The 57140-nt window shown below is 70.9% G+C and carries 53 protein-coding genes, 1 tRNA gene and 1 riboswitch (1 of these 55 running past the window's edge); of the genes, 32 read left to right on the plus strand and 22 right to left on the minus strand.

Translation table 11 applies throughout. From position 1 onward, the window contains the following. Window positions 1-124: 124 nt before the first annotated feature. The 6 genes from ribH to NYO98_RS19775 all read right to left on the minus strand — a co-directional run bounded on the left by ribH (window position 125) and on the right by NYO98_RS19775 (window position 6009). Window positions 125-604, minus strand: coding sequence for a 6,7-dimethyl-8-ribityllumazine synthase (ribH, locus tag NYO98_RS19750; protein ID WP_268113555.1), 480 nt, complete (start codon window positions 602-604; stop codon window positions 125-127). Between the two features lie 76 nt (window positions 605-680). Further along, a complete protein-coding gene (locus tag NYO98_RS19755; protein ID WP_268113718.1) occupies window positions 681-1949 on the minus strand; it encodes a bifunctional 3,4-dihydroxy-2-butanone-4-phosphate synthase/GTP cyclohydrolase II in 1269 nt (422 codons plus the stop codon). Between the two features lie 2 nt (window positions 1950-1951). Then, window positions 1952-2656 carry a nicotinamide riboside transporter PnuC gene (pnuC, locus tag NYO98_RS19760; protein ID WP_268113556.1) on the minus strand — a complete coding sequence of 235 codons (705 nt, stop codon included), beginning with the start codon at window positions 2654-2656 and terminating at the stop codon, window positions 1952-1954. After that, entirely contained in the window at window positions 2653-3291 is a 639-nt protein-coding gene (locus NYO98_RS19765; protein ID WP_268113558.1) for a riboflavin synthase, read from the minus strand. Before NYO98_RS19765 ends, pnuC begins: the two co-directional genes overlap by 4 nt. Then, a complete protein-coding gene (gene ribD, locus NYO98_RS19770; protein WP_268113559.1) occupies window positions 3292-4335 on the minus strand; it encodes a bifunctional diaminohydroxyphosphoribosylaminopyrimidine deaminase/5-amino-6-(5-phosphoribosylamino)uracil reductase RibD in 1044 nt (347 codons plus the stop codon). Between the two features lie 84 nt (window positions 4336-4419). Next, window positions 4420-4549, minus strand: a riboswitch (FMN riboswitch). A 116-nt stretch (window positions 4550-4665) separates the two neighbouring features. After that, a complete protein-coding gene (locus NYO98_RS19775; RefSeq protein WP_268113560.1) occupies window positions 4666-6009 on the minus strand; it encodes a M20/M25/M40 family metallo-hydrolase in 1344 nt (447 codons plus the stop codon). 80 nt (window positions 6010-6089) lie between these two features. Here NYO98_RS19775 and NYO98_RS19780 point away from each other — a divergent pair. Both NYO98_RS19780 and NYO98_RS19785 read left to right on the plus strand, forming a co-directional pair. Beyond that, window positions 6090-6178 (plus strand) — tRNA-Leu (locus NYO98_RS19780). Between the two features lie 284 nt (window positions 6179-6462). After that, window positions 6463-7272 (plus strand): hypothetical protein, encoded by an 810-nt coding sequence (locus NYO98_RS19785; protein ID WP_268113562.1) that lies wholly within the window; start codon window positions 6463-6465, stop codon window positions 7270-7272. Here the strand turns inward: NYO98_RS19785 and NYO98_RS19790 are convergent. Further along, window positions 7235-8131, minus strand: a complete 897-nt coding sequence (locus NYO98_RS19790) for an ATP-binding cassette domain-containing protein (protein ID WP_268113563.1) — start codon at window positions 8129-8131, stop codon at window positions 7235-7237. The genes NYO98_RS19785 and NYO98_RS19790 overlap by 38 nt on opposite strands. After that, entirely contained in the window at window positions 8128-10338 is a 2211-nt protein-coding gene (locus tag NYO98_RS19795) for an MMPL family transporter (protein WP_268113565.1), read from the minus strand. Before NYO98_RS19795 ends, NYO98_RS19790 begins: the two co-directional genes overlap by 4 nt. 136 nt (window positions 10339-10474) lie before the next feature. Between NYO98_RS19795 and NYO98_RS19800 the strand changes: the two genes are divergently transcribed. The 3 genes from NYO98_RS19800 (at window position 10475) to NYO98_RS19810 (ending at window position 14646) form a co-directional block, all read left to right on the plus strand. Then, window positions 10475-11137 (plus strand): response regulator transcription factor, encoded by a 663-nt coding sequence (locus NYO98_RS19800; RefSeq protein ID WP_326494466.1) that lies wholly within the window; start codon window positions 10475-10477, stop codon window positions 11135-11137. A 91-nt stretch (window positions 11138-11228) separates the two neighbouring features. Continuing rightward, window positions 11229-12551 (plus strand): sensor histidine kinase, encoded by a 1323-nt coding sequence (locus NYO98_RS19805; protein ID WP_268113567.1) that lies wholly within the window; start codon window positions 11229-11231, stop codon window positions 12549-12551. Between the two features lies 1 nt (window position 12552). Further along, window positions 12553-14646, plus strand: coding sequence for a sensor histidine kinase (locus tag NYO98_RS19810; RefSeq protein ID WP_268113568.1), 2094 nt, complete (start codon window positions 12553-12555; stop codon window positions 14644-14646). Here the strand turns inward: NYO98_RS19810 and NYO98_RS19815 are convergent. Both NYO98_RS19815 and NYO98_RS19820 read right to left on the minus strand, forming a co-directional pair. Next, window positions 14580-14951: a response regulator gene (locus NYO98_RS19815; protein ID WP_268113570.1), complete on the minus strand. Its 372-nt coding sequence runs from the start codon at window positions 14949-14951 to the stop codon at window positions 14580-14582. The two genes, NYO98_RS19810 and NYO98_RS19815, sit on opposite strands and share 67 nt — an antisense overlap. Window positions 14952-15084: 133 nt before the next feature. Continuing rightward, window positions 15085-18102 carry a BTAD domain-containing putative transcriptional regulator gene (locus NYO98_RS19820; RefSeq protein ID WP_268113571.1) on the minus strand — a complete coding sequence of 1006 codons (3018 nt, stop codon included), beginning with the start codon at window positions 18100-18102 and terminating at the stop codon, window positions 15085-15087. A 132-nt stretch (window positions 18103-18234) separates the two neighbouring features. Between NYO98_RS19820 and NYO98_RS19825 the strand changes: the two genes are divergently transcribed. The 5 genes from NYO98_RS19825 to NYO98_RS19845 all read left to right on the plus strand — a co-directional run bounded on the left by NYO98_RS19825 (window position 18235) and on the right by NYO98_RS19845 (window position 21916). Next, window positions 18235-18603 (plus strand): hypothetical protein, encoded by a 369-nt coding sequence (locus tag NYO98_RS19825; RefSeq protein WP_268113572.1) that lies wholly within the window; start codon window positions 18235-18237, stop codon window positions 18601-18603. 101 nt (window positions 18604-18704) lie between these two features. Further along, complete coding sequence (locus NYO98_RS19830; protein WP_268113573.1) at window positions 18705-19250, plus strand: hypothetical protein; 546 nt, start codon at window positions 18705-18707, stop codon at window positions 19248-19250. After that, window positions 19247-20191 carry an NAD-dependent epimerase/dehydratase family protein gene (locus NYO98_RS19835; protein WP_268113574.1) on the plus strand — a complete coding sequence of 315 codons (945 nt, stop codon included), beginning with the start codon at window positions 19247-19249 and terminating at the stop codon, window positions 20189-20191. The genes NYO98_RS19830 and NYO98_RS19835 overlap by 4 nt, the downstream gene beginning before the upstream one ends. Before the next feature lie 43 nt (window positions 20192-20234). Further along, on the plus strand, window positions 20235-20945 hold the full coding sequence (locus tag NYO98_RS19840; protein WP_268113575.1) for a DUF4386 family protein: 711 nt from the start codon (window positions 20235-20237) through the stop codon (window positions 20943-20945). After that, window positions 20942-21916, plus strand: a complete 975-nt coding sequence (locus NYO98_RS19845) for an SDR family oxidoreductase (RefSeq protein ID WP_268113576.1) — start codon at window positions 20942-20944, stop codon at window positions 21914-21916. The genes NYO98_RS19840 and NYO98_RS19845 overlap by 4 nt, the downstream gene beginning before the upstream one ends. On the opposite strand, the gene NYO98_RS19850 is transcribed toward NYO98_RS19845, so the two are convergent. Continuing rightward, window positions 21818-22495 (minus strand): response regulator, encoded by a 678-nt coding sequence (locus tag NYO98_RS19850; RefSeq protein WP_268113577.1) that lies wholly within the window; start codon window positions 22493-22495, stop codon window positions 21818-21820. The two genes, NYO98_RS19845 and NYO98_RS19850, sit on opposite strands and share 99 nt — an antisense overlap. Next, window positions 22483-23718, minus strand: a complete 1236-nt coding sequence (locus NYO98_RS19855; RefSeq protein ID WP_268113578.1) for a sensor histidine kinase — start codon at window positions 23716-23718, stop codon at window positions 22483-22485. Before NYO98_RS19855 ends, NYO98_RS19850 begins: the two co-directional genes overlap by 13 nt. Window positions 23719-23913: 195 nt before the next feature. Between NYO98_RS19855 and NYO98_RS19860 the strand changes: the two genes are divergently transcribed. After that, a complete protein-coding gene (locus tag NYO98_RS19860) occupies window positions 23914-24378 on the plus strand; it encodes a hypothetical protein (RefSeq protein WP_268113579.1) in 465 nt (154 codons plus the stop codon). A 1-nt stretch (window position 24379) separates the two neighbouring features. Continuing rightward, entirely contained in the window at window positions 24380-24838 is a 459-nt protein-coding gene (locus NYO98_RS19865) for an SRPBCC domain-containing protein (RefSeq protein ID WP_268113580.1), read from the plus strand. Window positions 24839-24886: 48 nt separating this feature from the next. On the opposite strand, the gene NYO98_RS19870 is transcribed toward NYO98_RS19865, so the two are convergent. Next, complete coding sequence (locus NYO98_RS19870) at window positions 24887-25531, minus strand: helix-turn-helix domain-containing protein (RefSeq protein ID WP_268113581.1); 645 nt, start codon at window positions 25529-25531, stop codon at window positions 24887-24889. Window positions 25532-25600: 69 nt separating this feature from the next. Here NYO98_RS19870 and NYO98_RS19875 point away from each other — a divergent pair, with 69 nt between their 5' ends. Together NYO98_RS19875 and NYO98_RS19880 are read left to right on the plus strand one after the other, a co-directional pair. Then, on the plus strand, window positions 25601-26536 hold the full coding sequence (locus NYO98_RS19875; RefSeq protein WP_268113582.1) for an NAD(P)/FAD-dependent oxidoreductase: 936 nt from the start codon (window positions 25601-25603) through the stop codon (window positions 26534-26536). Between the two features lie 39 nt (window positions 26537-26575). Continuing rightward, a complete protein-coding gene (locus tag NYO98_RS19880; RefSeq protein ID WP_268113583.1) occupies window positions 26576-26833 on the plus strand; it encodes a hypothetical protein in 258 nt (85 codons plus the stop codon). Between the two features lie 797 nt (window positions 26834-27630). Here NYO98_RS19880 and NYO98_RS19885 read toward each other — a convergent pair. The 8 genes from NYO98_RS19885 to NYO98_RS19920 form a co-directional block, all read right to left on the minus strand. Next, complete coding sequence (locus NYO98_RS19885; protein ID WP_268113584.1) at window positions 27631-28293, minus strand: DUF305 domain-containing protein; 663 nt, start codon at window positions 28291-28293, stop codon at window positions 27631-27633. Window positions 28294-28423: 130 nt separating this feature from the next. Next, window positions 28424-28951, minus strand: a complete 528-nt coding sequence (locus NYO98_RS19890) for a hypothetical protein (protein WP_268113585.1) — start codon at window positions 28949-28951, stop codon at window positions 28424-28426. 28 nt (window positions 28952-28979) lie between these two features. After that, complete coding sequence (locus NYO98_RS19895; protein ID WP_268113586.1) at window positions 28980-31403, minus strand: heavy metal translocating P-type ATPase; 2424 nt, start codon at window positions 31401-31403, stop codon at window positions 28980-28982. Beyond that, window positions 31400-32002, minus strand: coding sequence for a cysteine hydrolase family protein (locus tag NYO98_RS19900; protein ID WP_268113587.1), 603 nt, complete (start codon window positions 32000-32002; stop codon window positions 31400-31402). Before NYO98_RS19900 ends, NYO98_RS19895 begins: the two co-directional genes overlap by 4 nt. A 142-nt stretch (window positions 32003-32144) precedes the next feature. Further along, on the minus strand, window positions 32145-35336 hold the full coding sequence (locus tag NYO98_RS19905) for an AfsR/SARP family transcriptional regulator (RefSeq protein ID WP_268113589.1): 3192 nt from the start codon (window positions 35334-35336) through the stop codon (window positions 32145-32147). 172 nt (window positions 35337-35508) lie between these two features. Continuing rightward, window positions 35509-35727 carry a heavy-metal-associated domain-containing protein gene (locus NYO98_RS19910; protein WP_268113590.1) on the minus strand — a complete coding sequence of 73 codons (219 nt, stop codon included), beginning with the start codon at window positions 35725-35727 and terminating at the stop codon, window positions 35509-35511. A gap of 57 nt (window positions 35728-35784) precedes the next feature. Further along, window positions 35785-37230 (minus strand): MFS transporter, encoded by a 1446-nt coding sequence (locus NYO98_RS19915; RefSeq protein WP_268113592.1) that lies wholly within the window; start codon window positions 37228-37230, stop codon window positions 35785-35787. Between the two features lie 160 nt (window positions 37231-37390). Beyond that, window positions 37391-37600: a heavy-metal-associated domain-containing protein gene (locus NYO98_RS19920; RefSeq protein ID WP_268113594.1), complete on the minus strand. Its 210-nt coding sequence runs from the start codon at window positions 37598-37600 to the stop codon at window positions 37391-37393. Between the two features lie 250 nt (window positions 37601-37850). On the opposite strand from NYO98_RS19920, the gene NYO98_RS19925 reads away from it, so the two are divergent. The 15 genes from NYO98_RS19925 to NYO98_RS19995 all read left to right on the plus strand — a co-directional run bounded on the left by NYO98_RS19925 (window position 37851) and on the right by NYO98_RS19995 (window position 51855). Next, window positions 37851-38015, plus strand: a complete 165-nt coding sequence (locus tag NYO98_RS19925) for a hypothetical protein (protein ID WP_268113595.1) — start codon at window positions 37851-37853, stop codon at window positions 38013-38015. Between the two features lie 226 nt (window positions 38016-38241). Then, window positions 38242-38514 carry a heavy-metal-associated domain-containing protein gene (locus NYO98_RS19930; RefSeq protein ID WP_268113596.1) on the plus strand — a complete coding sequence of 91 codons (273 nt, stop codon included), beginning with the start codon at window positions 38242-38244 and terminating at the stop codon, window positions 38512-38514. Window positions 38515-38792: 278 nt separating this feature from the next. Continuing rightward, window positions 38793-39755, plus strand: a complete 963-nt coding sequence (locus tag NYO98_RS19935) for a zinc-binding dehydrogenase (protein WP_268113720.1) — start codon at window positions 38793-38795, stop codon at window positions 39753-39755. 97 nt (window positions 39756-39852) lie between these two features. Beyond that, complete coding sequence (locus tag NYO98_RS19940) at window positions 39853-40506, plus strand: hypothetical protein (RefSeq protein WP_268113597.1); 654 nt, start codon at window positions 39853-39855, stop codon at window positions 40504-40506. A 20-nt stretch (window positions 40507-40526) separates the two neighbouring features. Beyond that, window positions 40527-41501: an EamA family transporter gene (locus NYO98_RS19945; RefSeq protein ID WP_268113598.1), complete on the plus strand. Its 975-nt coding sequence runs from the start codon at window positions 40527-40529 to the stop codon at window positions 41499-41501. Window positions 41502-41526: 25 nt separating this feature from the next. Beyond that, window positions 41527-42453, plus strand: coding sequence for an ATP-binding cassette domain-containing protein (locus tag NYO98_RS19950; protein WP_268113599.1), 927 nt, complete (start codon window positions 41527-41529; stop codon window positions 42451-42453). Further along, complete coding sequence (locus tag NYO98_RS19955; protein WP_268113601.1) at window positions 42450-43274, plus strand: hypothetical protein; 825 nt, start codon at window positions 42450-42452, stop codon at window positions 43272-43274. Before NYO98_RS19950 ends, NYO98_RS19955 begins: the two co-directional genes overlap by 4 nt. An 88-nt stretch (window positions 43275-43362) precedes the next feature. After that, complete coding sequence (locus NYO98_RS19960; RefSeq protein ID WP_268113602.1) at window positions 43363-46440, plus strand: BTAD domain-containing putative transcriptional regulator; 3078 nt, start codon at window positions 43363-43365, stop codon at window positions 46438-46440. Window positions 46441-46508: 68 nt separating this feature from the next. Continuing rightward, entirely contained in the window at window positions 46509-47309 is an 801-nt protein-coding gene (locus tag NYO98_RS19965; protein ID WP_268113603.1) for a CPBP family intramembrane glutamic endopeptidase, read from the plus strand. Further along, complete coding sequence (locus NYO98_RS19970) at window positions 47306-48181, plus strand: PhzF family phenazine biosynthesis protein (RefSeq protein WP_268113605.1); 876 nt, start codon at window positions 47306-47308, stop codon at window positions 48179-48181. Before NYO98_RS19965 ends, NYO98_RS19970 begins: the two co-directional genes overlap by 4 nt. Next, window positions 48178-48621 (plus strand): ester cyclase, encoded by a 444-nt coding sequence (locus NYO98_RS19975; protein ID WP_268113606.1) that lies wholly within the window; start codon window positions 48178-48180, stop codon window positions 48619-48621. The genes NYO98_RS19970 and NYO98_RS19975 overlap by 4 nt, the downstream gene beginning before the upstream one ends. 41 nt (window positions 48622-48662) lie before the next feature. Next, window positions 48663-49250, plus strand: a complete 588-nt coding sequence (locus NYO98_RS19980) for a YceI family protein (RefSeq protein WP_268113608.1) — start codon at window positions 48663-48665, stop codon at window positions 49248-49250. A 77-nt stretch (window positions 49251-49327) separates the two neighbouring features. Continuing rightward, window positions 49328-50254 carry an alpha/beta hydrolase family protein gene (locus NYO98_RS19985; protein ID WP_268113609.1) on the plus strand — a complete coding sequence of 309 codons (927 nt, stop codon included), beginning with the start codon at window positions 49328-49330 and terminating at the stop codon, window positions 50252-50254. Window positions 50255-50308: 54 nt separating this feature from the next. Continuing rightward, window positions 50309-50905, plus strand: a complete 597-nt coding sequence (locus NYO98_RS19990) for a GNAT family N-acetyltransferase (RefSeq protein ID WP_268113610.1) — start codon at window positions 50309-50311, stop codon at window positions 50903-50905. Continuing rightward, on the plus strand, window positions 50905-51855 hold the full coding sequence (locus tag NYO98_RS19995; RefSeq protein WP_268113611.1) for a CPBP family intramembrane glutamic endopeptidase: 951 nt from the start codon (window positions 50905-50907) through the stop codon (window positions 51853-51855). The genes NYO98_RS19990 and NYO98_RS19995 overlap by 1 nt, the downstream gene beginning before the upstream one ends. 39 nt (window positions 51856-51894) lie before the next feature. On the opposite strand, the gene NYO98_RS20000 is transcribed toward NYO98_RS19995, so the two are convergent. Then, on the minus strand, window positions 51895-53172 hold the full coding sequence (locus tag NYO98_RS20000; protein WP_268113613.1) for an MFS transporter: 1278 nt from the start codon (window positions 53170-53172) through the stop codon (window positions 51895-51897). Window positions 53173-53596: 424 nt separating this feature from the next. Between NYO98_RS20000 and NYO98_RS20005 the strand changes: the two genes are divergently transcribed. The 3 genes from NYO98_RS20005 to NYO98_RS20015 all read left to right on the plus strand — a co-directional run. Further along, window positions 53597-56047: a LuxR C-terminal-related transcriptional regulator gene (locus NYO98_RS20005; protein WP_268113614.1), complete on the plus strand. Its 2451-nt coding sequence runs from the start codon at window positions 53597-53599 to the stop codon at window positions 56045-56047. Window positions 56048-56147: 100 nt separating this feature from the next. Then, window positions 56148-56420 carry a hypothetical protein gene (locus NYO98_RS20010; RefSeq protein ID WP_268113615.1) on the plus strand — a complete coding sequence of 91 codons (273 nt, stop codon included), beginning with the start codon at window positions 56148-56150 and terminating at the stop codon, window positions 56418-56420. A 40-nt stretch (window positions 56421-56460) separates the two neighbouring features. Then, on the plus strand, window positions 56461-57140 hold the 5' portion of the coding sequence (locus NYO98_RS20015; RefSeq protein WP_268113616.1) for a DUF4386 domain-containing protein. It continues 94 nt past the right edge of the window; only the first 680 of its 774 coding nucleotides appear in the window; its start codon is at window positions 56461-56463; its stop codon lies beyond the right edge, outside the window.

A 57140-nucleotide genomic window follows, 5' to 3' on the forward strand; every position in this document is an offset into this window, starting at 1 on the left:
GCGGGGCATTAGCGTGAGTCACGAGGACCTCCAGTAGGTGGGTTGGTGTGGTAACCCCCTCCGTACTGGAGGTCCTCGCTACTCGTCTACGACTTCTCGTTCACAACCTCTGTGGGAACTACAGCTAGCCCGCCCGCACCGCCCGCACCACGCGGGCGGTGTCGAGCGCGGCGGCCGTGGCCTCCCAGCCCTTGTCCTCCGCGGAACCGTCGAGCCCGGCACGGTCGAGCGCCTGCTCCTCGGTGTCGCACGTGAGCACGCCGAAGCCCACCGGCACGGCGTGGTCGACGCTGACCTGGGTGAGGCCGTCGGTGGCGGCCGAGCAGACGTAGTCGAAGTGCGGCGTGCCGCCGCGGATGACGACGCCGAGCGCGACGACGGCGTTGTACCCCGCCTGCGCGAGCGCGGCCGCCACCACCGGCAGCTCGAAGGTGCCCGGCACGCGGATCACCTCGGGCTCGCTGATGCCGTACGCCGCCAGGGCGCGCTCGGCGCCGCCCACGAGGCCGTCCATGACCTCGGTGTGCCAGCTCGCCGCGACCACCGCGACCCTGAGGTCGCTCGCGTCGTAGGGCTGGCTCGTCGGTGCTCCGGCGCCGCTCATGCACGTACTCGCTTCGCTCCGTGCGCGCACGAGGCACGTGGCGCACTGTGTTGGATGATTCGCTCGCTGCGCTCGCTCATGCTTCGTCTCCTTCGTGCTCGAGCTGGTGGTCCAGCGCGAGGTCGGGCAGCTCGTGGCCCATCCGGTCGCGCTTGGTGCGGAGGTAGGCCTCGTTGTGCTCGGTCGGGTGGATCGTGAGCGGGACGCGCTCGGCCACGTGGATGCCGAAGTCCTCCAGGCTCGCCGTCTTGTCCGGGTTGTTGGTCATCAGGCGGACCGAGGCGATGCCGAGGTCGCGCAGCACCTGGGTGGCGGTGCCGTAGTGACGGGCGTCGGCGGGCAGGCCGAGGTCGAGGTTGGCGTCCACGGTGTCCCGGCCGCCGTCCTGCAGCTGGTAGGCCTGCAGCTTCGCGACGAGGCCGATGCCCCGACCCTCGTGGCCGCGGAGGTAGACCACCACTCCCCTGCCCTCGGCGACGATGGTGCGCAGTGCCTCGTCGAGCTGGGGTCCGCAGTCGCAGCGCTCGCTACCGAAGACGTCACCGGTCAGGCACTCGCTGTGGACCCGGGTCAGCACCGGCTCGCCCGCTGCGGCGGCCCCCGCGACGTCGCCGTACGCCAGCGCGACGTGCTCGCTGTCGTCGATGGTGATGCGGTAGCCGTAGGCCGTGAAGTCGCCGTGCCGGGTGGGCAGGCGGGTCTCCGCGACCCGCTCGACGTGGCGCTCGTGGCGGCGGCGGTAGCGCACGAGGTCCTCGATGGAGATCATCGCGAGGCCGTGCTCGTCGGCGAACGCCCGCAGCTCGGGCGCGCGCTTCATCGTCCCGTCGTCGTTGACGACCTCGACGAGCACGCCGGCGGGCGTGAGCCCCGCGAGTCGCGCGAGGTCGACGGCTGCCTCGGTGTGGCCGCGGCGCACCAGCACGCCGCCCTCGCGGTAGCGCAGGGGGAACACGTGGCCGGGGCGCGTGAGCTCCCACGGCTCGGTCGCGGAGTCGGCCAGCGTCCGTGCGGTGCGGGCGCGGTCGGCGGCGCTGATGCCGGTGCTGACGCCGTCGCGGGCGTCGACCGAGATCGTGTAGGCCGTGCGGAGCTTGTCCTTGTTGTGCGGGGTCATCAGCGGGATCTCGAGCCGCTCCAGCATGTCGCCCGGCATCGGCACGCAGATGACGCCGCTGGAGTGGCGGATGGTGAAGGCCATCAGCTCGGGGGTCGCCTTCGCCGCCGCGAAGATGATGTCGCCCTCGTTCTCCCGGTCCTCGTCGTCCACGACGACGACCGCCTTGCCGGCGGCGATGTCGGCGACGGCCCGCTCGACGGAGTCCAGCCGCACGCGTTCCTGCACGCTCACGCGGACACCTCCTCCGCACGGCGGTCGGGGTCCGTCGCGTCGACGACGGTGCGGCTGGCGCGCAGCCACACGAAGAAGCCGATGACCACGAACACCGCGTAGAAGAGGTACATGCCAGCGGTCGGGTAGTAGCCGGCCTGCACCAGGGTGGTCACGCCGACGACGTCGACGAGGATCCAGATGAGCCAGAACTCCACCCAGCCGCGCGCCATGCCGTAGGTCGCGAGCATCGAGCCGGCGAGGATCCACGCCTCGGTCGTCGGGCCCCACGAGCCCAACACCTGGGTGAGGAGGACGTACGCCGCCGCGTAGCCGACGACGCCGAGGACGAGCAGCTGGACCCGCTCGGCGCCGGTCGCCCATCGGGGTGCGATGGCGCCACCGTCGGACGCGCCGCCGGAGCGGCGTACCTGGCTCCAGCGCCACCAGCCGTAGACGGACACCGCGGCGAAGAAGACCTGGCGGCCGGCCTGTCCCCAGAGCGGCTCGTCGATCTGTCCGGAGAGCTCACCTGTGGCGAAGACCGTGAACAGCAGTACGTTGCCCACGAGTCCGATCGGCCAGGCCCACACCAGGCGCTTCATGCCGAGGATGGCGCTGGCGAGGCCGAAGAGGTTGCCGATGACCTCGCGGGCACCGAGCGCTCCACCGCCGGGCACCGGGATGGTGCCGTGGATGAGCCATTCGAGCAGGTCCATCATTCTTCCTCGTCGTCGTTGGGGGTGTGGGTGCGGCCCGGGGCCGGGGCGTAGGCGCCGAGGAGCTTCTCGACGTGCTTGGCGATGACGTCGGCCTCGAGGTTGACCAGGTCGCCGACGCGGCGGCTGCCGAGCGTCGTGCGGGCGAGGGTCTCGGGGATGAGGCTGACGGTGAAGCTGTCCTCACGGGCTTCGACCACGGTGAGGCTGACGCCGTCGACGGTGATCGAGCCCTTGTCGACCAGGTAGCGGTCGAGGTCGCCGGGCAGCGAGATCTCGACGACGTCCCAGTGCTCGCTCGGCGTGCGCGAGAGGACCTCGCCGACGCCGTCGACGTGGCCCTGGACGATGTGGCCGCCGAGGCGCTTGTCGACGGTGACCGCACGCTCGAGGTTGACCCGGTCGCCGGGCGCCACGCCGCGCAGGGAGGTCTTGTCGAGCGTCTCCTGCATGAGGTCGGCGGTCCACCGCCCGTCGCCGAGCTCGGACACCGTGAGGCAGCACCCGTTGACGGAGATGGAGTCGCCGAGCCCCGTGCCCTCGAGCACGGTCGCGGCCTGGACGGTGAGCCGGACGGCGTCACCCTGGTCGACGACCTCGGCGACGGTGCCGAGCTCCTCGACGATCCCGGTGAACATTCAGAGCCTCCTGTGGGGGGTCATGGTCAGGCGGACGTTGGTGTCCTCGCCGTCGTGGCCCTGCAGCACGTGCACGTCCGTGACGTGGAGGTGGACGGCGTCGGCGATGGTGGTGATGCCGAGGTCGGCGACGGCTCCGGAGCCCGCGCCGAGCAGCATCGGGGCGACGTAGGCCACGACCTCGTCGACGAGCCCGGCCGCGAGGAAGGCCCGGGCGAGCGTGGGGCCGCCCTCGAGGAACACGTGCTGCCGGTCCCGCGCGAACAGCTCGGCGAGCGCCTCGGCGGGCTCGCGGGTGCGCAGGTGCACCGTCTCGGCGCGGTCGTCGAGGATCCGTCGGTCGGGCGCGAGGTCGCGCAGGCCCATCACCGCGCGCAGCGGCTGATGTGCCAAGGGCACGTCGACCTCGTCGCGGACGGTCAGCTCGGGGTCGTCGACCTCGACGGTGTTGGTCCCCACGAGCATCGTGTCGCAGAGGCCGCGCAGGCGGTGGGTGTCGAGGCGGGCGGCGCGGCTGGAGACCCAGCGGCTGGTGCCGTCGGCTGCTGCGCTGCGCCCGTCGAGGGTGGTGGCGAACTTCCAGGTGACGAACGGCCGACCGTGGTCGAGGGCGAAGGTCCACGTGCGGTTGACGGCCTGCGCGTCCTCGGCGAGCAGCCCGCCCTCCACCTCGATGCCGGCCGCGCGCAGTCGGGCGGCACCACCCGCGGCCACCGGGTTGGTGTCCGCCTGGGCGAACACGACGCGGCGTACGCCGGCGGCGACCAGCGCCTCCGAGCAGGGACCGGTGCGCCCGGTGTGGTTGCACGGCTCGAGGGTGACGACAGCGGTCGTGCCCCGAGCGGCGTCACCCGCCTCGCGCAGCGCCTCGACCTCGGCGTGCGGTCCGCCGGCGCCGCGGTGGAAGCCCTCGGCGACCGTGGTGCCGTCCGGCGCGAGCAGCACGCACCCGACGCGCGGGTTGGGACCCAGCGGCACGCCCGGCGTGACGGCGAGCGCCAGCGCGCGCCGCATGGCGCTGCGCTCTGCCTCGCTGGTCGTCATCTCCGCCTCCGGTCCGGGTGGGACTCAGGGGGGCGGGCGACGGGGCACTCCCCCACCGGAAGCCGGTGGTGGCGTGCGAGCCGTCAGCGTGCACTTCTCATCCGGACTATGACCGTCGGTCCAGGAGTTCCACCTGGTCAACCGGCCACTGGCTGTGGTCGGGTCGCGGACTGTGACCGCCGGTGCGGAGTTCCACCGCCCCCAGAGCACGCAAGCTCTTCGTGGTGGCAACCATGCCACAGCGCGGACCATTCCCTCACCAAGGTCCGCCGGTGACGTGCGCAACACCTGCCGAGGGGCCCCTCGGCGGTCGTTGCCGCCCGTCCGGGGTCAGGCCTGGTCGAGGAACCGGTCGAAGACCCGCGCGCCGAACTCGAGCGCGTCGACCGGGACCCGCTCGTCGACGCCGTGGAACAGCGCCGTGAAGTCGAGGTCGGCGGGCAGGCGCAGCGGCGCGAATCCGTAGGAGCGCATGCCGAGCTTGCGGAAGTGCTTGGCGTCGGTGCCGCCGCTCATCGTGTAGGGCGCGACGAGCGCGTCGGGGTCCTCGGCGAGCAGGCTGCGGGTCATCGCGTCGACGAGGTCGCCGTCGTACGGCGTCTCCCACGGCTGCTGGTGGGACTCGAAGTCGAAGTCGACGCCGTCGCCGGCGAGCTCGCGCAGCGTCGCGAAGAACTCGTCCTCGTAACCGGGCAGGAAGCGGCCGTCGACCGTCGCCTGGGCGTCGGTGGGGATGACGTTGGTCTTGTAGCCGGCCCGCAGCATGGTCGGGTTGGCGGTGTTGCGGATGACCGCGCCCAGCATCCGGGCGGCGTCGCCGAACTCCTCGACCAGCGCCTCGGCGTTGTCGGGGGTGGCCTCCGTGCCGGCGAGCTCGCCGACGGTGGCGAGCAGGACCTCCATGGTGGGCGTGAGCCGCACGGGCCACTGGTGGGCCCCGATGCGGGCGACCGCGCCGGCGAGCCGGGTGACGGCGTTGTCGTCGTTGATCATCGAGCCGTGGCCGGCCCGGCCGCGGGCGGTGAGTCGCATCCAGGCCATGCCCTTCTCGGCGGCCTCGATGAGGTAGACGCGACGGCCACGCACCGTGGCCGAGAAGCCGCCGACCTCGCCGACGGCCTCGGTGCAGTCGGCGAGCCAGTCCGCGTGCTGCTCGACGAGGAGCTTCGCGCCGTGACCGCCGCCCGCCTCCTCGTCGGCGGTGAAGCAGAGCACCACCTCGCGGTCCGGGGCGGCGTCGGCCGCTGCGCGGGCGCGCACGACGCTGAGCAGCATCGCGTCGAAGTCCTTCATGTCGACGGCGCCGCGGCCCCACACGTGGCCGTCCTCGATCTCTCCGGCGAACGGGTCGACCCGCCAGTCCGACGCCTCGGCGGGTACTACGTCGAGGTGGCCGTGGAGCAGCAGCGGGGCCCGGCCGTCACCACCGCCCCAGCGCGCCACGACGTTGGCCCGCCCCGGCTGGCCCTCGATGACCTCGGAGTCGATGCCCACCTCGTCGAGGAGCGCGGCGACGTGCTCGGCCGCCTTGCGCTCGCCCGGGCCGTCGTCGGTCCCGTAGTTGGAGGTGTCGATCCGGATGAGGTCCTGGCAGAGCTGGACGACCTCCGCGGCGGGGTCGTAGGAGCGGTCGGTCGAGCGGTCCTGGGACCTGTCCTGGGGCGCCTGTTCCATGCCGTCCATCCTGCCCCACGAGCAAGCACCTGCCCCGATTCGTTGGCGCGGAACTGCTTTGCTACTGTTCTCCAGCACTCGTCCGGGTGGCGGAATTGGCAGACGCGCTAGCTTGAGGTGCTAGTGCCCGTATTAGGGCGTGGGGGTTCAAGTCCCCCCTCGGACACCAGTCAGTGGGATCCCTCCCACCACTCAGGTGGGGTAAGGGACGGGCAGAGGGCCTCGCGGAAGCGGGGCCCTGAGTCCATTTCGGACACGAAACGCATGCCGGGCACCGTCCGGCCTGCTCCTCCGACGGCAACCAGCGCCACGTCATCGGACACCGGACACCCGGACCTCGCCCAGGGCGCGGGCGCACGCAGTGCTCTGCCCGCATCGCCGGCTCTCGTGGCGGGTTCGGCGGGGACGGTTGCGGCGACTGCGCAAGCTCCGGTGTCTCGGACCGATTGGGTCATGCCTAACGCCGCTCGCCCTCTCCGAACCCACCCCGCACGCGCGGTTGGTGAGGCCAGCGCCTCGCCCGCCCGCACACGCGCCACCTCCCCCGCCCCGTCGGCTGGCACCTCAGCCGGCACGTCAGTTGGCACTGCCAGCGCCACCTCGACCGCCGGGTCGCTGCCGAGCGCCTGGGGCGCCTCAGGGCAGCAGCTCCTCCTCGAGCAGAGTGCTGCACTCGGCACCCGCTCCCCCATCAACGTCGCGCTGCTGGAGAGCACCACCGGCGCCGACACCACCGCTACCGCCGACCTGTCGGCCATCTGGACGTTGGCCGAGGAGCCCGGCCGGCCCGCCGCCCGGATCACCATCCGGCGCCTCGACCCCAAGGGGCGCCTGATGCTGCCCCTCACACTCTCCAAAGAGATCAAGGTGGACGTGCTCGCCGAGTGCGACGGCCCGGTCCTCACCCTCTTCCTGCCCGGCGCGGAGGGCCGTCCCGCCCTCCAGCGCGTCGTCGCGCCGCTCGCCCTCGACTCCCGCGGTCGCCTCGCCGTCAAGCAGGCAACCAGGACCCGGCTCGGCTGGACGCCGGGAACCGACGTCCTGATCGCCTTCGACGCCGAGAAGCAGACCATCACCCTCACTGCGGCCAGCGTCCTGCTGGCGATCAGCCAGAAGCCGGAGCGGGTGTTGAACATCTTGCGGAGCTCGACCTGCGTCACCCCGATCAACGACTGCCGGTGGGACGCCGGGGCCGCCCGGCGGATGGCCTCGGTCAGGGTGGCACTCATGGCGTTGCTCCTTCTCGCTGGGAGGTGGCCGTGAGCTCGAGGAACATGTCCTCGAGCCCGGCGTCCTGGGCACGCAGCTCCGTCAGGGCGACGCCTGCCTCCAGCGCCACCTTCCCGACCAGGGCGGGGTCTGCGTCGGTGTGCAGGGCGCCGTCGGCGGAACGGCTCGTAGCGATCCCAAGTTCGCCGAGTGCGCTCTGGAGCAGGACGGGGTCGGCCCCACGGACGACCGTTCCGGCGGCGTGCAGCAGCTCGCTCTTGGGGCCCTGGGAGACGATCCGCCCGTTCCCGATCATCACGATGTCGTCGGCGATGACCTCGATCTCGTGGAGCAGGTGGGAGGACAGCAGGACGGTGCCTCCTCGGTCGGCGTAACCGCGAAGCAGGTCACGCATCCAGCGGATGCCGGCCGGATCCAGGCCGTTGGCCGGCTCGTCGAGGATCAGTACCTCCGGGTCGCCGAGGAGGGCGGCGGCGATGCCCAGTCGTTGGCGCATCCCGAGGGAGTAGTTGCCGACCCGCCGGGACGCCTCGCTGGCAGTGAGGCTGACGACCTCGAGCATCTGCTCGACGCGACTGCGCGGCAGGCCCATGTACAGCTGGGCGATGGTCAGGATCTCGCGGCCGGTGCGACCGGCGTGCTGGGCCGAGGCGTCGAGCAGCACACCGACCTCGAGTCCCGGGTTGGGCAGGTCGACGTAGTGGCGGCCACCGATGGTGACGGTGCCGGCGGTGGCCCGGGTGAGCCCGACCATGATCCGCATGGTGGTGGACTTGCCGGCCCCGTTGGGACCGAGGAACCCCGTGACCCGGCCTGCTTGGGCGGTGAAGCTGACGTTGTCGACCGCGGTGACGTCCTTGTAGTTCTTGGTGACGCCCTCCACGGCGATCATGAGTGGGCACCGCTGCCAACAGTCACCGAAACGGGCGCCGACCCTTGGTCGGGCACCGAGCCCTGGTCGTCAGTGACGTCTCGGCCCTCTGCGTCGATGTGGGGCAACAGGCGATCGAGCCAGGTCGGCAGCCACCAGTTGCGGTCCCCGAGCAGCTCCATCGTCGCGGGCACCAGCACCATCCGGACGAGGGTCGCGTCGATCAGGACCGCGACCCCCAGGCCCAGACCGAACATCTTGGTGAGCACGGACTCGCCCAGCACGAAGGAGAAGAAGACGGTCACCATGACAGCGGCGCTGGCCGTGATGACGCGGGCCGACTTGGCGAGGCCGTCCGCGACGGCGAGGGCGTTGTCGCCGGTGCGGTCGTACTCCTCCTTGATGCGCGAGAGCAGGAACACCTCGTAGTCCATGGAGAGGCCGAACAGGATCGCGAAGATGCCGATGGGCAGCTGGATGGGGACCGGAGTCGCTTCGGGGATGCCGACCAGGTCTCCCAGCGGCCCGCCGCCGGTGGCCAGGGCGAGGACCCCGAACGCCGCGCCGGTTGCCAGCAGGTTCATGAGCACGGCCTTCAGAGGGACCAGGACGGAGCGGAACACCATCATCAGCAGCAGGAAGGACATCAGCAGCACGCCGCCGAAGAAGTACGGCAGCCGGTCTGCGGTCCCTCGTGTGGAGTCGACGTTGGCGGCGATCAGGCCGCCGACGTGGACCGTCAGACCCGTGTCGGCCGTGGCCGTGGGGATAGCGTCGTCGCGCAGCAGGTCGACGAGCTCCTCGGTGGCGGCGTCCTGCGGTGACGTGCTCGGGGTGACGGTGAGCACGGCGGTGTCCCCGGTCTCGTTCACGATCGCGGGAGCGATGTGGGCCACCCCCTCGATCTGGCCCAGCGAGGCTCCGAGCCGGTCAGCAGCGACTTGGAGGTCACCGGGTGCACCTTGCACCGTGAGGACCATGGGTGCCGAGAAGCCGGGGCCGAACCCTTCTGCCAAGAGGTCGTACGCCTGGCGGGTGGTGGAGGTGGGCGCGTCGTTCTCGGCGTCGGGGAAGCCGAACCGGATGCCGAGGAACGGTGCGGTCAGCGCGAGCAGCACGGCCAGTCCGCCGATCGCGGGAAGCCAGGGGCGGCGCTGGATGAAGCGGCTCCACCGGAACCACCGGGAGGCGTCGTAGGGACGGACGTGCTTGCTCACGAACGGGACGTGCAGGCGTTCGATGCGGTGACCGGTGAAGCCGAGCATGGCTGGCAGCAAGGTCAGGGACGCCACGACGGTGACCAGGACAGCGAGGACCACGGTGAAGGCAAACCCGTTCATCGCGGGCTGCTCCATCAGCAGGATGCCCAGCATCGAGACGATGATTGTGGTCCCGGCGAACAGGACCGCGCGGCCGGCGGTCGCGATGGCGGTGGACGTGGCGCGCCGCGGGTCCTGGCCCGCCGCGAGACTGGTGCGGTAGCGGGTGACGATGAGCAGGGCGTAGTCGATGCCGACGCCGACGCCGACCATCGCCGCTGTTGCGGGAGCCCAGTCCGGTACGTCGACGACCCTGCGCAGGACTTCGCCGAGTGCCATCGCGACACCGAGCCCGAACAGTGCGGTCACCAGCGGTAGTCCCATGGCCACGGCGGAGCCGAAGGTGAAGAGCAAGATGATGGCGGCCGCGACCAGCCCGACCACCTCTGAGCCGACGGGTGCCGTCTGCGAGAGGGCAGCCACCGGGCCGCCGACCTCCACCTGCAGGGCGTCGTCGGCTGCCTCGAGGATGGGATCGACCAAGGCAGCAGCCCGCGCCGGCGTGTACTCGTTGACGGTCGTGACGAGGGCGACGTCGGCGTACGCCGTCGTGCCGTCGTCGGAGATCTGGGCGGCGCCGCCCTGTGCGAACGGGCTGGCGACGCCGACCACGTCGTCGTGGCGCGCCACCTCGGCGAACAGCGCCTCGGCCCGGTCGCGCACCCGGGAAGACGTCACCCCCTGCTCGGCGTGCAGCACGACCTGGACGGTGTCGCCCGAGCGCTGCGGGAAGCTCTTCTCCAATGCTTGGGCAGCCGCCCGCGACTCCGAGCCGGGTTGGAGGTAGTCCTGCCGAAACTCGCCGCCCAGGGCACCGGCGAGGAGGAAGGACGCGACCAGCGCGCCCAGCCACGTGATGACGACGACGCGCCGGTGCCTGAAGCACCAGTCAGCGAGAATGACCAACATGTCGGGCTCCTCAGGTCGAAAGATCGAGATACCTCGACGCTAGGGACGCAGCTCGCCGGTGAGGATGGGGCTGGCAGCAGGACTGCAGGGGCCAGCACCCCGATCGAGGGGCGCCACCACGACTAGAGTCGGACGCATGGCCTTGCGGGTCGTCTTCGCCGACGACAACTACCTCGTCCGCGAGGGCGTCGCGGCACTCCTGGTCGAGGCCAACGGCGTAGACCTTGTTGACGTCGTGGCCGACCCTGAGCTGTTGCACGCCTCGGTGGCCGCCCACTCCCCCCACGCGGTGCTCACCGACATCCGGATGCCGCCGACCCACACCGACGAGGGCATCGTGGCGGCCAAGCGGATCCGCTCCGAGCACCCGGGCACGGGGGTCGTGGTCCTGTCCCAGTACGTGGAGGAGGACTACGCCTTCGCCCTGCTGTCCGAAGGCGTCGCCGGCATGGGCTACCTGCTCAAGGAGCGGGTCAGCGACCTGGACGAGCTCGTCCGCGCCCTCACCGCCGTCGCCCGCGGCGGGTCGGCCCTCGACCCGCTGGTCGTCGAGGCGCTGCTGGCCCGCCGAGCAGGTGAAGGTCCGCTGCTCGGGCTGACAGATCGCGAGCGGGAGGTGCTGGCTGTAATGGCAACCGGGCGCAACAACGCGACGATCGCCAAGACGCTGTTCATGAGCGATCGGGCCGTGGAGAAGCACATCGGCTCCGTCTTCCAGAAGCTCGGGCTTGTCGACGAGCGGGAGACCAACCGCCGTGTCATGGCCGTCCTCGCCTACGTCGAGGCCCGGGGCGGTTGAGCCCGGCTAGGCGCGAGGTGCGGCCAGCCCCACCCCGAGGGGTTCGGCCGGTGTCCTGTCGCCTCACGCGCATGAGGCGCACACTCACAGGATGAGGATCCGACGCGCGACGGGGCGGCTGCACAGCCGCGTCCTGCGCCGGGGGCTGGTGTGGATCGGCATGGCCGTCTTCGTGACCGGTGTCTACGTGGTGGTCGTCCGGGGAGGCGGGGCCATCATCGGCCGCACCGACTCGCCGAGCGTCGCCCTGTCCGTCCTGGCCACGGCGACGGTGGCGTTGTCCTTCGCCCGCGTGCAGGTCGATGTCGAACAGTGGGCATCGCGACTGCTCGGCGATCGGACCGCGGCACCGTACGAGGTCCTCAGTCGGTTCTCCGAGGGCATGCCCGAGGAGGACTCGACCGACGACCTGCCGGCACGGATGGCTCGGTTGCTCGCTGAGGGGACCGGGGCCCAGTGGGCCCAGGTGTGGGTGTCGGTGTCCGACCGGCTGACGCTGGCCGCCACCTGGCCGGTGGACGCCGGGGCCACCGAGACACCACCCGCCCTCCTGCCGGGGGCCCGGGATGCTGCCGCGCCAAGGCTCCGCGCCCTGGCAGTCACGCACGGCGGGGAGCCCCTGGGCGTCCTTCGCCTCCAGGAGCGCCCTGGCCTCCTGCTCGCTCCGATCGAGGAGCGGCTGTTCACCGCTCTTGCGGACCGAGCCGGGCTGGTGCTGCGACACGTGGGGGTCCAGGCCGATCTCGCGGCCAGGCGCAGCGAGCTGGTGGAGCGGGCCGAGGAGCTGAAGGCATCGCGACGCCGGCTCATCGAGACCCAGGACGCCGAACGGCAGCGGTTGGAGCGAGACCTCCACGACGGAGCGCAGCAGCACCTGGTGGCACTCACGGTCAACCTGCGGCTGGCGCAGACGGTCTCGAGCAGGTCGCGGGTTCGTGCTGGCGCGCTCCTCGGGCTGCAGGTCGACGCTGCCACGGCCGCGATCGAGACGCTCTCCTCCCTCTCTCGCGGGATCTACCCGAGCCTGCTGTCCGAGCAGGGCCTGGTGGCGGCGCTGCGGTCCGCGGTGACCACCAGCGCGATACCGGTCACGATCGCCGCCGATGGTGTGGGGCGGCTCCCGGCCACGGTCGAGGCAGCACTGTACTTCTGCTGCATGGAGGCGTTGCAGAACGCGGCGAAGCACTCCGGCGCCAGCACGCTCGAGGTGCGCCTCAGCGAAGACGCCGGCTCGTCACGGCTCGTGGTGATCGACGACGGCGCAGGCTTCTCCCCCTCCAGCGGGCAGTCGACCGGGGCGGGGCTGGCCAACATGCGTGACCGGTTGGACGCCATCGGCGGAGTGCTGACAGTGACGTCGCTGCCCGGCACGGGCACCACCATCACTGCCTCGGTCGACGGTCGGGCGGCCTGACGTGCGCGCGGCGATCGCCTGGGCGGTGCTTGGCATCGTCATGGTCGCCACCGTCCTGGACACCGTCTTCACCGCCGCGCACCGGTCTCTGTGGAACGAAGCCACGTGGGCCGAACACGGCTGGCCACTGGCGCCCCTGGCCGGCCTGGGGTGTGCCCTGATGGGCGCGCTCATCGTCCGGCGCCATCCCGCGCACCCCATCGGCTGGCTCCTATGTGTCGCCAGCCTGCTGTCCCTCACCCTGGCCGCGGACGCCTACGGCATCTGGGCGCTCGGCAGCGGCGCCCCCGGTCGCGACGCCTCGGGCCACCTGGCTTTGTGGGCGGCGCCGCTCCTCGGCTGGCCCGCTTTCGCCGCGCTGGTACTGGTGTTCCTCCTGGCACCGGATGGGCGCCTGCCCTCGCCACGGTGGCGCTGGGCCGTCTGGGTCACCGGCGCCGGGGTCACGCTGCACACGCTGGGAACCTTGACCACTCCACCCGGGGACTTCGTCTACGGGCAGCGGGACAGCACCCGCGCCGTCACCGCACCACTTCTCACACTCGGATGGATGCTGGTCGCGGTCGGGCTCATCGCCTCGACAGTCTCCCTGGTGCTGCGGCTCCGACGCTCGCGCGACGACGTACGCCGCCAACTACTGTGGATCGCCTCGGCTGCCATGCTCCTCGCGCTGGGGGTGGGCACGATCCTGGCGGTGCCGCGGCTGACCGGTGTCGAGGGAACCTGGGCAGCGGCGCTCCCACTGCGGGTCGCGCAGGTCGCCGTACCCCTGTGCGTCGCGGTCGCGGTACTGCGCCACCGGCTGCTGGAGATCGACCTGATCGTCAACCGCGCTCTCGTCCTGGCCCTCGCCACCATCCTCGTCGCCGGCGGCTACGTGCTCGTCGTCGTAACCGTCGGCCTCGCGGTGGACGGGAGCGACGGCTTCTGGCCCTCGCTGCTCGCCACGGCCGTCGTGGCGCTGGCCTTCCAGCCGCTACGGAGCTGGGTAGTCCGTGTCGCGGACCGGCTGGCGTTCGGCACGGCGGCCGCGCCGTACGAAGCGCTCACCGACTTCAGTCGGCGCCTCGGCAGCAGCCCCGACCCCTCGAGTCTGCTGCCGTCGGTGGCCGAGGCCGCGGCGCGTGCGGTCAACGCCACCGAGACAGCGGTGGTACTCCACGTCGCCGCCGGCGCCGACCGGACGGCGAGCTGGCCGCCCGGCCCACCGGCTGACCGGGAACCCCCCGGGCTGGAGCTGCCGGTCACGTATCTCGGGGAACGCCTCGGCAGCATCACGGTGAGGATGCCGACCGGGCACCCGTTGCGCCGCCGTGACCACCAACTGCTGGCCGAGCTGGCCGACCAAGCAGGACTGGCGTTCCGCAACGCGCGACTCACGGTCGAGCTGTCGGACCAGGTGGAGCAGCTAGGCGCGCGCACCCACGAGCTGAGCGACTCGCGCCGTCGACTGATCAACGCCGGCGATGCCGAGCGGAGCCGTCTCGAGCGAGCCATCGCCGGTCAGGTCCTTCCCCACCTGCGGCCGCTACCCGAGCGCCTGCGACAGCTCTCAGTGGTCGACAGCCGGGGCACGGATCCGGATGTGTCGGCCCTCGGTCTCTCGCTCGACCCGATGGTCGGTGCGCTCAACGCAGCGCTGGAGTCGCTGCGCGAGATCACCCGCGGCGTCTTTCCCGCCCAGCTCGCTCGTTCCGGGCTCCCCACCGCCCTTCAGTCCCTCCTCGCGAGGTCCGGCGGCTCACGCCGTCTCGTGGTCGACGAGCACGTTGACGGCCGACGCTTCGACTCCAGGGTGGAGGCAGCCGCGTACTTCTGCGTCGCGGAGGCGACGCGCGACCTGGGCGACCCGGTACGCGTCGCCCTGTCAGTCGTCGACGACGCGCTGGTCGTGGTTGTGAGCGGCGGCGATGGCGGCCAGCTGCCGCTCAGCCAGATCCGTGATCGGGTCGAGGCCGCCGGAGGCACAGTTTCCTTGGTGAGCGAGGCGGGACTCACCTCTCTCGAGGTGTGGTTCCCGAGCTCACCTCAGGCAGTTGCTGCCGTCCAGGCCTCCCGCAGTCGGTCAGGGCCGAAGGCTGACTTGGTGATGTAGGCCGCCGCCCCGCACTCAGCGATGAAGCGCGCGCCCGCGTCCTCGTCGTACGTCGAGAGCAGCAGGACCACTGGAGCCGGGGTGCAGAGCCGTAGACGCCTCGTGGCCTCGAGCCCGTCCATGCCCGGAAGGTTCACGTCCATCAGCACCAGGTCGGGGAGCAACGCGCCCGCCGCCCCGATCGCCTCCTCGCCCGAGGCGACCCGCCCCACCACCCGGAACCCGTCGGTCTCCTCAATCACCGCGCTCATGGCGCGAAGGAACGGCACCTGGTCGTCGACGATCAGCACGCTCACGACAGTCACCCCACCACCTCCTCGCCTCGAGTCTGATGGCGTACGACTGCCGGGCAGGAGGGGGTGAGCCGCACGAGTGCGGTGCTCAGCCCCCACCGCTCATTCGGCGACTCCCGGCCCTAGCGCTTCGACCATCCCCACCTCAGCCAGCACCCACCGCGGCGAGGAGCAACAACGCTTGGCGCTTGTCGTGACGTTCGCGCTCGGGAACCCCTGTCGGAGCCCGGGCGGCGGCGGCATCCGCCTGCTCGAGAAGGCTGAGGGCATGGATCGATCGGGCGTCCAAGGCCGCGTGGCGGGCCCGTGCGTCCAGAGCATGGACCTGCACCGCTACGTCCTGCATTCGCCGGGCCTGGTCGAGGACGGAGGCGAGCGTCGGCTCATCGCGGGTCTCAGCAGCGAGAAGGCACCTGCTCAGCAACGCTCCATCACCGCCGCCCGCGTGGGCGTACCACTCCACGTTTCGCTCGAGCAGGTCGATCGCCGCGACCGCGTCCCCCTCCGCTCGCAACAGCTGGGCCAGGCGAAGTCGGGCGGTTGCCGCCAGCCGGCCATCCCCACCCGTCAGGGCCAGACCGATCGCACGACGCAGGGTACGGGCAGCGCGTCGGTCATTCCCCAGGTGGCGCTCGACGTCGCCCAGGTTCGCCAGGTGCAGGGCCGCCTGGCCCGGGAACCCCAGCAGGCGCGACTTCTCAGCGGCCTCGCGAAGCGAGTGCACCGCGTCCTCGATCCGGCCCTCCGCCTGGGCGATGCCGGCCAGCAGGCCTTGGGCGTGCACCAATCCCCAGGCGTCGTCGATCGGAGTCAGGATCTCTGCAGCGCCCGCGGCCTCTCGCGCAGCCGTCGGGGTGTCGCCCTGCATCAGGGCCGCATAGGCGGCGAGCACCCGGCTCGCCGCTTCCTCCCAGCGCTGCCCTGCCTGCTGATGTGTCTCGATGCTGCGATCCGCCAGGGTTGCCGCGAGGTCAGGTCGACCCTGTTGAAGCGCGAGGAACGCTCCGTGCCGATCGACGTCCGCTTCGGCCTTCGCGTCGGCGAGCTCGACGGCGAGTCGACGAGCCTCGGCGAGGTCCTGCTCGGCGAGCGTCACGTCACCGGCCGACGCCTCGAGCCACCCGGCCAGCAGGTGCGCCTCGAGACGTTGCTGGGGCTCGGCCTGGACGCTGTTCGCCTTGCGGAGCCGCGCCGCGCCGGAGGCGCCCTCGCCCATCACCACCCACGTCCATCCCATGCGGGTGGCGATCTCGGTTCCCAGGGCCGGGTCGTGCCTGTTGCACCACGCGAGGGCTGCGTCGAGGTTGTTTCGTTCGGCTCGAGCTAGGCGCAGGCACATGGGTTGCTCCGCGGTCCGGATGTGCTGCTGGCACCACCGTGACATGTCGGCGTACCAGGCCGCGTGGGCTGCCCGCACGAGCAAGGTTCCACCACTGTCCTCGAGGCGAGCGCCGGCGAAGGTGGCGATGCTGTCGAGCAGTCGGTAGCGCACGTCACCGTCGACGGCGGTGTCCACCTCGACCAGGGAACGGTCGACGAGACGCGTGATGACGTCCACCGTCGCGGCGGGGGGCACGCCGAGTGCGAGGAGGACGTGTTCGACCGCGTCCAAGGTCGCACCACCAGCGAAGCAGGACAGCGCCCACAGTCCCCGCTGGTCGTCGGGGAAGAGCAGGTCGTAGCTCCATCCGATCGCGCCGGCGAGGGCCCGCCTACGTTCGGCGTCCGTGCTGCTGGGGTCGCGCAGCAGGGTGAAACGGTCGTCCAGACGCCGCGCGATGTCAGGGACCGACATGGACCGCGCGCGCCCCGCTGCTAGCTCGATCGCCAGGGGCAGTCCGTCGAGGGATCGGCAGATGTCTCCCACCAGATCGGTAGTGCGGTCGTCGAGGGCGAAGCGGGGCCGGAGCGCCTTGGCACGCGTGGCGAACAGGGTTACGGCGTCGGCCTGCTCGAGCGGAGCCAGGTGGTGCACCGACTCGCCGTCCACCCGGAGCGGCACCTGGCTCGTCAGCAGGAACCGTACGGACGGAACCGTGGCCTGCAGCCACGACACCAGGCCTGCCACGGCCTCGACCACGTGCTCGCAGTTGTCGAGCAGCAGCAGGGTCTGGGCGCCGCTGAGCCGTTCCAGCAGGGCTGCCTCACCTCCGGACACGTGCAGGTGGCCGGCGACGACATTCCTCAGATCAGCACTGCCATCCAGGCCTTCGAGACGGATGAGCCACACGCCACCGGGAAGATGACGACGCTGAGCAGCTGCGAGTGCACACGCGGTCTTGCCGATGCCCGCGGTCCCCACGAGGGTCACCAGACGGTGGTCGTCCATGGACTGCATCACCTGCGCGACGTCGCCGTCGCGGCCGATCAGTTCGGCAGCCCGCTCCGGAAGGTTGCTGGGACGGACCAGCGCGTCGTGAGGACGAGGATTCGACACGAGCGCTCCTTGGCGGAGCACCTGTGCCTCGAGATCTCGCAGCTCCGGCCCGGGCTCCACGCCGAGCTCCTCGACCAGGAGCGTGCGTACCCGCGCGTAGGCGGTGAGCGCTTCCGCCTGCCGCCCTGAGCGGTAGAGCGCGGTGATCAGTGACGCCCAGAGCCGTTCTCGCAACGGATGCTGGGTGACGAGCGCCTCAAGCTCACCGATGAGCTCTCCCCCAGCCCCGAGATCGGTGCGCGCCGTCATCGCGACCTCGAGGAGAGTCAGTCGCACCTCCTCCAGCTGGACCCGGTACGGAGCTGCCCAATCACCACACTCCATGAGGACGTCGCCGCGAAACAGCGACAGGCCCTCGAGTGCCCTCGCCGATGCCTCGGCGGATGCGCCGCCCTCGAGGGCGGCGCTCGCCTCGGCAGCGAGCGCGATGGCGCGCCCGACGTCCACCTGGTGCGGCTCGACCGCCAGGAGGTAGCCGTCGGCGATCCCGCGGACGAGGTCCGCGGATCCCAGCGCACGTCGCAGCTGCGAGACCTTGGACTGCAGGGTGTTTCGGCTCGCCGCCGCACCGCCCCACAAGTCCTCCAGCAACGCATCGGTGCGCACGCGGACCCCTGGAGCCAGGGCCAGCCTGACGAGCAGCTCGGTGGTCCGTCCTGTTGGCACGGCAAGGAGCGACCCGTCGTCGCGAACCTCGACCGCGCCCAGCAGGGCGACTGTCAGCATGCTTCGACAGTAGGCCCCTCAACCCCCTCCTGCGGCGCGAGGACTAGACGTTCTAGGGCGCTGAACTCTGTGCTGACGGTCCGCACCTGCGCCCGTCAGCCGGTCGTCAGCGGGGCGGCGCAAGGTTCCCCCATGCCCGATCCGACACTCGACCTGCTGCACCGCCTCATCGGTGGTGACCCAGCCGCCGCCTCACAGGTCATCCGGACCTCCGAGACGTCGACCTCGCCGAGTCTGCTGGTGGCCGCGGCACTGCTGAGCCGGCGACCTGAGCTCCTCGACAAGGCCGAGACGACCGCGACCACCAGCCGGGACCGCCAGCTCGTTGCCCTCGCCCGCGCCCACCTGCGTGGCGAGACCGACCGCCTTGACGCACTCGTGCGCGACCACCTCAGCGAGTACCCCGACAACCTGCTGGCGTCCTGGATCGCAGGGCGCCCTCCCGCGCAGGCCCTAGACCGAGACCCAGCCATCACCACCCCGGAGGACACGACGCCATGACCACCACACCTGCCACCCCCTATTCCGCGAGCGGCACCCTCGGACCTGACTCTCGCCGCACGGCCCCGCACCCGTCACGGCGCACGACCAGGCGCTGGCTCGTGACCTTCCTCGGCTACCCCGTCGGCGGTTACCTCGCCTTCCTGATCGTCGGTCCGCTGGACTCGACCCCCACGGCGCTCGCTGGAGGAGCCCTCACCGGAGCCGTCCTGGGCCTGGCCCAGGCATGGGCCTTCGGCTTCTCTCGACGTGGCGCGCTTCCCTGGGTGCTGAGCACTGCTGTCGGACTGGCGGCCGGGACCGCGATCGGAGCGGCCGTCACCACCTACGCGACCGACACCACCTCCCTGGTCGTGCTGGGCGCGGTGACGGGCCTGTGCGTCGGGGCCGCCCAGAGCGCGCTGCTGATCCGCCGCGTCGGATCGGTGGCACTGACCTGGCCGATCGTCCTCGCAGGAGCCTGGGCACTCGGCTGGCTCGTGTCCGAGGCGGTCATCGGTAGCTCCGTGGACAAGCACTTCTACATCTTCGGCTCCAGCGGCGCCATCGTGGTCGCACTCGTGACGTTGCCCCTCCCGCTGGTGCTCACCCGTCGCGACTCCGCGGCCCGTCGGAGCGCAGCACGTCTTGTCGGGAGCGCGTCATGAGCCGCCATGTCGTCTTCGGGACCGGCCAGGTGGGCCGCCACGTCGTGGAGCATCTCGTCCGTGACGGGCACGACGTACTCGCCGTGAACCGCACCGGCACAGGTGACCTTCCGGGTGCTCGCGTCGTCGCCGGTGACGCCAGCGACTCCAACTTCACCGAACGCGTCTGCAGCGGGGCAGACGTCGTCTACTTCTGCTTGAACGCGCCGAGCTACGACCGGTGGAGCGAACAGTTCCCCCCGCTCCAGCACGGCGTGCTGGCTGGGGCAGCGTCTGCCGGGGCCCGGCTGGTCGTCCTGGACAACCTCTACACCTACGGGCCGTCCCACGGGCGAGACCTCGTCGAGACCATGGCACCGGCGCCCACCTCGGACAAGTCCGCCACCCGCGCCACCATGACCGAGGAGCTCCTAATGGCTCACGCGAGGGGGCACGCGGAGATCGTCATCGGTCGCGCCTCGGACTACTTCGGACCCGGCACGACGCACTCCGCGCTCGGCGAATCGGTGTTCGGGCCTGCCCTCGCCGGCAGCACGGCGCAGGTGATGGGCGACCCACGACAGCTGCACAGCTACTCCTACACCCCTGATGTCGCCGCTGCACTCGTCAACCTGGCCACCGCCGCGGACGTCACGGGCCAGATCTGGCACCTGCCCGTCGCACCCGCGCAGACCACGACCGCGCTCATCGACCACATCTTCTCGTTGGCGGGGCACCGTCCGCGCACCTTCGCCGCAGGTCGGCTCACCCTGGCTGCCTTAGGTCTGGTCAAGCCGATCATGCGCGAGTACCAGCACACGCTGTACCAGTTCACCGACAGGTGGATGGTCGACGACGCGAAGTACCGCGCGCGGTTCGGCGGCGAAGCGACGCCCCTCCACGACGGCCTGGCCGCGACCCTCGCCTGGTACCGCGAGGACGCCCTCGCCCACGCCGGCTGATCCCCGATCGACCCCGTCCCACCTTCACCGCAAGGAGCACCTGATGACCACCACCACCCAAGCCCGTGTCGCCGCCGCGTCCCTCGCCCTGGCGTCGCTTCTGGCTATCGCCGGGTTCACCGTCCTCGGCATCGTCTTCGAGTACCCCCAGATCCTGGAGGAGCCCACCAGCGACGTCTTGGCGCTCTTCCGCAAGAACCAGACCTCCGTCACCACGTGGTTCCTCGTCCTTGTCGTCAGCGCCGCGCTGATGGCCCCCGCCGGTGTCGCACTCGGTCGCCTCGCCGGCGGAAGGTTGGGCAGATGGATCGCCATCGTCGGAATAGGCGCCGCGACGGTCCAGGTCATCGGACTGCAACGCTGGGTCACGCTCATGCCTGGCATCGCCGGCGATGCGCTCGACCCGGCTGCCCGAGACGACGCAGAGGCTCGTTTCGAGCTGTGGCACACCCTTCTCGGCAAGGTCCTCGGAGAGACGATCGGCTACGCGCTGACGGCGATCTTCACGGTCCTCGTCGTCCAAGCGTTGCGCGGCACGGTCCTGCCCGGATGGGCCGCGGCCGCTGGCTACACCGCCGCGGCGCTCATCGCGACCGGCGTCGCTGTTCCCGTCGTGTCGGCCGCGAGCCTCACCAACTTCGCCGGGTACGTCGTCTGGTGTGCCTGGTTGCTCCTCGTCAGCTGGCTGCTGGTGCGCACGTACGGCGTTCAGCGCCCATCCGTGCGCCACCACGACCAGCGAGTGTCGGCATGACCAGCACGGCGGGCGGGCCGATGACGGGCAAGTCCGTCCTCATCACCGGAGCCAGCGGCGGCATCGGCAAGGCCACAGCGCTCCGCCTCGCCGAGATGGGGGCCGCCGTGTCCATCATCGGGCGCGACACCGGACGTACGACGACCGCGGCCCGCGAGATCCGCGGCGCTGGTGGAACGGACGTCCATTCCTTCGTCGCGGACCTCTCATCCCAGTCGGAGGTGCGCCGAGTCGCAGCCGACGTGCTGGCAGCGCTGCCACGCCTGGACGTCCTCGTCAACAACGTCGGCGGCTACTGGAACACCCGTCACACCACCATCGACGGCCTGGAACGTACCTTCGCCGTGAACCAACTGGCCCCGTTCCTGCTGACCCACCTGCTCATCGAGCGCCTCACCGCCACCGCCCCAGCCCGGGTGGTCACGGTGGCCTCGAACGCCCAGGCCCTCGGTCGCATCGACTTCGACGACCTCCAGGGCGAGCACCGGTACTCCGGTGCCCGGGCCTACAACCAATCGAAGCTCGCCAACGTCCTCTTCACCTACGAGCTGGCGAGACGCACCGCGGGGACCGGGGTGACCGCCAACGCCCTGCACCCAGGGGTCGTCAGCACCGGGTTCGGCGCCTCGGACCCGGGTCGGAGCCAACGGCTGCTGGTCCCGTTCGCCCGCCCGCTCATGCAACGGCCCGACCAAGGTGCGCGCACCTCTGTCACGCTCGCGGCCGACCCCTCCGTCGAGAGGACCACGGGCGTATTCTTCGCTCGCGGCAAGCCGAGGAAGTCCTCGCCCCGAAGCCATGACCGGGCCGTGGCTCGTCGGCTCTGGCAGAGGTGCGAGGAGCTGGTGCGCCTGCCACCGGCGGCACTCCAGTCAGGCTCGGAAGTCACTGCTGCGGCCTTGGGCAGCGTCGTGGACGAGGATCGCGACCTGCACGCGGTTGCTGACCCCGAGCTTCGTCAAGATCCGTGACACGTGCGCCTTCACCGTGGCCTCACTCATGAAGAGGGAGGCTGCGATCTCCGCGTTGGAGGACCCGTCGCCGACGGCGGTCGAAACCTCGAGTTCCCGGTCGCTGAGGTCCGCGAGCTTGCGTGCTGCCGCCTGTTGCCGATCCGAGGCTCCGGACGGCGCGAAGTGCGCCAGAAGAGTGCGCGTCACGGATGGGGAGATGATCGCGTCGCCGGCGGCGACCAGCCGGATGGCATCCAGGATGTCCGCCGGTGGGGTGTCCTTGACCAGGAAGCCACTGGCTCCTGCCCGTAGCGCCGCCACCACGTGCTCGTCGGCTTGGAAGGTCGTGAGCACGACCACCTGCGGGGGCGCGTCGAGTGCTCGTAGCTTCGCGGTCGCTGTGATGCCGTCCACGCGTGGCATCCGGATGTCCATGAGCACGACATCGGGATGGTGCTGCTGCACAGCCGCAACCGCCTCGTCGCCATCGCCTGCCTCCCCCACGACGGTGATGTCGTCGGCGGAGGAGATGATCAGCCGCAGACCGGCGCGCACCAGCGCGTCATCGTCGACCAGCAGCACTCTCACGGGTGCCATGGGAGATCCGCTTCCACGACGAAGTTGCCCACCTCATCGGCACCGAGACTGAGCGTCCCACCGGCCAGGGCCACACGTTCGCGGAGCCCCACGAGTCCCGCTCCCGCGCCGGGCAGGGTCGTGTCCGAGCGGGCGGGTGACGGCTGCGGGTTGCGCACGCTGATGTGCAGACCGGCGACCGGGGCGCCGGCCACCCGCACCGCGGCCGGGGTGCCGCGCGCATGCTTGCCGATGTTGGTCAGGGCCTCCTGCACGATGCGGTAGGCGTCGCGCCCGAGCGGAGCCGGCACTTGGACGTCCTGTGCCACGTCCATCTCGAACTCGATGTCCATGCCCGCGCGGCGGGTCTCCTCCACCAGCCGTGGGATGTCCCCGAGTGCCGGCTGCGGTGCCACGTCGACCGGCTCGTTCACGCTGCCCTCGCGCAGCACCCCGATGACGCTGCGCAGCTCCTCGAGCGCCTGACCTGCGGTCGAACGCAGCAGGACGGCGGTTTCCCGGATCTCCGCGGACGGCAGGTCCGGACGCAGCTCGAGCCCGCCGGCATGCAACGCGATCATGGAGATGCGGTGCGCGAGCACGTCGTGCATCTCGCGGGCGATGCGCGTTCTCTCCGCTGTCCTTGCCTGTTCCTCGTGCAGCTCCTGGTCGGCCTCCGCGCGCAGGGCCCGCTCGCGCAAGGACAGCAGCAGCTGTCGGCGGGCACGGATGAACATGCCCCAGCCGCACGCGGCCAGCACCAGCGGCATGACGAACGCGACCACCGCGCCGGGACCGGTCGTCGGGCTGTAGGCGGCGTAGGCCAGCAGCGAGGGGACCCACAGCAGGCCGACCAGCACTGTCGGACGCACCGGGCGGTGGACCGCCAGGGACGACAGCGCCAGCAGACCTGCCGGCGTGGCAGAGCTCGACACCACCCCCGCAAGCATGGTCAGGACGGCAACACCCACCGGCCACCGGCGTCGCCACCACAGCGCGGCACACGCCACCACGCCTCCGGCGACGTCGACGGCGATCTGCCTGGTCGACCACGGGTCGGGGTTGTCGTGCAGCTCCGGGGTGAGGAACAGGGCACCCAGGACGACCGCGAGGACCAGGACGGCAGCGTCCACGACACGCTCACGACCGACGTGTCGGCGCATCGGGTCAGGGAGGGCCAGGTCGTCGGAGCCCGCCGCGGGGATGTGCCCAACGGCGGTCCACGTCGACGGCGACAAGGGCACCTGCCCACCGTAGCCCCCGGGCACAGGCGGACGACATCGACGAAAGTCGAGAATCCAGTCGCCGATCGGCGACATCCCAGGCGTTCATCCCTGGCACGTCGGCCAGGTGCCGTAGCAGTCCAGCCGATGTGGACGACGGACCTGCGAGACGAGGGTGAGGACATCACATCCGCCCCACCCCCGAAGGGAACCGCCATGAACCTCACCCAGCAAACCGGAAGCCCCCTCTTCACCCCTCCTACCTCGGCCACGCCGCGGCCGGAGACGGCGCTGCCCACCTGGCGGCTCAACCTCATGCGCGTGGGCTACCTCGTCATGGGCGGCGGCCTGGTCGTCTACAAGTGGCCCGAGTTCTTCGCTCACCAACCGTGGGAGCTGATGCACGGAACCGTCCTGGCCATGCTCGTCGCCATGTCCGTGCTGGCACTGCTCGGGCTGCGCTACCCCCGGCAGATGCTGCCCATCCTGTTGTTCGAGGTGGGTTGGAAGGCGCTCTGGCTCGGGTCCGTCGCGCTGCCGCTGTGGCTCGACGACAACCTCACCGGCGCCACACTGGACAACACCATCAAGGTCCTCTGGGTGATCATCGTGGTCGCCGTGATCCCGTGGCGCTATGCCTTCCGCCAGTTCGTCCTAGCGCGCGGGGAGAGCTGGCGCTGACATGAGCAAGATCATCACCACCCACCTCACGGTGGGCTCACGGGTCGAGGACGTGTGGGCGATCCTCACTGCGCTTGGTGCCTACGGCGAATGGAACCCGTTCATCACTTCGGCGTCCGGCACGGTGGCGCCGGGCGAACGCCTCGACCTGGCGATCCATCCGCCGGGTGGCAGGCCCATGAAGTTCAAGCCCTGGGTCACCGCCGTGGAAGAGTGCCGCTACATGGAGTGGCTGGGCCGGGCCGGGATACCCGGCATCTTCGACGGCCGGCACAGCTTCACCCTCACACCGCTCGCCAATGAGCGCACCCTTGTCCAGCAGTCGGAGACCTTCAGCGGCGCGCTCCTACCGTTCGCCAGTCCCCTGCTGGCACGCACCCGTCAGGGGTTCGACCAAATGAACGAGGCGCTCGGGCGCCGGGTCGGTGGCTCCCACCGGCAACCACCGCGGGGCTGCTGACGCGGGTGCCGACCCCGATCCGCCGAGGCGGTACAAGGTGCCCGCCCGTCAGTGACGGGACGGCGTACGCACCCGCATCCGCTCCCCCGGTCGCCCGAAGATGCTCAAGATCTCCGCGGTGGCCTCGCCGGTGCTGCCGAACCAGTGCGGTACGTCGGTGGCGAACTCGGCGACGTCACCGGGCCCGAGCACCCACTCCTCCGCGCCAAGCACCAAGCGCACCCGGCCCGACAGGACGTAGATCCACTCGTGCCCTTCATGTGCCCGCGGCTCCGGGACCACGTTGTCGACCGGGATCACGATCTTCCACGCCTGGACCCCGTCCGGCTGGCGGGTGAGCGGGATCACCGTGCGTCCCTTCACTCGTCCCGGCTTGAGACGAATTCGTGGATCACCCACGTCGGGAGCGCCGATCAGGTCGTCCAGCGGTACCCGGTATGCCGCGGACAGCATCAGCAGGAGCTCCAAGGTGGGGCGGCGCTGGCCGCTCTCCAGCCGCGACAGCGTGCTCTTCGAGATGCCGGTCATCGCGGCGACGGCTGTGAGCGTGAGCTTCCGCTGGGTGCGCACCGCCTTCAGTCGTTGCCCCGCTGCTTGGACCGCCGCCTGGACGGCGACCTCGACGGAGCCGGGGCCCGCCCCGTCGCCAGCGGCCCCGGCGTCTGCTGGCGGGGTGCCGTTCACAGAGGTCATCCCACCGTGCTTTCCCGGGAACGGCAACAACGGTGGTGCCCGGTCCAGTCGAGCCCGAGGCTTATGAGCATGAGCGAGTACGACGTGGCAGTCATCGGCGGCAGTGCAGCCGGCCTCTCCGCAGCCCTGGTGCTCACCCGCGCCGGGCGCCGGGTGGTCGTCATCGACTCCGGTTCGCCCCGCAACGCGCCCGCCGAGCACATGCACGGATTCCTGTCCCGCGACGGTATGCCTCCGGCGGAGCTGCTCACGATCGGTCGCGCCGAGGTCGAGGGCTACGGCGGCGTCATCGTGGGCGGCAGGGTCTCCGACCTGGTGCCCGACGGGCGCGCCGGCTTCTGGTCGCTACTCGACGACGGCTCGCGGATCCGGTCCCGCAAGGTTCTCGTCGCGACCGGGCTCCGCGACGAGCTCCCCGACGTCCCCGGGCTGGCCGAGCGATGGGCCCGCGACGTGCTGCACTGTCCCTACTGCCACGGGCACGAGGTCGCCGGGCGCCAGCTCGGCGTCGTCGGAGGGGCGCCCGGTGCCGCCAGGTACGCACAGATCGTGCGGCAGTGGACCCACGACCTGGTCTACTTCACCGGGCCCGGGACCCTCACCCCCGCAGAGCGCTCCGGCATGGGTGCCCGCGCCATCGGCGTCGTCGAAGGCTCCATAGAGGAGCTCGTCCTTGCCGACGACCACCTCGTCGGCGTCCGGATGGCCGACGGCAGCGTCGTGCCCCGGGACGCTCTCTTCGTCCCTCCCCGCTTCGTCCCGAACGACCAGCTCCTCCGCGCCGCAGGCTGTGCCGCCGGCGAGGACGACTGGGTCACCGTCGACGGCACCGGACAAACCAGCGTCCCGGGCATCTGGGCCGCCGGCAACGTCGTCGACCCCCGCGCGCAGGTCATCACCGCGGCCGGGGCGGGCTCTGCCGCCGCCATCGCCATCAACGCCGATCTGGTCGACGACGACGTCCGCCACGCCGTCGAGGCCTACAACCACGGCTACATCGCTTGACCCCCATCACGATCCCCGCAACATCGCCAAGGAGAACACATGAGCACCACGCATCAGCCCACACCGGCAACCGCCCGACCTGTCGGTCCCCCGACCAAGCACCAGCTCGCTGTCATGATCTGGGTCGCGGTCTTCCCGACCCTGACCGTCCTCAACCTCGCCCTCGGCGACTGGCTCGGCACCCTGACACCCGTGGTGCGTACGTTCGTGCTCGCCACCATCGCGGTTCCGATCGTCATCTACGGCCTGATGCCACAGCTGCACAAGCTCCGCGTGCGCCTGCTCAGCCGCGCCTGACCACGGCCACCATCGCCCGTACAACCATTGCACACCCCGCACCGCATCCCGTGGTCACAGCCGTGCCGAATCCATGCCGGCCCACCAACCGGCCCCATCGTGCGCCGTATCGCAGCAGAGCCCCTACGGCGGGCAGGGGTGCGATGTTCATCGAGACTGACGTGAGTAGCGCGTGCGCAGCACAACCGCCGTTCCCCCAGGTTTCCCCCGCACGGGCACCTGGTCAGCGACTACTGGACGACCACCCACTTCGGGCGTAACGTCGCGACTCCCCTTCTGACCTGCGGCAACGCAGAATCCGAGTAGGTGACGCGACATGGCTCTGGGTGTACTACGACACCCGAATGTCGTTGCTGAGCGGGTCGCTGAAGTCAATCAGCGGCGGAGGCAATCGCCTCTATGCGGAAACGCAACCCGTCCGCTGCCTGCACCAGGTTCCGACACTGGAGGAGTTCACGATGACTGAGCCGCCTGACGCCGTTGAGCGCTTCCGGCAACCCGTCAGTGGGAGCCCGCCCACGGAAAGGTGCTCAAGTCCCCCCCTCGGACACCGGTTGGGATCCCTCCCACCACTCAGGTGGGGCAAGGGAAGGACAGAGGGCCTCGCAGAAGCGGGGCCCTGAGTCCATTTCGGGCTCAGCTGCCACGTCGGACACCGCCCGGTCCCCACGGTCTTCCTGCCCGGCTCGAGCCAGACCCGTGCTGCCTCGGCTCGGCGCTTCCCTGCACCTGGCTGCGCGCGGCCGATCGACGATCGGCCGCGCTTTCCGCGGCCCTGGCGTCCGCGTCGTTGCGGCCTAGGACTCGAAGAGGTCGTTCATGGTGACGACCTCCTCCTTCTGTGCGTCGATGATCTGCCCCGCGAGGTCGACGGCGTCCTTGAACTGGCCGTCAGCCTGCTCCGCCTCGGCCATCTCGATGGCGCCTTCGTGGTGCTCGACCATCATCTGGAGCCACATGTCCTGGAACTCCTCGTCGGAGGCGTTCTCGAGGACGTCCAGGTCCGCGAGAGTCATCATTCCCGGCATCTCGTCGCCGGGGTCCATGCCGTCCACGCCGCCCGTCGTGTCCGACAGGTCGCCCATCTCGTGGCCGGAGTTGACGTGGTCGCGCATGGTCGCGGGGACCGTCTCGCCCCACTTCGTGAGCCAATCGGCCATGGTCTCGATCTCCGGTGCCTGGGCGTCGCGGATGCCTTCAGCGAGGGCCTGGACTTCAGGGTCGAGGGGGCGGTCGAGGGTGAGGTCGACCATCGAGAGCGCCTGGGCGTGGTGCTGGATCATCTCGGTGGCGAAGGTGACGTCGGCGTCGTTGTGCTCGGTGGTGCTGACCTCGGCCTGGCTGCCGGAACTGCCGGCGTCGGTGGTGCTGTCGCCACAGGCGGTGAGGCCGGCGCCGACGGCGAGGGCGAGGGCCAGCCCGCTGAGCGTGCGGGCACCGGTCTTGACCTTGTGCTGCATGAACTTCTCCTGGATGTCATGTGGGGTGTTGTGGGCAGGCGGACGCGACACCCGGCCCGGGTCCCTGCTGTCGAGGTCGCCGTCGACGGGCGGTCGAGCGCCCAGGGGTGGCGGGTGGTCGCGGTGCCTGTCAGCACCTGATGACGGAGAACTGCCAGGCGGGTGGTGGGCCGGTGCCTCGCACCCACTGCAACGTCCGCTCGCGGACGGAAGCCGGTGCGAATCCGGTCGGCAGGAGCGGTCGGAGGACGCCGATGGCGAGGAGCCCGACGAGCGTGAGCCCTGCGGCGGCGAGCATGACGACGCACTGCATGACCATGCCGGTCATGTCGTGCGGGCCGTGACCCACGCCGGCCGCACTGCTGGCCACGGCGGCTGTACGGGAGTGACCGTCGTGCGACGCGCCGGACGCCATCGCTGCGTCGTGGCGGCTGTTCATGCCGGCCGTGGACGTGCTCGAGGCCGCGGTCGCAGCGGTCCCAGCCGATGGAGCTGCGGTGACGGGTGCTGGGGTGCCGTGGTCGGCGAGGACGTGCATGCCCAGGATGCCGAGGACGAGCGCGCCCACCAGCGCAGCGAGCACAACACCCGTCCGGAGCCGAACAGCCGTCGGCACCCGCAGAACCCTGCGGGTGCCGACTGCGGTCACGAAGGTCATCGCCCTCGATGGTACGGAGCGGCGGATGTCAGCCCAGTCGCTGGGTGCGGAGCCGGAGCGCGTTGACGATCACGCTGACCGACGACAACGCCATGGCGGCAGCGGCGACCATCGGAGACAGCAGCCACCCGAAGGCGGGGTACAGCACGCCGGCGGCGATGGGGATGCCCAGCGCGTTGTAGCCGAACGCGAGCCAAAGCCCCCTGCGGGTGTTGTTCATGACGGCGTGGGAGAGCTGGCGGGCGTGGGCGATGCCGTTCAGGTCGCCTCGCAGCAGCGTGACGCTGGCGGACTCCATGGCGACGTCGGTGCCGGTGCCCATCGCCAGGCCCACGTCAGCGGCTGCCAGAGCCGGGGCATCGTTCACCCCGTCCCCACTCATGGCGACCACGCGGCCCTCGGCGCGGAGCTTGTTGACGACGTCTGCCTTGTGATCGGGCAGCACCTCCGCCTCGACCCGGTCGATGCCCAGGTCAGAGGCGACGGCGGCGGCGGTCACCTGGTTGTCGCCGGTGAGCATGATGACCTCGACGCCCTCCTTGCGCAGCGCCGCCAGCGCGGCCGGGGTGGTCTCCTTGACCTGATCGGCGATGCCGATGACGCCCGCCGGGGCCCCATCGACTGCAACGAGGACGGCGGTGGCGCCGGTACGGCGCAGGTCGTCGGCCTTGCCAGCCAGACCACCCGGGTCGACATCCTGGGACCGGAGGAAACCGGCGGTGCCGATGAGGACCTTGCGGCCCTCGACCGTGCCGAGGACGCCCTTGCCCGCGGGTGCGTCGAAGTCCGCGACCTCCGGCAGACGACTGTCGCTCGACCCGGCCCTGTCGGCCCGCGCCTTGTCGACGATGGCACGAGCGAGTGGGTGCTCGGATGCGTGCTCGACCGCCGCCGCGAGGTTCAGCAGCTCTGCCTCGGTGTGAGCGGTGTATCCCTCGGCCATCTCGACGGCGACGACGGCAGGCTTGCCCTCGGTGAGGGTGCCGGTCTTGTCGACGACGACCGTGTCGACCTTCTCCATCCGCTCGAGCGCCTCGGCGTTCTTGATGAGGACGCCCATCTGGGCGCCGCGGCCGACGCCGACCATGATGGACATGGGCGTGGCCAGGCCCAGGGCACAGGGGCAGGCGATGATGAGGACGCTGACGGCCACGACGAGCGCGTGCGCCAGCTTCGGGTCCGGACCGACGAGCGCCCACACGATGAACGCGAGCACCGCGATGCCGATGACGGTCGGCACGAACACGGCGGAGACGCGGTCGACGGTCCGCTGGATGGGTGCGCGGGAGCGTTGTGCTTCGGCGACCATGTTCACGATGCGTGACAGCATCGTGTCCCGGCCGACCGCGTTCGCGCGGACGAGCAGCGCGCCGGTCTGGTTCAGCGTGCCGCCGATGGCGTTGTCGCCGGGCTCCTTCGTCACGGGCATGGACTCGCCGGTGACCAGGGACTCGTCGACGGCGGACTTCCCGTCCTCGACGAGCCCGTCGACGGGAACCTTCTCCCCGGGCCGCACGCGCAACAGGTCGCCGAGCTTGACCTGGTCGAGGGTGACCTCGTCCTCGGAGCCGTCCACGGCCACGCGGCGTGCGGTCCTGGGTGAGAGGTCGAGGAGGGCCTTGATGGCACCGGATGTGGCCTCGCGGGCGCGGAGCTCGAGAACCTGGCCGAGGAGCACCAGGGTCGTGATGACAGCGGCGGCCTCGAAGTACACGTCGACGGCGCCGTCCATGCGGAACGCCTCGGGAAAGATGCCGGGCGCGAGCGTGGCGACGACGGAGAACAGCCAAGCGACGCCGGTGCCCATCGCGATGAGCGTGAACATGTTGAGGTTGCGGGTCCGCACGGACGCCCAGCCGCGGATGAAGAACGGCCATCCGGCCCACAGCACCACCGGCGTCGCGAGCGCGAGCTGGACCCATGCCGACGTCGTGGCTGTGATGTTGTCGTGGAGCCACGGGACGAGGTCGCGGCCCATGCCGAGGACGAGGACGGGGATGGACAGGACGACGCCGACCCAGAACCGTCGGGTCATGTCGCGCAGCTCGGGTGACGGGCCGGTGTCGGCGGTGACGATGACGGGTTCGAGGGCCATGCCGCAGATGGGGCAGGCACCGGGGCCGTCCTGCCGGATCTCCGGATGCATCGGGCAGGTGTACTCGACCGCCTCACCGGCGCCCGCGGTCGGCGGCTCGCCGCCCGCCCGAGCACCCTGCCCGTCGCCGGCATGGTTGTGGTCGGCGTGGTCGTGGCCAGCGTTCTCATGGTGCCGGGTGTACTGGGCGGGGTTGGCAAGGAACGTGTCCTTGCAGCCGGCGGAGCAGAAGTGGAACTGCTGGCCGTCGTGGTCGGCCGCTTGGTCGGTGGTGGCCGGATCGACGGTCATGCCACACACAGGATCGGTGACCTGGCGCGACATGGTCGCCTCCGGGCGGTGGGTGTGCGCCTTCATGACTTCACCATACCCCTGGGGGGTATCATGTTAAGAGTGCTGAGCAGTGGCGAAGCCGGCCGGCCCTGCAGCAGCTCGACCACCTCCTGGGTGGACACGACGGTGGCGAACTCGCCGTCGAGGTTCGTCGCCGTCGTGCGCGCCAGCTCGTCGGCGGTCACCACGTGCCCCTCCGGGCCGGTCCGATCGAAGGTGTGCGTCGCGTCCAGGGCGAAGAGGACGTCGTACCCGAGGTCCCCCGCCGCACGCGCTGTGGTCTCGCAGCAGTGATTCGTCGTGATCCCGCTGATCACCAGCGTGCCGATGCCGTTGGCTGCGAGCCAGCGGTGGAGGTCGGGTGCGCCATGGAAGCAGGAGTGGACGGTCTTGGTCACCAGCAGGTCCGGCGCCGAGGCGCGCAGGTAGTCCTTGAGTGCGTGTCCCGGGTTGTCGGGGTGGAACAGGCTTCCAGGTTTGCCGGACCGGTGCTGGACGAAGACCACGGGAAGGCCGGCGTTGCCGAATGCGTCGACGAGGTTCGCGATGTTCCGATCGGCGTCGCGGTTGTTGCGTCTCCCCCATCTCGGGTCGTCGAATGCTTCTTGGACGTCGATCACCACCAGTGCGGTGTCAGGGCGTCGTGCGTCGTCCATGTCTGCTCCTCGCGCTCGGGTGGACGCCGGGCGGCGGCGTCCCCGTCACGATGGACAGGGTCGCTGTCGCCCGGCTGTCCCGTTCCTGTCGCGGCGGGCGCGGACGCCGTCAGGACGCCACGATGGGCATCAACGCCGCCATGTCGCGACGCTCGTGTGGCGGAGCGGGACGGGCCGACGACTCACGGATCCGAGCCGCCTCGACGAGCAGCCGCCTCGCCTCGTCCTGCTCGCCCCTCGCCGACGTCAGGCGTGCCAGGCTCTCGAGCGAGGTGGCGACGAGGCCCGGCTCACCGACCGTCCGACCGGCAGCCAACGACTGCTCGAAGCGGACGAACGCGCTCTCCAGGTCGCCGTCGGCCTCGTCGCAGCGGGCAAGGCCGGCCAGGGACAACCCCTCTGGTACCGGCGTGCCCAGGACCGCGAATCCGGCCATCGCCGCTTCGTACCCCTTCCGTGCTGCCGACCAGTCCTCGCGCACCTGAGCGACCAGGGCCCGGCCGTACGTCGCGAGCACCTCCCCCGCCCCGTCTCCGACCTGCCGTGAAGCGGCGGCAGCGCGGTCGAACAGGTCGTTCGCCGCAGAGACGTTGCCGAGGTGCAGCTGCCCGACCCCGAGGTCGGCAAGGGCCCACTGCACGGTGTTCCACAGCCCAGCAGTGGTCGCCACGTCGATGGCCTCCTCGAGGACCCGTGCGCTCTCCTCGTAGCGACCGAACTGACGCAGTCCCCAGCCCAGGTGGTAGAGGATTGCGGACAGCCCCCACGGGTCGTCGAGGCGGCGGAACGCCGACGCGGTGGCCCTCCCCAGGGGCACGGCGCCCGCCTCGTCGCCGGTCTTGAGGGCCGTCTCCATGCGGACGAAGCCGATCACGGCGCTCCCCCACGGATCGTCGTCCGCGTCGAACTGGGCCTCCGCCTCGGTCAGCAGGCGTTCGCGCTGCGCGGGGTCCGCGCCGGTCACCCCCTGGACCGCCAGCAGCACACGGGACAGGGCTGCCCGTGACCGCTCACCGAGCTCGTCGAACAGCAGGAGGCTCTCCCGCGCCGTCTCCTCGCAGCGCGGGCTGGGGTGCACCAGGCACGCACGGGGCCGTTCGACCAGCGAGACCGCCTGCAGGGCGCTCGCTCGAGCCAACGGGCTGCCGCCGTGGGCGGCGAGCAGCCGGCCCAGGACCTCCCTGCCTTCCATGTGGCGGCCCAGGTGCCAGAAGAGGCCCAGCGAGCCCGCCATCGACAGTGCCGCGTCAGGATCGCCACCGGGGCCGCCGAGCCACGCGAGGGCGGCGCGGATGTTGGGCTGGTCGGCCCGCAGTGCCTCGAGGGTCGCGCGCTGGTCGTGCCCGCGCAGCGCCATCTCGGAGCCCAGTGCCAGGTCGCGGTAGTGCTCGGCATGACGACGCGCGAACTCGTCGGTCTCGCCGCGGGTCACGAGGCGCTCGGCGGCGTACTGCCAGATCGTCTCCAGCATCCGGTAGCGGGTGGTCGGGCCGGGCTCGACGACCACCATCGACCGTTCGACCAGCCGGCCGACGACGTCCAGCACCTCGCCCGACCCCGAGTCAAAGTCGGAGACGATCTCCTCGGCTGCATGGAGGGTCCACCCTCCCTGGAAGACGGACAACCGCTCGAAGACCCTCCTCTCCGCCTCTCCGAGGAGCTCATAGCTCCAGTCGACCGTGGCCCGCAGCGTCTGCTGGCGCGCCTCGGCGGTCCGGGTGCCGGAGGTCAGCAGGGTGAAGCGTTGGTCCAGCCGACCGGCGATGTCGGCAGGTGAGAGCGCTGAGGTCCGCGCCGCAGCCAGCTCGATCGCGAGCGGGATCCCGTCCAGCGACCGGCAGATCCGTCCGATGGCGGCCAGGTCCCTCTCGTCGAACACCGACCCGGGGCGAACGGCCCGGGCGCGCTCCGCGAACAGCTGCGCCGCCGCGAAGTCGAGCACCCGTCCTGGCAGGACGTCCTCCGGCGGTGTCTCGAGCGGCCCGACGGACACCTGCACCTCGTCGGGCACCGCGAGCGCCTCCCGGCTGGTGGCCACCACGGTGACGTGGGGGCACCGGCCCAGGACGTCGTCGACGAGCGCCGCGACCGCATCGACCACGTGCTCGCAGTTGTCGACCAGCAGCAGGAGCTGCTTGTGCCCGAGGAAGTTGATGACCCTCTCCCGGACGTCGCGGTCACCCGCCGCGCCGTCCATCGGTACCCCCAACGCGTCCGCCACGGCCATCGGGACCTGGTCGGCGTCGTTGATCGCCGCGAGACGGACTCCGAACGCGCCGTCCTCGAAGTCGCCGGCGACGCGTGGCGTGATGGCCAGCGCCAGGCTCGTCTTCCCGGCCCCTCCCGGGCCGATCAGTGACAGGAGCCGCGCCTCCCCCACCAACCCGGTGAGGGCGTCGAGCTGGGCGTCGCGACCGATCAACGGCCGGACCACGGTCGGAAGGTTGGTGGCACGGACCGCGGCAGCCGCGCGTGGCCGCGGGGTCGGCACGACGACAGGTACCGGAGGTGCCAGGTCGGCGGGGCCGCCCAAGGACGGTTCCTGCCGCAGCACCCGTTCGTGCAGCGAGCGGAGCGTCAGCGACGGCTCGAGCCCCAGCTCCTCGTCGAGCTCGTCCCGGGTCCTGGCGAACACCTCCAGTGCGTCGACCTGCCGCCCGCTGCGGTACAAGGCGACCATCAGCAGGCCGGCCATCGCTTCCAGGGTCGGGTCCGCCGACACGACGGGCTCGAGCTGCGCGAGGACCTCGGCGTGCCGCCCCAGGGCGAGGGCGACCTGGGCCCGCTCCGTCATCGCCGCGATCTTCAGCTCGGACAGGCGTGCCGCCTCGGCGATCGCCCACTGCTCGGTGGTGAAGTCGCTCAGGGGCTCGCCGGACCAGAGGGAGAGGGCGTCGTCGTACCGAGCGAGCTGCTCCGCGGTGTGCCCGTCCGGGGTGCCGGTCGCGTTGATCGCGCGTGCCTCGCGCAGCTGCTGCTCGAACTTGTGGGCGTCGACCTGGGTGGGGGCCACGTCCGCGCGGTATCCGACGCCCTCACGTGTGACGACGTCATCCAGGCCGACCGCCTTGAGCGAGCGTCGCAGCTTGGAGACTCGGATCTGCAGGGCGTTCATGGGGTCGACCGGCAAGGTGGATTCCGACCAGAGTCGATCGACCAGCAAGGTGGCCGGGATCGTCCGTCCGGGCGCCAGCAGGAGCTGTGCCATGAGCGCGCGCTCGGCAGCTCCCGGAAGCTTCGCCGACCGACCGTCGACCGTCATGCCCATCGGCCCGAGCAACCGGAACTGCGGCTGACCCATGTCTCTCCCATCGTGACGTCCTCATGGTCCCGCTCACCCGTCCTGCTCGCAATCGCCGCCGGGTCTGCTGCCAATCCGCCCAGCGGTTGTTCCCCGGGTCGGCGGTTCGCGCGCACTGGAAAGCCGCGCTCCGGAGGGGCAGGGGGTGCCTCCTCCGGAGCGCGGCGGCTCGTCAGGCCAGCTGGTAGCCGGCCTCCGCGACGGCCTCACGCACCTGCTGGGTGGTGATCGGCTGCCGCGTGGTCACGTGGACCTTCCCCGAGGCGAGGTCGACCTCGACCTGGGAGACGCCGTCGAGGGCGCTGACTTCCTCGGTCACGGATCGGACGCAGTGGTCGCACGTCATGCCGACGACGTCGTAGGTCTGGGTGGTGGTCTCAGCGGGAGTCATGGTGGTTCTCCTTCTCTTGGTGGTGCCGGCCATGGGCGGCCGGCCTTGGTGGGACTGTCAGACCGCTGCGGGCAGCTCGTCGGTCTCGGGGGTTGCCGGAGCGGTGGACCGCAGCCAGGCATTTGTGACCAGGGCACCTACGGCCGCGATCGCGGCAGCGCCGAGCAAGCCGGCGGAGTAGCCGGCGGTCTGTGCGGCGGCGTCACCAACGCGATCGGCACCGAACGCCGAAGCCAAGGCCGTCATCGCAGCGAGCCCGAGCGCGGAGCCGACCTGGTAGTTGGTGCTCACGATGCCGGACGCGAGGCCGCCCTCTTCGGGCGCAGCCGAGGACAGCGCCAGCCCGAGCGAGGGGATGAACGCCATCGCCATGCCTGCAGCGGTCACGAGGGACGCGGGCAGGACGTCGGCGACGAAGCTGCCATCGGGCCCGATGAACGACAGCCACACCAGGCCCGCCGCCAGGACCGCGAGTCCGGCGACCGTCATCGCCTGAGGACCGAATCGGCCGATCAGGCGCGGCGCCAGCGCGATCATCCCGATCATGATCGTGACCGTCAGGGGCAGCAGGGCGGCACCGGACGCGAAGGCGCCGAGACCGAGGACCTGCTGCAGGTAGAGGTTCACGAAGAAGAACATCGGGATCCAGGCCGCCCCCAGCATGAACTGGGCGAAGTTGGCCGCCGCCAGGTTGGGCGCGCGGAAGATGCCGAGCCGCATCAGCGGCTCACGGCGCCTGGCCTGCAGGAGGACGAAGGTACTCAGCAGGCCGATGCCGGCCGCGCCGGCCAGCAGGGTGATCGGCGAGGTCCACCCGGACTGCGGCGCCGTGACGACGCCGAACACCAGCGACCCGAGGCCGGCGGTGACGGTGACGGCACCGGCGACGTCGAGCGAGCCGGGCCGCGTCGTTCCCTGCGGCATCACGGAGCGCATCGTGGCGAGGACGACCGCCGCCAGGGGCACGTTGATGAAGAAGACCCACGGCCAGCTGGCGTACTCGGTGAGCACCCCTCCGAGGAAGACGCCGGCCGTTCCACCGGCCGGAGCGGCCGCGCCGTACAGGGACAGGGCCTTGGTCAGCTCACCGGGGTTCGCGCCGAAGATCGTGAACAGCAGCGTGAGCGCGGCCGGCGCGATCAGCGCCGATCCAGCGCCCTGGACGGCGCGGCCGACCAGCTCGGTGGTCGGGTTGGCGGCGAGACCGGCCAGGAGGGAGCCGACGGCCAGGATCGCCCAACCTGCGCCGAAGATGCGGCGGGCGCCGAACAGGTCCGACAGGCGCCCGCCGAGGAGGAGGAGGCCACCGAAGGCGACCACGTAGGCGTTGAACACCCAGGTGAGCCCCTCGGGGCTGAAGCCGAGGTCTCGCTGCATCTCGGGAAGCGCGACGCCGATGATCGAGGTGTCCATGATGACCATGAACTGGGCCGCGGCGATGAGCCCCAGAGCCAGCCAGCGTCGGCTGCTCGGGGTCCCCGCGGGCGTGTGGGTGGAAGACATGCTGATGCCCTTCTCTGAGGTGGGTCGAACGGGTGGCGTGCCCCCGCGGTGGGCCCGTGACGGGGTGCGGTGGAGTCACGTTCGGTGCGAAGGTTGCTGCCGGGTCCTGTCCCGGTGCTGTCGTGCGTCTGTCGCTGTGTGACTGCCGGCTGTGGGCGGGTCAGACCTCGCGTAGGACCGGTCGGTAGGTCGTTCCCTCGAACGCGGCGAGCACGTCAGCGCGGGTCATGGAGCCGACGAGGTGGATGGTGGAGCGCAACGGGTCGGCGACCACGCGCTCGACGCCGGCGACGTCGCGCAGTCGCGCGGTCACCTCACGTACGCAGCGGCGGCACGACATGCCGCTCACGGTGAGCTCCAGCTCGTCCATCTCGTTGCTCTCTCACTGCCTGAGGCATCAGTCCTGTGGTGGTGAGCCAAGGGTGCGAGCCGGCGCTGTCCACTCGCTGTCCGTGACGACCCACGGGTGAACGCACTTCCTGACCGTGCCCGCTGTCGCCCGTCCCGCTGTCGTCCGAACTGCTGCGCGGACAGCGCTCGGACAGAGCAGCGCAAGCCCTCGGTCGCACGGTCATCCCAGACACCGACACGTTCTCGGATCTCCCAAGGAAGTGGACGACATGGCTGCATCACGGAACATCGAGGAAGAGTCCGGGACCTACCAAGCCCGCCACCGGCACCCGCACAACGGGTACTACGCCGGCGACTTCTCTCGTCAGCCCCTTCGGCTGCTGACCTACCGGGACGGCCAGTACCAGACCGCCGTCGTGCGCTCGGTGTCATGAGCGCCACCGAGACGGAGAGCCCGCGAGTCAAGCAGATGCGCCCCGTCGTCGACGCACCAGACCACGACGTCGAGGTCGGTCACCGCTCGCTCCACCGACCGACCCGGACCCCGTGGGACTCGCTGAACTCGCGCCTCGCCGGACCTCCCGGGCTGCAGATCACCCTCTTCGAGGAGCTCGCACCGAGCCACCCATCCACGACCCACCAAACCGAAGGAGCACGGCCATGACCACCTACCACCTCCAGATCAACGGCTCGTCCGACGCGAGCCACGCCAGCCGCCTCGAGTCGAACCTGCGCCGTCTCGTTGGCGTCTCCGACGCCACGACCGACCGCAGGGGCAACGTCGTCGTCCGCGGCGGAGAGGGCCTCTTGCCACTCATCAGGTGCGCGCTCACCGGAGCCGGATACGAGATCGCCTCCGACCGCGTCGCACACCGGATCCCGTCCGTCACCCGCTGGTACCAGCAAGGCTGGCTGACCGCGTCCATGCGCTGAGCCGCACCGAGAGGAGGCGACACCGATGCACGCGATCACCCCGGCCACGAGGCCACGGACCGCGGCCCGGATGCCCGGAGCCGCTCCGGCCTGCTGGTGCGGACAAGAGCTCGATGTCGCCCGCCACGGCCACTGCCCACGGTGTGGACGCAGGCGCGCCACCTTCCCGCACTGAAGTCCACGAAACCGCTGTTGACGCGCAGGCGCCAACACCCCCGAGGAGAACCATGAGAGCCGCCGTAGTCGGCACCGAGCCGCAGGAACAACCTGTCCGAGTCATGGAGGTGCCCCGTCCCCACGCCAGAGGCGACTGGGTCGTCGTACGCCTGGAACGCGCCAGCCTCAATCGACTCGACGCCATGATGTTGGAGCAGCGGACCTCCGAAGCCCCGGGCGCGATCTTCGGCTCCGACGGAGCGGGCGTCGTCCACGAGCTCGGACCGGACGTCCCCACGTCCACGGGCTGGGCAGTCGGCGACCACGTCATCGTCTCCCCGTCGCTGCACTGGGGCCCGGACGAACGCTTCCCATCTCCCGAGTACGAGATCCTCGGCTCCCCCACCCACGGCACGCACGCCGAGTACGTCGCCGTCCCGACCGCCAACCTCCACGCCAAGCCCCAGCACCTCACGTGGGACGAGGCGGCATCGCTGCCCATGGCCGGACTCACCGCATGGCGGGCACTGGTCACCCGCGGTCGCCTGGCGAAGGGCGAGACGGTGCTCGTGGGAGCCGCATCGTCCGGAGTCGGCACCGCAGCCATCCAGATTGCCGTAGCAGCCGGCGCGCGAGTCGTTGCCGTCACTGCCTCGGGCGCCAAGGCCGCCGAGGCTCTTCAGCTCGGCGCTGCCGCAACGGTCGACCGCACCGCCGGCGACCTCGCCGACCAGCTCCGGGCCGCCACGGGCGGTCGCGCCGACCTCGCGCTGGACCCGACCGGCAGGCTCTGGGGCCAGTTCGTCGAGAACCTACGCCCGGCCGGCCGGCTCGTCGTCGTAGGCAAGATGGCCGCGGCCGCCGCAACCCTCGACGTCCAGTCGGTCTACTGGAAGCAGGTCGACGTCCTGGGCTCGTCGATGGGCAGCCCTCGCGACTTCGCCGCGCTCCTCGCCCAGGTGACGGCCCGCCGCTGGGCCCCGCGCGTGGACAGCGTGTTCCCACTCGACGACATCGCGGCCGCCTACACGCGCCTCGACGCCGCCGACCGCGTCGGAAAGGTCGTCCTCGATGTCCGCGCCTGAGGCGACGCCCCCACCACCTCGTCCGCCCGACTGCCGGCCAGCCGCACATCACCCACACCGCACCATCCACGACCACCCTCCAGGAAGAGGAACCTTCGTGAAGATCACCTCCGCAACCAAGCTCGCCGGCGTACTCATGCTCGCCGTCCTCGGCGCCGCGCCCAGCGTCCAGGCTGCCGATGCCCCCGTGTCCCACTCGGAGGACACGTCTGTCACGGCTGCCCAGCGCAGCCGCACCCGGTTCGCGGACCGACGGGGCGATGTCCGCAAGGCGAAGCTCGACATCCGCGGGGTGAGTGTCGTCAACCGTCCCGACCGCCTGCGGGTGCGGGTCTCGTTCCCCGGAGTGGCCGAGACCTACGACTTCCCCACGGGCGCGGTGATGGTCTACCTCGACACGGACGAGTCACGGGACGGCCCGGAGTACGGCCACTTCATGGACTTCTGGAGCGACCACCGGTTCGCTCCCACGGACGGCTGGACGGAGCAACGGGTCCGCGCCTGGAGCCACTCGCCCGAGGGACGCTGCGTCGCGGACGCCGGCGTCCGGAGCGACGAGCAGAGCAAGCTGCGGTGGTTCGAGTACGTCGTCCTCAAGCGCGATCGCTGTTTCGAGGCGAACGACGTGCGGGTGGCCGTGTCGACCATCAACATAGGCGAGCTCCGGCCGTTCCGCGAGTACCGCCGCCCCGCCTGGGACCACCTCACCTCGCGGCATGCCTGGACGCCCTGGGTGCCCGAGACCGACTGACCACGACAGGGAACCCGACGATGTCCACCTCAGCCAGCCCCGGTTCGTGGGGCGCCGCTCTCGTCACGGCGGTGGCCCCGGTCGCGTGGGGGACGACGTACGTCGTCACCGCGCACCTCCTCCCCGACGGACGTCCGCTGTTCGCAGCCGCCACGCGCGCCCTGCCGGCCGGCCTCGTCCTGCTGGCACTGTCGCGACAGCTGCCCCGCGGGAACTGGTGGTGGCGCGCGCTCGTCCTCGGGCTCCTGAACTTCGCAGCCTTCTTCCCCCTCCTCTTCTTGTCGGCCTACCGGCTACCCGGCGGCGTCGCCTCCACCGTGCACGCCGCGTCCCCGCTGGTCGTCATGGCGCTCGCCTGGCTCGTCCTGCGCGAGGTGCCCGGCAGGCTCCGGGTGCTCGGCGGCCTGGTCGGACTGGTCGGGGTCGGACTGCTCGTCCTGCGATCCACCTCCTCGATCGACACCCTCGGCCTGCTGGCCGCGGGCGGTTCGGTCCTCAGCTCAGCGCTCGGATTCGTCCTGGTCCGACGGTGGCCGGCCCCTGTCGACACCCTGACCCTCGTCAGCTGGCAGCTCGTCGTCGGTGGCCTCGCACTCGTTCCGCTCACCCTGGTCGTCGAGGGGCCGCCGCCCGCGCTCGACCTCTCCGCAGTCGGCGGTCTCCTCTGGCTCGCGGGAATCGGCACCGTGCTCGCCTATGCGTGCTGGTTCCGCGGCCTGGCGCGGCTCCCCGCAGGGACCGTGTCCCTCATCGGCCTGCTCAACCCCGTCGTGGCCACGTCACTCGGGATCGTCGTCTCGGGAGAGCCGTTCGGTGCGGTGGCCGTCCTGGGCATGTCCCTCATCGCGGGAGGCGTGCTGCTGGGTCAACCAGCCCTCGCGAGCCGTCGGCGCGCCCCCCGAGACCACGTGACTCCCCTCCCCTGCGCGGGCGACGACGGCCATCCGGCCGCCGCGCGAGTCCCCGCCGACACGCCCGCCACCCGCGCCGCGTGACCCCCTTGAGAAACGAGTCCCCGTGATGATCGAGATCGAACACCTCACCAAGCGCTTCGGCAGCACGCTTGCCGTCGACGACATCAGCTTCACCGTCCGTCCCGGCCTCGTCACAGGGTTCCTCGGCCCCAACGGCGCCGGCAAGTCCACCACCATGCGGATGGTCCTCGGCCTGGACCGCCCCACCGGTGGCACCGCGCACGTCAACGGCCGATCGTTCGTCGACCTACCCTCACCGGCTCGAGCCGTCGGCGCCATGCTCGACGCCGGGCAGGTCCACCCCCGTCGTACGGCGCAGGCTCACCTGACCGCGCTCGCCGAGACCATCGGCGAGGGGCGCGTCCGGGTGCAGCAGGTGCTCGACCTGGTGGGTCTCACCGACCAGGCACGACGTCGCGCCGGAACGTTCTCCCTCGGCATGCGCCAGCGGCTCGGGATCGCCGCCGCCCTCATCGGCGACCCCGGCATCATCGTGCTGGACGAGCCGATGAACGGGCTCGACCCCGACGGGATCATCTGGGTCCGCTCGCTCCTGCGGCGCCTGGCGGACGAGGGGCGAACGGTGTTCGTCTCCTCCCACCTCATGGGGGAGATGGCGCAGACGGCTGGCCACCTCGTCGTCGTCGGCAGGGGTCGCCTCGTCGCCGACGTACCGACCGACCGGCTGCTGAGCGACCACGCGTCCGTGGTCCGCGTCCGAGGTCCCGAACCGACACGTCTCGCACGAGTGCTTGCGGACGCGGGCGGAACCGTGGAACCCGCCGGCGACTCTGCTCTCCACGTGACCGACCTCGACCCCGCACAGATCGCCCGTCTCACGCTCGACCACCGGCTCGAGGTGCACGAGCTCGTGACCGAGCGCCGCTCCCTCGAGGACGCCTTCCTCGAGCTCACGCACGACGCCACCGACTACCGCGCCGACCACACCACCGAAAGGACGGTGACGCCATGAGCACCCCGAAGCCCGCCCCGGCCACGACCCCCACCCGACACGCCCAGGGCCCGACGATCGCCCGGGTCACCACGAGTGAGGCCGTCAAGCTCAGGACCCTGCGGTCCCACGTCGTCCTGCTCACCACAGCCATCCTGTTCCTGTTCGTCCTGGGACCCGTACAGGCGCTCGGGCAGGTGCTCGCACCCCAGAGCGCCCAACCCGTCCCCGATCTCGGCGCCGCCACGTCCGTGGCGCTCAACGGCGGAGTCACGGCAGCCCTGCTCCTGGGGGTGCTCGGTGTCCTCAGCGTCACCTCGGAGTTCCCCACCGCACTGGTGCGGACCACCTTCTGGGCCGTCCCGAAGCGGGGCCTGGTGGTCGGCGGGAAGGCCATGGCGTTCTCGCGGCTGGTCCTCCCCCTCGTCCTCATCGGCGCCGTCACCGCCCTCGAGGTGTCGCGGTTGGTCCTCGCACGCGTCGATGCGCCGCTGACCTGGGCGGAGCCGGGAACGTGGTGGGCCGCTGTCGCCATGTCCCTGTACGCAGTCGGCTGGGGCCTGCTGGGTCAGGCGCTGGGATGGATCCTGCGGTCCGCCGTCGGCGCCGCGTTCGCCCTGCTCGGCCTGATGTTCGTGCTCCCGATGCTCGTGGGGCTCCTCCCTCGCCCGGTGTCTGACGCCGTGCTGCCGCTGCTGGCCTCAGAGGCCGGCGCCGCGATGATGCGCGTCGACCAGTCCGGGCCAGGGCTGGCTCCCCCGTTCGCGGCCATCGTGTGGATCGGCTGGATGGCGGCCGGCCTGGTCGTGGCGACCGTGACCGTTCGCCGGCGAGATGCCTGAGGCGGGCGATCCCGTGCTGGCCACAGTCATGGATGCCAAGGATGGGCCCAGGATCGACGCGCGGATCCTTGGTCTCCTCGACCTACGGGTGGACGGACAACCGGTCGAGATAGCCACGCGCCGCCAGCGTGCCCTCCTGGTCCTGCTGCTCCTCAACGTCGGCCGGGTGGTCAGCACCGAGCGCCTGATCGACCAGCTCTGGGACGGCGCACCTCCGCCTCAGGGCGCCGTGACGCTGCGGTCGTACATCTCGAACCTCCGGCAGGCCCTGGGCGCGACGGGTGCGCTCGGGTCTGCCCTCGTCACCCGCGGTCCCGGGTACCTCATCGACCTTCCAGCGGAGTCGGTCGACGCCACGCGGCTGCGGACCCTCACCCAGACAGGCCGCGACCTCCTGCGACAGGGCGCGGCGACCGACGCGCTCACCACCCTGGACGAGGCGGTCGGACTCTGGACCGGAGATCCGTTGTCCGAGGTGTCGGACCACCAGTTCGCACAGAGCATCGTCGCGCAGCTGACGGAGACCTATCTGGCGGCGGTGGAGGGCAGGTTCGAGGCGATGCTCGCCGCCGGACGGCATGCCGACGCCCTTCCGGAGCTCGACGGCTTCGCCGCCGACCACCCCTTGCGGGAAGAACCGCAGGCGCTGCTCATGCTCGCGCTGTACCGATGCGGGCGGACTGCCGACGCGCTGGAGGTCCACCGCAGGTTTCGGGTCATGCTCGACGACGAGCTGGGCATCCTCCCCTCGAGCCGCATGGACTCACTGCTCCAGCGGATCCTGTCGCAGGATCCCGACCTCGACCCACCGCCCGCCGCACTCGAGGCCGATGCCCTGCCCGCCGCTACGACCCCGAGCCCCGCGGCTGCGTCCACAGAGAAGGCACTTCCGGCGCCCGCCGCCGGCGGTTCGACTCGGATGCTCGTCGGACGCGAGCGAGAGCTCGGCGTGCTGCAAGCCGCGCTCGACAGACTCACCACGAGCGGCACGGGGTCGCTCGTGCTGCTGGCGGGCGAGCCCGGCATCGGCAAGACGACACTGCTCGAGACGCTCGATGAGATGGCGCGTCGGCGGAACGTCCCTGTGCACTACGGCCGGTCCCCCGCCGCGTTCGGGGCACCCCCGTTCTATCCGTGGTCCCAGGTCGTCGACAGCGTGGCGGCACGCCTCGGCGACCAGGAGCTCGAGTCGCTCGTCTCGACCCGTGCGCGGCCGGTCGCCCAGCTGTCACCTGCGGTCGCCGGTCGAGTCGGAGTCGAGGTCCCACCGCCCGGCGACATCGTGAGCGCCATGCGGTTCCCGCTGTACGAGGCGGTCTCGACCTACCTCTGCCGAGCCGCCGATGGCCCGCTCGTGGTGCTGCTCGACGACATCCACTGGGCAGACCTCCCCAGCCTGGAGCTGCTGTCCTACCTCACGCCCTCCCTCGCCACCCGGCCGCTCCTCCTCGTCGCGGCCTACCGGGACCTCCCGAGCGACACCAGCGAGGCGTTGGACGCGACCCTTGCCACCGTCTCCCGCGAGGACGTGACCTCGGAGGTCCACCTCGGTGGCCTCGCCCAAGGCGACGTAGCGGTGCTCGCGGCCGACCTGCTCACGACCGCTGCACACCCCGAGCGACACGAGCGCTTCGCCGACGTCCTCTACGAGCGCACCGGCGGCAACCCGTTCTTCGTCCGCCAGCTGGCGCGCCTGCTCCTCGAGGACGATCCGCCCGTCGCGACGCGTCCTGCTCCTGTCCCGCCCGGTGTGCGCCACGTCATCGCAAGCCGGCTCAAGCCGTTGCCCGCCGCAGTCACCGCCCTGCTCGCCTCGGCCGCTGTCATCGGACGCGAGTTCGACCTCCGCACGGCAGCCACCGTGGCCGGCATCGAGCTGGAGGAAGCGCTCGACGCCTACGACATCGCGGCCCGGCACGGTCTCGTCGAGCCGACCGACGACGGCGGACACACGTTCGTCCACGCGCTCGTCCAGGAGGTGGTCCTCGAACGCCTCCCGGCCGGGCGGGCCAGCAGGCTCCATGGAGCGGTCGCCCAGCTGCTGGCGCACGAGGGTGCCAGCTCGCCCGCGGTCGTCGCCACACACACCTGGGCCGCGCGTGACGTGCTGGGACCGGCAGCGGTCGAGTCACAGCTGGCGGCAGCCGACGCGGCCGTGGCGGTGTGCGCCCACGAACAGGCCGAAGTGCACCTCCGACGCGCGCTGCACCTCGTGCGTCAGGCGTCACCACCAGACCCCGACGCCGAGCTGTCGGTGCTGCTGACCCTGCTACGGCTCATCATCACCTCCCGCGGCTGGGGCCACCACGGGGCGAGAGCGGTCGCGGACCGAGCGCTCCACCTGGCCGAAGCCGGTGCCTTCAGCGACGACAACGCCCGCCTGTGGTGGTCGCTGTTCTTCCTCCTCATCGACCAGGACGACCAGGCGTCATACGTCGGCGTCGCGCGCTCGCTCCTGGCCGCGTGCGAGGCCCCCGATCCCCGCGGCCGGATCGGGAACGCCTCCCGCGCCTCGGTGCACCTCATGGCCGTCTTCGACGCGTTGTCCACCGACGACCGGGATGCGGCCCGCCGTCACCTGACCCGTGCCGGCGAGCTGATCGAGGCCGCAACCGCGGCGGAGACGTCCGCATACGACGAGAACCTCCACGTCATGTACCACCTGATCGAAGGTGCCTGGTTCGGCATGCAGGGCGACGGCGATGCCCACCAACGGGCCGTCGAGGCGGCGGTCGCGCTCGCGGACGCCGACGGCCGTCCGTTCCCTCGCGCTGTGGCGCGCGCCCTGGGCGCGGTCCAGGCCTTCTACAGCCCCGGGCACGACTACCTGAAGGAGCTCGCCGACCCGGCGCTCGACCTCTGTCTCCGGTTCGGATTCGGTTGGCTGGGCACGGTCGCCGAGTCGGTCCACGAGTGGTCCGAGGCACTGGCCGGCGGCGACGGCACCCGGACCGTTGCCGCCCTCCAGACTCGGCTCGAGGACATGACACGCGGGGGTCGCAACGGCACTCGCTCGACCATGCTGGCCCTGCTCGGCGACGTCCACGCCGCACTCGGTGAACCAGATCTTGCTCGGGAGACCTACCTGCAGGCACGGCAGGACCCCGGGCCCTACCGCCAGCTCTTCATCACCCTCCTCGACCGAAGGATGGCGTCGCTTCCATGAGGATGAGCACGACGAGGGTCCAACGACGAACCAACAACCCCTCAACCACGTCGATCCACCGTGGTGCCATGACCGCGACCCACTCAACCCCCGCCGACCGGACCACGCCGCGTCCCGCCCACTCCCTGCTCACGTTCACCGCGATCGCGCTCCCCGCGGGGTGGATCTTCCTCAGCGTCCCCCTGCTCACGGGGTGGCCGGTGGCCCCCTTCGTCCTGGCCACCCTGTTCCTCGGCATGGTTCCCGCCGCGCTCCTGCTGACGCGCCGCGGGAAGAACACCAGCGTCCGCGACCTCCTGCGTGACTGCATCCGCCTGCCCCACCCCGTGGCGTGGCTGATCCCCGCCACGTTGCTCATTCCGGTCGCGACCCGAGTCGGGGCATCGCTCGTCGGCGGGGGCGAGCCCCTCACCTCTGCCCTCGTCGTCGACCTGATCGTCAACGTCGTGTCCAGCGTCCTCATCGTCAACCTCTGGGAGGAGATGGTGTGGGCCGGCTTCGTCCAACGGACCGCCTCGAAGGCGTACGGCTTCGTGCGCAGCGCCCTGCTCACCGCCGCGTTGTTCGTCGCCATCCACCTCCCTCTCGCGTTCTACGGCATCGAGGGCGCGGCCGACCTCGCACGCAACCTCGCCATCATGGTCGCCTCCGGTATCGGCCTGCGGCTCCTCATCGGAGCCCTCGACGTGTGGGGGCGCGGCAGCATCCTCGCCGTCGCCCTCCTGCACGCGACGTTCAACGCCAGCGCGGACCTGGTCGACGCCGACGCCGACTGGATCAGGTACGCCGTCACCCTCGGCTTCGGGCTGATGGTCCTGCTCGCTCCCGGCCTCCGTCGCAGCCACGCCTGGACGGAGGAGCTCCGATGACTGTCGAGGTCCTGCGCTACTCCGCCTTCCCGGAGGACGGCGCCGGCGGCAACCCGGCCGGCGTCGTCCTGGGAGCTGCATCCCTGAGCGAGCCGCAGATGCGCGCGATCGCGGAGGCCATCGGCTACTCGGAGACCGCCTTCCTCAGCCCCACCTCCGAGTCGGACCCGGCGCGACTCAGGGTGCGGTACTTCAGCCCGCGGGCCGAGGTCGACTTCTGCGGCCACGCCACGGTCGCGTCCGCGGTGGCCATCGCGGAGAGGTACGGCGCAGGCGTCCTGACACTGGAGACGAACGTCGGCCTCGTGCCGGTCTCCACCCGCCATGACGGGGTGGAGCTGACCGCCACGCTGACGTCGCCGGCGACCTGGACCCGTCCCGCCGGCGACTCGGCGGGCGAGGCGCTGGATGCCCTGCGACTGGCGGCGAGCGACCTCGACCCGGCCTACCCGGTGCACGTCGCATTCGCCGGCAACAAGCACCTGGTGGTCGGCGTCCGGGACCGATGGACCCTCGATGCGCTCGACTACGACTACGGCGCACTCGAGAGGCTGATGGGCCGCGAGGGCTGGACGACGGTGCACGTGTTCTGGGCCGAGGACCGCCACCGGTTCCACGCCCGCAACGCCTTCCCACCGGGCGGCGTGCGCGAGGACCCGGCGACCGGGGCTGCCGCGGCGGCGTTCGGGGGCTACCTCCGTCAGCTGGAGCTCGTCGACGTCCCGTCGAGGATCGTCGTGCTGCAGGGCCGACAGATGGGCGCGCCGAGCCGGCTCGTCGTCGACCTGAGACCCGGGTCCGACACGGTCGAGGTCACCGGTACCGCCAGGCGCCTCACCCTGACGCCGTACGACGACGTGGACCTGCCATGAGGACGTTCACGGTCGTCCCGAACGAGCCGCACACGTGGCCCGGCATGCCGCCAGCCGCGCGCGCCGTCACTGAGTTCCTCTCGAGGGTGCGCGTCACGGGCGACACCGCGGCCGCCGAACTGCTGATGGGAAGCTCGGTCCCCGCCCACCAGCACCTGGCCGAGCGCGACGAGACGGTGGTGCGATCGCCGCACGAGTACGCCGCCCACGTACGCGACATGCTCAAGGACCACGGGCCGTTCCGGTTCGAGGTCCATGAGCTGCTCGCAGAGCAGGACCACGTCTTCGTGCGCTGGCTCCAGCACGGCCACCTGCCCACCCGCGGCGCGTCCCCGCGTCCGCTGCGCGAGGCGGGCTCGGCCGTCTACCGCGTCGAGGACGGACGCATCCAGGAGTACTGGATCCAGCTCGACCGCCTCGGCGAGCGCCTCCAGCGCTGACCCACGGCTCCACCCCACCCAACCCCGACAGGAGAACGACCATGACCCACGACCAGATCCAGCAGTCCCCCACCCGCACCCTCGAAGGCCACCTGCTTCCCGCCCCGGGGGTGTGGGACATCGACCCCGGGCACACCGACCTCGCGTTCGTGGGACGCCACTTCATGGTCACGAAGGTGCGCGGCCGCTTCACCGACGTCACAGGCCGCGTCGTCATCGCCCCGCAGATGTCAGACTCCACTGTCGAGGTGACGATCGGCATGGCGAGCGTCGAATCCGGATCCGCCGACCGCGACGACCACATCCGCTCCGCAGACCTCTTCGACGTCGAGCGCTACCCCACGGCGACCTTCGTCAGCCGGAGCGTCGACTGGGGCGGCACCTCCGGCACGGTCCACGGCGATCTCACCATCCACGGCGTCACGCGGCGCGTGCCGCTGATCGTCTCGTTCGAGGGCTACGTCCCCGACCCGTGGGGTGGCCACCGCGCCATCTTCTCGGCGCGCACCGCCGTCAACCGCGAGGAGTTCGGCATCACCTGGAACATGGCGCTGGAGGCAGGCGGCCTCCTCGTGTCCAAGGACGTCCGGATCGAGATCGAGCTCGAGACGGTCCTTGCCGGCCAGTGAGCCCCGTCCGCGTGCGGGGCGCCCCACCCCTCGGCGCCTCGCACGCGACCCGCCTCCCACCCCGACAGAGGATCGCCATGACTTCCGACACCGTCGACACCGCTCTCCAGGCCAGTGCCCGAGACGCCGTCCGGCGCGAGCGCACCGCATTCCGTGCCGACGACGGGAGGGTCCTGGAGGCAACGTGGTTCCGTCCGCGGTCGCCTGGGGCGGGACGCGTGCTCATCGCGCCTGCCATGGCCACGCCCGCCGCCTTCTACGCAGCCTTCGCCACCTGGCTGGCCGGGCGTGGGATGACGGTCCTGACGTTCGACTACCGCGGCACCACCGCCACCCCGTCCGAGCTCCGCCGCGAGACGGCGGACCTCCTCACCTGGGCGGGTGACGCCGCGGCCGCGCTTGAGCACCTCCTGGACGACGCGCCGGCCGGCGACCACACCCCCGTGGTCTGGATCGGGCACAGCTTCGGAGGCCAGGTGCTGCCGTTCGTGCGGCACGACCTCCTGGACAGCGCCGTCCTCGTCGCCACCGGCAACGGCCACTACCACCACAACCCGGCGTGGTTGCGACGACGAGCTCCGCTGCTCTGGAGAGGCATCGTGCCGCTCACCACTGCTGCGGCTGGCTACTTCCCCGGGCGGCGACTCGGCCTGGGAGACCTCCCGACCAGGGTGGCACGCCAGTGGGGTCGCTGGTGCATGCACCCCGAGTACTGGGGAGCAGACGTGCGCGACATCGCCGCGCGCCACGCGCTCATCACCCATCCGGTGACTCTCGTCTCGACGAGCGACGACCCGCTCGTCATGCCCAGTGGGCCCGCTGCGCTGGCGCGCGCACTCAGCAACGCGCCCGTGTCCGTCGTCGACCTGTCGCCCGACCAGCTGAGCGTGGATTCGATCGGGCACCACGGTCTGTTCCGTCGCGGGCTCGCACATGCCTGGGAAGCCGTGTTCGCGCCGCACCTGCCGCACGCCGTGATGGCCACCACACGTGCCCAAGCCTGATCCAACATCGCCGGCGCAGAGTCGCGTCACCAGATCTACGAAGGAGGAGCCACCATGACCCGCACCACGACCCGGCCCCTGCGCCAGCCCGGCGTCGACGTCCACCTGCGCCCGGTGCGCCTGGGCGACTGGCCCCGCATCCACGAGTGGGCCCGCCGACCGGACGTCACCCAGTACCAGGCCTGGGGCCCCAACCGCGCGGTCGAGACACGTGAGTACGTCGTCGCGGCGATCGAGGCAGCCCACCAGGTGCCGCAGGTACGCCATGTCCTCAGCGTCGTCCAGTCCGACCGTGTGGTCGGACTGGTCGAGCTCACGGTCGTCGACGTCGAGGCCGGGATCGCCGAGGTCGGCTACGCGGTCCACCCCGACGTCTGGGGCCGTGGCATCGCCACCGAAGCAGCACGTCACGCCGTACGATTCGCGTTCGACGAGCTCGGGATGAGGGTGGTCACGGCGACGTGTGACACGACGAACGTCGCATCCGCGCGCGTCCTCGAGAAGCTGGGGATGCACCTGGAGCAGACCATCCCGCACGATGTCTGGGTGGGCCGCCGCTGGCGTGACACGCACGTCTTCTCGGTTCGCGCAGAAGAGCAGAGGAACGCCCTGTCCGCGACCCCGTGCGCGACCGCTGGGCGGGTCGCCTGATGACCGGGGACGAGTCGCGGGCCGGGTCTGCACAGTCCTGGGTCGCGAGACACGCGACCGCGGTCTTCACCCTCACCGCTCTGCTCACGTCGTACGCCGCACTCGGCCTCATGATCCTGGTGGACCGCGGCCACCTACCCGGCCGGTCGATCCCGTCACGGATCGGCTCGGACATGGAGGAGGCGTCCAGCGTGGTCCTCGTGCTCGTCCTCCTCGTCACGACGATCACCGTCACGCGGGTCGTCGAGGGCCCCCCCGGTGTGCGGGTGATGCTCGCGAGGGTCACCCGCTGGCGAGTCCCCTGGAGGTGGTGGCTGGTGGCGGTCGCCGCGATCCCGGTGGTCACGGTGGCACTGGCAGCAGCATTGGGCGACAGCGTGGTCGCCCCGTCCCCCAGCGCGCTGGTCGACGAGCTCGTCGCCGCCGTGGTGGCGCTCCTGCTGATCAACGTCGCGGAGGAGACGAGCTGGGCCGGCTTCCTCCAGACCCGGCTCGAGCGAGCCCACGGCCTCCTGGTCGCCGCAGTGCTCACCGCCGTGCCGTTCGCGCTGGTGCACATTCCCATCCGGGTGGTGGCGCGCGAGATCGACAGTCCCGCCGACCTGTTGCCCCAGTTCACCGTCCTGATGGTGTTGTGCATCATCATCCGGATGCTGCTCGGCGGCGTGATGCGCGGCGCCGGCAACAGCCTCCTCGTCGTCGCGGCGACCCACACGTCCTTCAACCGCTCCAACAACGTGGACGGGATCGCCGCCGACCTGCTGGTCGGGCAGGCGAGGCCCTTGGCCGCGCTCGGTGCCGCGATCGTCGTCATGGCGCTCATCCTCATCGCTCTCCGAGGACGGCTGGGCAGGGCCGAGCGCCTCCGGCTCGACGCAGCGGAGCTCGACACGCCCGCGCCGACTCCGCGACCGGCTCGCGAGCAATCCACTCGTCCAGGACGCCGATGAGGCGCACTGCCATCCAGGCTGTTGCACAACGGGCGGTCGCTACCTCACGTTCTTGATGGGCGCTACGGCGAGGGCGCCGCCGAGCGCGCACGCGCCGGCGACCGCGTACAGGACGGCGTAGCTGCCGCCGCCGAGAGCCAGGATGGCTGGCGCCATGGTTGGCGCAAGAGCGAAGGGCAGGGCGCCGGCGATGTTGAGGACCCCAAGGTCCTTTGCAGCGGTGAGGGGGTCGGCGAGCACGTCGACCACGAGCGCGAGGTCGACGGCCATGTACATGCCGAATCCGACGCCGCCGATCGCCATGCCGACGAGGTACCCGTTCACAGAGGTGGATGCGGCGATGACGAACAGGGCGCCGGCGTAGACGATCGCTGCCGCGGTCACGAACACCTTGCGTCGCCCGACCCGGTCGGAGATGCGCCCGGCCACGGGGGCGACGATGACCAGCGCGACTGACTGGGCGACGGTGCCGAGGTACACCTGTCGGGGCACCGCATCCTCGGCGCTGCCGATCTGTTCGAGGAGGAAGAAGGTCTGGAAGGTGACCAGGAACGCGTAAGCGGTGACGAGCAGGAACCGGGACAGGAACGCCCACGCGAAGTCGGCGTTGCTGCGGGGGCTGACGTAGAACGTGGCAGCGAGCTCGCGCAGGGACCACGGCGGCTTGCCGGTTCCATCGAGGCGTCGGTCCGTCAGGCGCCACGCGAACAGCAGGACGGCAACACCTCCCACGGCGCACGGCACCGCGAACATGAGCACCGTCGAGTGGTCGAAGAGCTGAACGAGGTACGTGCCGGTCACGGATGCGATGGGAACGGCGAGGCCCAAGACGCCAGCCACGACCCCACGCTGGTCTGTCGGGACCTGGTCGGCGAGGACGGCCGTCTGCGCGGCGAGGGTGGCGTTGAAGAAGACTTGGCACAGGCACCAGCCGAGCAGGACGGTGCCGACGTCCGGTGCGGTTGCAATCACCATCGTCCCGACGGCACCGACCGCCACGCCGGTCACCATCCACGGGCGCCGCATGCCCCACCTACTGGTGGTGCGGTCGCTGAGCCTGCCGAACAGCGGGTTCGCGATGATCGAGAGCAGCGACCCGGTTCCGGCGACCAGGGCGAGGTTGCCGGGAGCGGCGTCGGCGCCGACGAGGTCTCGGACCTTCAGGGCGAGCGAGACGAGCAGGGGCGCGAGGAACAGCAGCGACCCTCCGGTGTAGGAGAGCGCATACAGGGCGATGAAGCTCCATCCCACCCGGCTCGGCGGCACAGGATCGGTGCCGAGCGCGCGGCCATCGTCGCGATGCGCGGGTCCGGGCACGGCTCCCCCGTGTGGTTGTCCAAGGAAGGGTTGCTGTCGGAACCAGCATGGCCCCGCTCGGAGGAGCTACGACAGGAGCGCCGGTCAGGTTTGACCCGAATTGAGCAGGTCCCGTGCTGCCTCCTCCCCTAGGCTTCGAGAAGGCTGCTGGGAGGGAGCGCCGATGGTTGACGCCCTGGTGCAGACCAAGCTCACGTTGCCGCGACCCCGACCGGGGCTGGTGGCCCGTGCTCGCCTGACCGAGGAGCTGCAGCGCGCCCACGACGCCGCCCTGGTGCTGGTGTCTGCGCCCGCCGGCTTCGGGAAGTCCACGCTGTTGGCGTCGGCCTACGGTGACGCAGCCTCGGTGGCGTGGGTGTCTCTGGACCGGCGGGACGGCGACCCTTCTCGCTTCTGGACCTACGTCCTCCATGCTCTTGACGCCGTGAGCTCCGGCTCGGCCGCCACCGCGTTGAGCGTCCTCGAGTCAGCCGGCGGCACGCTGACAGATGTCATCGGGATCCTGGTGAACGAGTTGAGTGTCCGCGCCGAGGACGTGACCATGGTGCTCGACGACTACCACCTCGCCGACACCCCCGAGGTCAGCGAGACGGTCGCGCTGCTCCTGGAGCACCGGCCGCCACAACTTCGGCTGGTCCTCGGAACGCGCGCTGATCCGGCGCTGCCGTTGTCACGGCTGCGCGCTCGCGGGGAGCTGGTCGAGCTCCGTGCCGCAGACCTGCGGTTCACCCTCGACGAGGCCGGCGACTACCTGAACGAGGTCCATGACCTCGGGTTGACAACGTCTGACGTCGAGACCTTGGAGACCCGGACCGAAGGATGGGTCGCAGCGCTGCAGCTGGCCGCAGTCTCGTTGCGGGGCCGGGACGACTCCTCGGGGTTCATCGCGTCGTTCGCCGGCGACGACCGTTTCGTCGTCGACTTCTTGGCCGACGAGGTCCTCGACCAGCAGCCCGGTCCACTGCGGCGGTTCCTGCTGGACACCTCGGTGCTGGACCGGCTCTCGGGCCCGTTGTGCGATGCGGTCGCCGGCCCCGTCGACGGCATGGCCGGCGGTGCTGTGCTCGAGCTGCTGGAACGACGCAACCTGCTCCTGGTGCCGCTCGACGACCACCGACGCTGGTACCGCTACCACCACCTGTTCGCCGACGTGCTGCATGCGAGGCTGCTGGCCGAGCGTCCAGGTGATATTCCGGTGCTGCACGGGCGGGCGACCGGCTGGTACGAGCAGGCGGGGGACGTGGAGGCGGCGGTCCGTCACGCCTTCGCGGCGGGCGACGTGGACCGTGCAGCAGACCTCATCGAGGTCGCCACTCCAGACCTTCGACGGCGCCGGGCCGAGCGGCTGCTACGAAGCTGGGTGCCGGCCGTGCCGTCGGAGGTGTTGGCGCGCCGGCCGGTCCTCGCGAGCAACCTGGCCGGTGGCCTGATGGCGAGCAATGTCTTCGACGGTGTGAGCGAGCGCCTCGACGCCATCGAGGCCACGCTGGCCTCGCCGCCGATCGACATGGTGGTGCGAGACGAGGCAGAGTGGCGGCGACTGCCTGCGGTCGTGGCGACCCATCGCTCCGGCCTCGCCCTGGTGTCTGGAGACCTGGAAGCGACGCTTCAGCAGGCCGACGTCGCGCTGGAGCGGGCGGGTGCCTCAGACCAGTTGACGGTCGCATCCGCGTCCGCGCTCAAGGGGCTGGCGTCGTGGACGGTCGGAGACCTCGTAGCGGCACTGGACAGCTACCGGGCCGCCGCCCGGGGACTCGCAGCTGTGGACTACGTCGCCGACGTGCTTGCCTGCACAGTCACGGTGGTCGACCTGGAGCTGGCGCTGGGCCACCTCGACGCCGCCCAGCGGGCCGCACAGGACGCACTCGACCTCGCCGACGCAGCCCAGGACCGGTTGCAGGTGGACGTCGTGCGCGGGACGGCGGACATGCGGCTGGCGTTGGCGCGTGTGGCGTGGGAGCGGGGCGAGTCCGACGAGGCCGCAGATCATCTACGGGCTGCGGGTGACCTCGGCGACGACGCCGGCCTTCCGCAACATCCGTACCGATGGCGTGTCGCGATGGCCACCCTTCGCGAAAGCGGTGGCGAGCACGAGGCCGCAGACGCGCTGCTGGTCGAAGCGGAGCGACTCTTCAACAGCGACTTCCTGCCGAACGTCCGGCCCGTGCCCGCCGTGCGCGCAAGGCTGCAGATCCGCCACGGCGATCTCGCCGCTGCACGGCAGTGGGCCGCCAAGGCGGGAGTGGCCCTCCAGGACGACCTCAGCTACCTGCGCGAGTACGAGAACGTCACCTTCGCGCTGCTCCTGATGGCCGAGCACGAGGAGACGGGCGACTCGGCGATGCTGGGGGCGGCAGCCGCCTTGCTGAGCCGGCTCCGGGACTCCGCCGCCGCCGGTTCTCGCACGGCCACCGTCGTCGAGACCTCCATCCTGCTGGCCTTGGCTGCCGACGCTGCTGGTCACGATGAGAAGGCGCTCTCGTGGCTGACGGATGTCAGCGCTCTCGCGCATGCCGTCGGCTGGGTGCGCCCGTTCCTCGATGCCGACCCGCGGATCCAGGGCCTGCTGGCGTTGACGCCCGGAGGATCGGCGTTCGCGGATTCTGTGGCGGCCGCCTCTCGCGACGCGGTCACCGTCGCCGCTCGAGGGGCTTCGGAAGGCCCGGGAGGCGGCGCGGCTCTGGTCGCACCGCTCAGCGCTCGAGAGCTCGACGTACTGCGCCTGCTCGGCTCGGACCTCGACGGTCCCGCCATCGCCCGCCACCTCAACGTGTCGCTGCCCACCGTGCGTACCCACACCCAACGGATCTACATGAAGCTCGGCGTGAACAACCGCCGCGCCGCAGTCCGTCGGGCCCACCAGCTGCGTCTCTGACGCCACCTCGGTTGCCCCCACGCCAACCGGACGAAGTTCATCACCGCTGTCATCACCTGTGATGACGCGCTCTCATCAGGTCCGTTCCTAGCTTCGCGCCATGAGCAGCAGCGACACCTCCCCCGCTACGACGGGCGAACCGGCCGGCGCCCGGGCCGGTGACTGGTACGAGATCCGTGTCCAAGGCCGACTCGACGACCGCTGGACTGCCTGGTTCGACGGCCTCGACCTGTCTCGCGCCGACGACGGCACGACCGCCCTGCGAGGCCCCGTCACCGACCAGGCGGCCCTTCACGGACTGCTGCACAAGCTGCGCGACCTCGGGGTCCCGCTCCTCTCCGTCACCCGGACCGAACCCGGCCCGACGGCCTGATCCCATCCACCGCCTTCATCGACGCACCCAGGAGCCCCAGATGACCACCACCCAGCGCACCACGAGCGTCACCGCTCCCCGCCAGACGACCCCCAATCCGACGCGCCGGGCCGCCACCATCGTCGGCTGGCTGTTCATCGTCACCTACGTGACCTCCATCGCAGCCAAGATCGGGTTCTACCCGCCGCTGTTCGACGGGAACTACATCACCGGCCCCGGAGACGACACCCGCGTCCTGTGGGGCGCGTTCGCAGAGTGCATCCTCATCATCGCCAACATCGGCACCGCCACCGCGCTGTACACCGTCGTCAAGCACAGGTACCCGAACCTCGGGCTCGCCTTCATCGCCGCCCGCATCATGGAGAGCGTCTTCATCGGTGTCGGCATCCTCGCCGTCCTCAGCGTCGTCACGATGCGACAGGACTACGCGGCCGCCGACGACCAGTCCGCCGCCGGCCTGGCCGTCGTCGGAAACGCCTTCCTCACCATGCAGCAGTGGACGTTCAACCTCGGCCCTCAATTCGTCGTCGGTGTCGGCAACGGCCTCGTCCTCGGCTGGATGATGTGGCGCTCCGGCCTGGTGCCCCGCCCGCTCGCCGCGCTCGGCCTCATCGGCGGCACGTGCATCGTCCTCACTGGCTCCGCCGCCGTCCTCGACCTCATCGAGCCCGGCGGTGCCTTCCAGAGCCTCTCCGCCGCCCCGGAGTTCTTCTGGGAGCT

Source organism: Nocardioides pini (genome assembly GCF_026712185.1).
Lineage (GTDB): Bacteria > Actinomycetota > Actinomycetes > Propionibacteriales > Nocardioidaceae > Nocardioides > Nocardioides pini.

Coding starts and splice junctions, on each gene's coding strand:
- ribH (WP_268113555.1), bottom strand. CDS start 604: ATGAGCGGCGCCGGAGCACCGACGAGCCAGCCCTACGACGCGAGCGAC.
- pnuC (WP_268113556.1), bottom strand. CDS start 2,656: ATGATGGACCTGCTCGAATGGCTCATCCACGGCACCATCCCGGTGCCC.
- NYO98_RS19765 (WP_268113558.1), bottom strand. CDS start 3,291: ATGTTCACCGGGATCGTCGAGGAGCTCGGCACCGTCGCCGAGGTCGTC.
- ribD (WP_268113559.1), bottom strand. CDS start 4,335: ATGACGACCAGCGAGGCAGAGCGCAGCGCCATGCGGCGCGCGCTGGCG.
- NYO98_RS19775 (WP_268113560.1), bottom strand. CDS start 6,009: ATGGAACAGGCGCCCCAGGACAGGTCCCAGGACCGCTCGACCGACCGC.
- NYO98_RS19785 (WP_268113562.1), top strand. CDS start 6,463: ATGCCTAACGCCGCTCGCCCTCTCCGAACCCACCCCGCACGCGCGGTT.
- NYO98_RS19790 (WP_268113563.1), bottom strand. CDS start 8,131: ATGATCGCCGTGGAGGGCGTCACCAAGAACTACAAGGACGTCACCGCG.
- NYO98_RS19795 (WP_268113565.1), bottom strand. CDS start 10,338: ATGTTGGTCATTCTCGCTGACTGGTGCTTCAGGCACCGGCGCGTCGTC.
- NYO98_RS19800 (WP_326494466.1), top strand. CDS start 10,475: ATGGCCTTGCGGGTCGTCTTCGCCGACGACAACTACCTCGTCCGCGAG.
- NYO98_RS19805 (WP_268113567.1), top strand. CDS start 11,229: ATGAGGATCCGACGCGCGACGGGGCGGCTGCACAGCCGCGTCCTGCGC.
- NYO98_RS19820 (WP_268113571.1), bottom strand. CDS start 18,102: ATGCTGACAGTCGCCCTGCTGGGCGCGGTCGAGGTTCGCGACGACGGG.
- NYO98_RS19825 (WP_268113572.1), top strand. CDS start 18,235: ATGCCCGATCCGACACTCGACCTGCTGCACCGCCTCATCGGTGGTGAC.
- NYO98_RS19835 (WP_268113574.1), top strand. CDS start 19,247: ATGAGCCGCCATGTCGTCTTCGGGACCGGCCAGGTGGGCCGCCACGTC.
- NYO98_RS19840 (WP_268113575.1), top strand. CDS start 20,235: ATGACCACCACCACCCAAGCCCGTGTCGCCGCCGCGTCCCTCGCCCTG.
- NYO98_RS19845 (WP_268113576.1), top strand. CDS start 20,942: ATGACCAGCACGGCGGGCGGGCCGATGACGGGCAAGTCCGTCCTCATC.
- NYO98_RS19850 (WP_268113577.1), bottom strand. CDS start 22,495: ATGGCACCCGTGAGAGTGCTGCTGGTCGACGATGACGCGCTGGTGCGC.
- NYO98_RS19860 (WP_268113579.1), top strand. CDS start 23,914: ATGAACCTCACCCAGCAAACCGGAAGCCCCCTCTTCACCCCTCCTACC.
- NYO98_RS19865 (WP_268113580.1), top strand. CDS start 24,380: ATGAGCAAGATCATCACCACCCACCTCACGGTGGGCTCACGGGTCGAG.
- NYO98_RS19870 (WP_268113581.1), bottom strand. CDS start 25,531: ATGACCTCTGTGAACGGCACCCCGCCAGCAGACGCCGGGGCCGCTGGC.
- NYO98_RS19875 (WP_268113582.1), top strand. CDS start 25,601: ATGAGCGAGTACGACGTGGCAGTCATCGGCGGCAGTGCAGCCGGCCTC.
- NYO98_RS19880 (WP_268113583.1), top strand. CDS start 26,576: ATGAGCACCACGCATCAGCCCACACCGGCAACCGCCCGACCTGTCGGT.
- NYO98_RS19885 (WP_268113584.1), bottom strand. CDS start 28,293: ATGCAGCACAAGGTCAAGACCGGTGCCCGCACGCTCAGCGGGCTGGCC.
- NYO98_RS19890 (WP_268113585.1), bottom strand. CDS start 28,951: ATGACCTTCGTGACCGCAGTCGGCACCCGCAGGGTTCTGCGGGTGCCG.
- NYO98_RS19895 (WP_268113586.1), bottom strand. CDS start 31,403: ATGAAGGCGCACACCCACCGCCCGGAGGCGACCATGTCGCGCCAGGTC.
- NYO98_RS19905 (WP_268113589.1), bottom strand. CDS start 35,336: ATGGGTCAGCCGCAGTTCCGGTTGCTCGGGCCGATGGGCATGACGGTC.
- NYO98_RS19910 (WP_268113590.1), bottom strand. CDS start 35,727: ATGACTCCCGCTGAGACCACCACCCAGACCTACGACGTCGTCGGCATG.
- NYO98_RS19915 (WP_268113592.1), bottom strand. CDS start 37,230: ATGTCTTCCACCCACACGCCCGCGGGGACCCCGAGCAGCCGACGCTGG.
- NYO98_RS19920 (WP_268113594.1), bottom strand. CDS start 37,600: ATGGACGAGCTGGAGCTCACCGTGAGCGGCATGTCGTGCCGCCGCTGC.
- NYO98_RS19925 (WP_268113595.1), top strand. CDS start 37,851: ATGGCTGCATCACGGAACATCGAGGAAGAGTCCGGGACCTACCAAGCC.
- NYO98_RS19930 (WP_268113596.1), top strand. CDS start 38,242: ATGACCACCTACCACCTCCAGATCAACGGCTCGTCCGACGCGAGCCAC.
- NYO98_RS19935 (WP_268113720.1), top strand. CDS start 38,793: ATGGAGGTGCCCCGTCCCCACGCCAGAGGCGACTGGGTCGTCGTACGC.
- NYO98_RS19945 (WP_268113598.1), top strand. CDS start 40,527: ATGTCCACCTCAGCCAGCCCCGGTTCGTGGGGCGCCGCTCTCGTCACG.
- NYO98_RS19950 (WP_268113599.1), top strand. CDS start 41,527: ATGATCGAGATCGAACACCTCACCAAGCGCTTCGGCAGCACGCTTGCC.
- NYO98_RS19955 (WP_268113601.1), top strand. CDS start 42,450: ATGAGCACCCCGAAGCCCGCCCCGGCCACGACCCCCACCCGACACGCC.
- NYO98_RS19965 (WP_268113603.1), top strand. CDS start 46,509: ATGACCGCGACCCACTCAACCCCCGCCGACCGGACCACGCCGCGTCCC.
- NYO98_RS19970 (WP_268113605.1), top strand. CDS start 47,306: ATGACTGTCGAGGTCCTGCGCTACTCCGCCTTCCCGGAGGACGGCGCC.
- NYO98_RS19975 (WP_268113606.1), top strand. CDS start 48,178: ATGAGGACGTTCACGGTCGTCCCGAACGAGCCGCACACGTGGCCCGGC.
- NYO98_RS19980 (WP_268113608.1), top strand. CDS start 48,663: ATGACCCACGACCAGATCCAGCAGTCCCCCACCCGCACCCTCGAAGGC.
- NYO98_RS19985 (WP_268113609.1), top strand. CDS start 49,328: ATGACTTCCGACACCGTCGACACCGCTCTCCAGGCCAGTGCCCGAGAC.
- NYO98_RS19990 (WP_268113610.1), top strand. CDS start 50,309: ATGACCCGCACCACGACCCGGCCCCTGCGCCAGCCCGGCGTCGACGTC.
- NYO98_RS19995 (WP_268113611.1), top strand. CDS start 50,905: ATGACCGGGGACGAGTCGCGGGCCGGGTCTGCACAGTCCTGGGTCGCG.
- NYO98_RS20010 (WP_268113615.1), top strand. CDS start 56,148: ATGAGCAGCAGCGACACCTCCCCCGCTACGACGGGCGAACCGGCCGGC.